This is a genomic window from Sphingomonas citri (assembly GCF_019429485.1).
Classification (GTDB): Bacteria; Pseudomonadota; Alphaproteobacteria; order Sphingomonadales; family Sphingomonadaceae; genus Sphingomonas; species Sphingomonas citri.
Map to the genome: position 1 here is coordinate 560,230 of NZ_JAHXZN010000001.1, position 55,785 is coordinate 616,014.

A 55,785-nucleotide genomic window follows, 5' to 3' on the forward strand; every position below is an offset into this window, starting at 1 on the left:
GTCGATTGCATCGACCAGGCCGAGGTCGACCGCTGCTGGGACGCGATCCTGGCGGATGGCGGGACCGAGGTGGCGTGCGGCTGGATCAAGGACCGCTGGGGCGTGGCGTGGCAGATCGTCCCGCGTCGCCTCACCGAGCTGATGCAGGATCCGGTGCATGGGCCCAAGGCGATGCAGGCGATGATGGCGATGGTGCGGATCGACGTTGCCGCGCTGGAGCGCGCGATCGCCTCTTGAGCGCGCGGCCATAATCTCTAGGTAGGCGGCCTCGGTCACGTTTGCGGCCAGCCCCGCGATCGTGTACCCGCCCCACGAACGGCGCCGGTGCGCCTCCTGCGCGCCGACGGCCCAACGAAGTAGAGACGCGCATGGCCGAGTTCACGCTCCCCAAGAACAGCAAGATCAAGGGCGGCCGCAAGGTCGCGTCGCCGCAGCCGGGCGGGACGATGCGCAACTTCAAGGTCTATCGCTACGATCCCGATTCGGGCGAGAACCCGCGCTACGACACGTTCGAGGTCAATCTCGACGAGTGCGGCCCGATGGTCCTCGACGCGCTGATCAAGATCAAGTCGGAGCAGGACAGCTCGCTGACCTTCCGCCGCTCGTGCCGCGAGGGCATCTGCGGTTCCTGCTCGATGAACATCGACGGGCGCAACGGCCTGGCCTGCACGACCGCGATCGAGGACGTGAAGGGCGAGGTGAAGATCACCCCGCTGCCCGCGATGGACGTGATCAAGGACCTCGTCCCCGATTTCACGCGCTTCTACGCTCAGTACGCCTCGATCACCCCGTGGCTGCAGACGGTGACGCCACCGCCCGCGGGCAAGGAGCGGCTCCAGTCGCCCGAGGAGCGCGCCAAGCTCGACGGCCTGTACGAGTGCATCCTGTGCGCCTGCTGCTCGACCTCGTGCCCGAGCTACTGGTGGAACTCGGACAAGTTCCTCGGCCCGGCGATCCTGCTCCAGGCGTATCGCTGGCTCGCCGACAGCCGCGACGAGATGACCGGCGAGCGGCTCGACGCGCTCGAGGACCCGTTCCGCCTGTATCGCTGCCACACGATCATGAACTGCGCCAACGTCTGCCCGAAGGGGCTGTCGCCCGCGAAGGCAATCGCCGAGATCAAGAAGATGGAAGTCGAGCGGATCGTCTGATCGGAGGGGAGGTCGCCAGCCTTCGCGCCGCCTTCCATTGTGCTCCGGCGAAGGCCGGGGCCCAGTTGGGTGGCGGTGGTGAGTCTCACGACGGCTATCCCACCTGGGCCCCGGCCTTCGCCGGGGCACGACGACAAAGGCGCGCGCACCTCCACATCAGGTCACTGCCCCGCCCCCGCCACACAACGTCACCGCCGCGAGACTTGATCCCCTCGCCCCTTGTCCCCACAGACGTCAATATGCTGCGGTGCAGCGCCGCGAAGGGTGACGATGGGAAAAGTAAGTGACGCATACCGGCGGCTGATCGCCGACGACGAACTCCGCCCCGATCCCGAGCAGCAGGCCGCCGCGCTCCGGCTCGACGCGCTCGCGCAGGAGCTGGAGAAGCCCCGCACGATCGGCCTGTTCCGCCGCCGTCGCGTTCCCGCCAGGGGAGTCTACCTCTGGGGCGACGTCGGCCGCGGCAAGTCGATGCTGATGGACCTGTTCTTCGCCAACGTCGCGGTGGCGAAGAAGCGCCGCGTCCATTTTGCCGAGTTCATGCTCGAGGTCCACGCTCGCATCGCGGTAGAGCGGCGCAAGGAGGAAGGCGACCCGATCCTCCCCGTCGCGGAGGCGCTCGCCGACGAGGCGCAGCTGCTCGCCTTCGACGAGATGATGGTGACCAACTCGCCCGACGCGATGATCCTGTCGCGGCTGTTCACCGCGCTGATCGAGGCCGGCGTGACCGTCGTCACCACCTCCAACCGCGCGCCCGCCGACCTCTACAAGAACGGCCTCAACCGCGAGCATTTCCTCGGCTTCATCGCGCTGGTCCAGGAGCAGCTCGACGTGCTCGCGCTCAACGGCCCGGTGGATTATCGCCGCGACCGGCTGGGCGCGCATCAGACCTGGCTTGTCCCCAACGGCGAGCAGGCCACCGCGGAGCTCTCCGCGGCTTTCTATCGCCTCACCGACTATCCGCCCGAGGATCGCCAGCACGTGCCGAGCGAGGAGCTTGTGGTGCAGGGTCGCACGCTGCGCGTCCCGAAGACGCTCAAGGGCGTAGCGGTGTTCGCGTTCAAGAAATTGTGCGGCGAGGCGCGCGGCGCGGCCGACTATCTCGCGGTCGCGCGGCGCTATCACACCGTCATCCTCGTCGGCATCCCGATCCTGGGTCCGGACAACCGCAACGAGGCGGCGCGCTTCGTCGCGCTGATCGACGCGCTGTACGAGCACAAGGTCAAGCTGCTCGCCGCCGCGGACGCCGAGCCCGACCAGCTCTACCCGCGCGGCGACGGCGCCTTCGAGTTCCGCCGCACCGCCAGCCGTCTCGAAGAGATGCGCTCCGAGAGCTACTTGAGCGAGGGTCACGGAACTAGCTGAGGCTTATTGCTCCTGCGAACCATATGCAACTTAACTTGGTCCTAGGCGGTTTTAGCGGGTTGCCGGATGGGTCCGAAGGGCGTAGGCGGCTGTTCCATTCACGGCTCGGCATCAGAGAGGGATGGGATGGCCCGGAAGAAGATCGCGCTGATCGGCGCCGGTAATATCGGCGGCACGCTCGCGCACCTCGCAGCACTCAAGGGCCTGGGGGACATCGTCCTGTTCGACGTCGTCGAGGGCGTGCCCCAGGGCAAGGCGCTCGACCTCAGCCAGTGCGGCCCGGTCGAGGGCTTCGACGCCTCGATCAAAGGCTCGAACGACTATGCCGACATCGCGGGTGCCGACGTGATCATCGTCACCGCCGGCGTCGCGCGCAAGCCCGGCATGAGCCGCGACGACCTGCTCGGCATCAACCTAAAGGTGATGAAGGCGGTTGGCGAAGGCATCCGCGACAACGCGCCCGACGCCTTCGTGATCTGCATCACCAACCCACTCGACGCGATGGTCTGGGCACTGCGCGAGTTCTCCGGCCTGCCGCACCGGAAGGTGGTCGGCATGGCGGGCGTGCTCGACTCCGCGCGCTTCAGCCACTTCCTCGCCGAGGAGTTCGGCGTGTCGGTCAAGGACGTGAACACCTTCGTGCTCGGCGGCCACGGCGACACGATGGTGCCGGTGCTGGAATATTCGACCGTCAGCGGCATCCCGGTCAGCGACCTGATCGCGATGGGTTTCTCCACCAAGGAGAAGGTCGACGAGATCATCAAGCGCACGCGCGGCGGCGGCGGCGAGATCGTCGCGCTGCTGAAGACCGGCTCCGCCTATTACGCGCCGGCGACCAGCGGCATCGCGATGGCCGAGGCCTATCTCTACGACCAGAAGCGCATCCTGCCCGCGGCGGCGCATCTCTCCGGCCAATATGGCGTGGACGACCTGTACGTCGGCGTGCCGGTGGTGATCGGCGCGAACGGGGTCGAGAAGATCGTCGAGGTCTCGCTCTCGGACGAGGCCAAGGCCAACCTCCAGGTCTCGGTCGACGCGGTCAAGGAACTGCTCGTGGCGTGCAAGGGCATCGACGGCTCGCTGGGGGCTTGAACGAATAGCTGTGCCCCGGCGAAGGCCGGGGCCCAGTTGGGAGAAGTCCCGAGGTGGAGAAGGCCGGCTTCGTCTACGTCATGGCGAGCGGACGAAACGGCACGATCTACATCGGCGTCACCAGCGACCTACCCAAACGTGTCTGGGAGCATCGCAGCGGCGTCATCGGCGGCTTCACCAAGAAGCATCACTGTCATCGCCTCGTCTGGTATGAGGCGCATGAGAGCATCGAGGCAGCCCGGCATCGCGAGCTGCAGATGAAGGAGTGGAAGCGGGCGTGGAAGCTGCGCGAGATCGAAGGGCTCAACCCGGACTGGGACGACCTGTACGATCGTATCGCGTCGCCATGACCGCCATCGCAACTGGGCCCCGGCCTTCGCCGGGGCACGAACATCGCCCGATCTAGGGAGACGGACTTGAGCATCCTCGTCGACAAGAACACCAAGGTCATCACCCAGGGGATGACCGGCAAGACCGGCACCTTCCACACCAAGGCGGCGCTGGACTATGGCACGCAGATGGTCGGCGGCGTGACGCCCGGCAAGGGCGGCACCACGCACGAGGAGCTCGGCCTGCCGAACTTCGACACCGTCGCCGAGGCGGTCGCCAAGACCGGCGCCACCGCGTCGGTGATCTACGTGCCGCCGCCCTTCGCCGCGGACTCGATCCTCGAGGCGATCGACGCCGAGGTGCCGCTGATCGTCGCGATCACCGAGGGCATCCCGGTGCTCGACATGGTTCGCGTCAAGCGCGCGCTGTCGGGCAGCAAGTCGCGGCTGATCGGCCCGAACTGCCCGGGCGTGCTGACGCCGGGCGAGTGCAAGATCGGCATCATGCCGGGCAACATCTTCAAGAAGGGCTCGGTCGGCGTCGTGTCGCGCTCGGGCACGCTGACCTATGAGGCGGTGTTCCAAACCTCGAACGCCGGGCTCGGCCAGACCACCGCGGTCGGCATCGGCGGCGACCCGGTCAACGGCACCAACTTCATCGACGTGCTCGAGCTGTTCCTCGCCGACGAGGCGACCCAGTCGATCATCATGATCGGCGAGATCGGCGGCTCGGCCGAGGAAGAGGCGGCGCAGTTCCTCCGCGACGAGGCGAAGCGCGGCCGCAGCAAGCCGATGGCGGGCTTCATCGCCGGCCGCACCGCCCCCCCGGGGCGCCGCATGGGCCACGCCGGCGCGATCGTCTCGGGCGGCCAGGGCGGCGCCGAGGACAAGATCGCGGCGATGGAAGCGGCCGGCATCAAGGTCGCGGCGAGCCCCAGCGAGCTGGGCTCGACGCTGCTGAGCGTGCTGAACAAGTAAGCGACCCAGCCGTTGCCCCGGTATCCGCCGGGGCAACGCGCGGCATGATCCCGGCGTGCGCCGGAAGGACGAAGGTAGAGGCGTCATGGGCTACGAAGGCCAGGATTTCAGCGATATCGCGGGTAACGTCAGCCCGGCGTTCATCGACGCGCTCTACGCCCGCTTCAAGGAATCGCCCGACTCGGTCGAGACCGGCTGGCGCAGCTTCTTCGAGGGGCTGGAGGGTTCGATGAACGCGCCGTCGTGGCAGAACAAGCGTTGGCCGCTCACCACCACCGACGACCTCACCGCCGGGCTCGACCCGACGCAGATGGAGCCCGCGCCCAAGCCCGCCAAAAGCGGCAAGCCCGCGCCCGCCGCGCCGGCGGCCCCTGCCCCGTCGCAGGACGCGATCGTCAAGGCCGCGGCGGACTCGATCCGCGCGCAGCTGCTGATCCGCACCTATCGCGTGCGCGGCCATCTCGCCGCCAACCTCGACCCGCTCGGCCTGTCCTCGGCGCGCGAGCTGCCCGCCGACCTCAAGACCGACTATCACGGCTTCTCCGACGCCGACATCGACCGCCCGGTCTATCTCGGCGGCTCGCTCGGGCTGCAATGGGCGACGATCCGCGAGGTGGTCGACACGCTGCGCGCCAATTACTGCGGCAGCGTCGGCCTCGAGTACATGCACATCGCCGACGTCGAGGAGCGCAAGTTCCTCCAGGAGCGGATGGAGGGCAAGGACAAGGGTGTCGAGTTCACCACCGCCGGCAAGAAGGCGATCCTCACCAAGGTGATCGAGGCCGAGCAGTGGGAAAAGTTCCTCGGCCGCAAGTATGTCGGCACGAAGCGCTTCGGGCTCGACGGCGGCGAAAGCATGATCCCCGCGCTCGAGAGCGTGATCAAGTACGGCGGCGCCGCGGGCGTCAACGAGATCGTGTTCGGCATGGCGCACCGCGGCAGGCTCAACGTGCTCGCCAACGTGATGGCCAAGCCGCTGCGCGTGATCTTCCACGAGTTCGCGGGCGGCTCGGCGCACCCAGACGACATCGGCGGCTCGGGTGACGTGAAGTATCACCTCGGCACCTCGACCGACCGCGAGTTCGACGGGCACCACGTCCATATGTCGCTGGTCGCCAACCCGTCGCACCTCGAGGCGGCGGACCCGGTGGTGCTCGGCAAGATCCGCGCGATCCAGACGATCGCCAAGGACCTCGACACGCACGCGCGCTCGCTGCCGGTGCTGATCCACGGCGACGCCGCCTTCGCGGGCCAGGGCATCGTCTGGGAGTGTTTCGGTTTCTCCGGCATCCGCGGCTACAACACCGGCGGCTGCGTCCACTTCGTCATCAACAACCAGATCGGCTTCACGACCAGCCCGCAGTTCGCGCGCTCGTCGCCTTATCCGTCGGACGTCGCCAAGGGCGTCCAGGCGCCGATCTTCCACGTCAATGGCGACGATCCCGAGGCGGTCACCTTCGCGACCAAGATCGCGATCGAGTACCGCCAGAAGTTCCATCGCGACGTCGTGATCGACATGTGGTGCTATCGCCGCTTCGGCCACAACGAGGGCGACGAGCCCGGCTTCACCCAGCCGCTGATGTACAAGGCGATCCGCAGCCACCCGCCGGTCAGCGAGATCTACGGCAAGCGGCTGATCGCCGAGGGCGTGGTCGACCAGGCCTTCATCGACGACAATGTCGGCCAGTTCACCACCCTGCTCGAGGGCGAGTTCGAGGCGGGCGCGAGCTACAAGCCCAACAAGGCGGACTGGTTCGCGGGCCGCTGGTCGGGGTTGCACGCGCCCGCCGACGCGGAGAGTTCGCGCCGCAGCGTCGACACCGGGATCGAGCAGAAGCTGTTCGACTCGATCGGCCGCACGCTGACGACCGTCCCCGACAGCATCGCGATCCACAAGACGCTCGCGCGCGTGCTCGACGCCAAGCGCCAGATGTTCGCCACGGGCGAGAATTTCGACTGGGCGACGGGCGAGGCGCTGGCGTTCGGCTCGCTGCTCCACGAGGGTTATGGCGTCCGCCTGTCGGGCCAGGATTCGGGCCGCGGCACCTTCTCGCAGCGCCACGCGGTGTGGGTCGACCAGAACGACGAGCACAAATACGTGCCGCTGTGGACGGTGCCGCACGGCAGTTTCGAGGTGCTCGACAGCCCGCTGTCCGAGTACGGCGTGCTCGGTTTCGAGTACGGCTACGCGCTCGCCGACCCGAAGACATTGGTGCTGTGGGAGGCGCAGTTCGGCGACTTCGTCAACGGCGCGCAGATCATGATCGACCAGTTCATCGCGGCGGGCGAGGCCAAGTGGCTGCGCGCCAACGGCCTGGTGATGCTGCTGCCGCACGGCTACGAGGGCCAGGGCCCCGAGCACAGCTCGGCGCGCCCGGAGCGCTTCCTTCAGCTGTGCGCGGGCGACAACATCCAGGTCGCCAACTGCACCACGCCGGCGAACTATTACCACCTGCTACGCCGGCAGATGCACCGCAACTTCCGCAAGCCGCTGATCGTGTTCACGCCCAAGTCGCTGCTGCGGCACAAGCTGGCGGTCAGCAGCGCGGCGGACTTCGTCGGCGACACGCACTTCCGCCGCATCCTGTCGGACACCAATGGCGCGCCCGACGCGCAGACCAAGCGGCTGGTGCTGTGCACCGGCAAGGTGGCGTACGACCTGATCGAGGCGCGCGACGCGGCGGGTGACACCGAGACCCAGATCGTCCGCATCGAGCAGCTCTATCCCTTCCCCACCGACGCGCTGGCCGAGCGGCTGTCGCGGCTGACCGCGCTGGAGGAAGTGATCTGGGCGCAGGAGGAGCCGCGCAACAACGGTTACTGGTTCTTCGTCGAGCCGCTGATCGAGGAGGCGCTCGGTCTCGCCAAGTCGCGCGTGGCGCGTCCGCGCTACGCAGGCCGCGCCGCCGCCGCCTCGCCCGCGACCGGCCTGATGAAGCGCCACCAGGCCGAGCAGGGCGCGCTGATCGCCGACGCGCTCGGGCACAATGTACGCGACGAGATCCGCCGCACGCGCGAGCTCGACACCACCAAGAAGGCGGCGCAGCCGACCGCCTGATCGATCCAGCGTCCCGGCGCCGCGCTGGGACGCTCCGTTTGATGCTAGACCCCGCGCTGGGATGACGAGGTACACAATGGCAACCGAAGTTCTGGTCCCCACGCTGGGCGAGTCGATCACCGAGGCCACCGTCGGCGAGTGGCTGAAGCAGCCGGGCGAGGCGGTCGCCGCCGACGAGCCCATCGCCAGCCTCGAGACCGACAAGGTCTCGGTCGAGGTGCCCTCGCCCGTCGCGGGCGTGATGGGCCAGCACGCGGTCAAGGTGGGTGACACGGTCGAGGTCGGCGCGCTGATCGCGACGATCGAGAGCGGCGACGGCGCCGCCGCCGCCTCGGCCAGTCCCGCCCCTGCCCCGGCGGCGAGCGCGCCCCAAGCGGCGGCCGCGTCGGGCGCGCCGGTCGCGGGCGGCTACGGCAACCACGGCGAGACGCCGGTGACCACCAACGCGCCCGCCGCTTTGTCGCCGTCGGTGCGCCGCGCGGTGCTCGAGCACGGCGTCGATCCCTCGACCGTGAAGGGCACGGGCAAGGACGGCCGCCTCACCAAGGAGGATGTCGCCGCCGCCGCCTCGACCAAGCCGGCCGAGGCGAGTGCCGCGCCGGCGCCGCAGGGCGCGGCGGCCGCGACGTCGGGCGGCCGCAAGGAAGAGCGCGTCAAGATGACGCGCCTGCGCCAGACCATCGCCAAGCGCCTCAAGGAGGCGCAGAACAGCGCCGCGATGCTGACGACGTTCAACGACGTCGACATGACCGCGGTGATCGAGGCGCGCGCCAAGTACAAGGACCTGTTCGAGAAGAAGCACGGCGTCCGGCTCGGCTTCATGGGCTTCTTCGTGAAGGCCGCGACGATGGCGCTGAAGGATATCCCGTCGGTCAACGCCTCGATCGAGGGCGACGAGATCGTCTACCACGATTACGCCGACATCTCGGTCGCGGTTTCGGCGCCCAATGGCCTCGTCGTCCCGGTGATCCGCGACGCGCAGGAGCTCTCGGTCGCGGGTATCGAGAAGACGATCGGCGACTTCGGCAAGCGCGCTAAGGATGGCACGCTCAAGATGGACGAGATGAAGGGCGGCACCTTCACGATCTCGAACGGCGGCGTCTTCGGCTCGCTGATGTCGACCCCGATCATCAACCCGCCGCAGTCGGCGGTGCTCGGCCTGCACCGCATCGAGGAGCGCCCGGTGGTCCGCGACGGCCAGGTGGTGGTGCGCCCGATGATGTATCTCGCGCTGAGCTACGACCACCGCCTGATCGACGGCCGCGAGGCGGTGACCTTCCTGGTCGCGCTGAAGAACGCGATCGAGGACCCGACGCGCATCCTGATCGACCTGTGAGATGACACCCCGACAAACCACCCCGGCGAACGCCGGGGTCCAGTTGGGGGACAGAAGTAACCGGCCGCAGCGATCCCCATATGCGGCCCGTAACTGGACCCCGGCGTTCGCCGGGGTGGAGGCATGGAATGGCTGACGAACAGCAGTACGACTATGACGTCCTCGTGATCGGCGCGGGGCCGGGCGGCTATGTGGCCGCGATCCGCGCCGCGCAGCTCGGGCTTCGCACCGCCTGCGCCGAGAGCCGCGAGACGCTGGGCGGCACCTGCCTCAACGTCGGCTGCATCCCCTCCAAGGCGATGCTTCACGCCTCCGAGCTGTACGACCATGCCGCCAACGGCGCGATGGCCAAGCTGGGGATCAAGACTCAGGTCGAGCTCGACCTCGAGACGATGCACGGCCAGCGCCGCGACGCCGTGAAGCAGCTCACCGGCGGCATCGAATATCTGTTCAAGAAGAACAAGGTCACCTGGCTCAAGGGCCGCGCCGCCTTCCAGGACGCGCACAGCGTCACGGTGGGCGACCAGCGCGTCACCGCCAGGAACATCGTGATCGCGACCGGCTCGTCGGTCACCGCGCTGCCGGGCGTGACGATCGACCAGCAGGTGGTGGTCGACTCGACTGGCGCGCTCGAGCTGCCGCGCGTGCCCGAGCACATGGTCGTGATCGGCGGCGGGGTGATCGGGCTCGAGCTCGGCTCGGTGTGGCGCCGGCTCGGCGCCAAGGTGACCTGCGTCGAGTTTCTCGACCAGATCCTGCCCGGCTTCGACGGCGACATCCGCAAGGAGTCGAACAAGATCTTCAAGAAGCAGGGGATTGAGTTCAAGCTCTCGACGAAGGTGACGAACGTCGCGGTCGAGGGCGGCAAGGCGGTGCTGACGCTCGAGCCCGCGCAGGGCGGCGAGGCGACCACGCTCGAGGCCGATTGCGTCCTGGTGTCGATCGGACGCCGCCCCAACACCGACGGGCTCAACCTTGAGGCCGCCGGGCTCGCCACCAATCAGCGCGGCCAGGTCGAGATCGACCACGATTTCCGCACCAAGGTCGACGGCATTTGGGCGATCGGCGACGTCGTCCCCGGCCCGATGCTCGCGCACAAGGCCGAGGACGAGGGCATCGCGGTGGCCGAGAACATCGCCGGTCAGCACGGCATCGTGAACCACGACGTGATCCCCTCGGTGGTCTACACCTGGCCCGAGATCGCGGGGGTCGGCCTCACCGAGGAGGTCGCGCGCGAGCGCGGCGAGGTGAAGGTGGGCAAGTTCCCGATGATGGCCAACAGCCGCGCCAAGACCAACCACGAGCCCGACGGCTTCGTGAAGGTGATCGCCGACGCCAAGACCGACCGCGTGCTCGGCGTCTGGTGTATCGCCACGGTCGGCGGGACGATGATCGCGCAGGCGGCGCAGGCGATGGAGTTCGGCGCGACCAGCGAGGACATCGCCTACACCTGCCACGCGCACCCGACGCACTCGGAGGCGATCAAGGAGGCCGCGATGGCGGTCACCGGCAAGCCGATCCATATCTGAGGACGGGCAGCATGAAGCTCAGCGCGCGCAACCAGATCAGCGGCACGATCACCGCGATCACGCCGGGGGCGGTAAACGGCACGGTCAAGGTCGATATCGGCGGGAGCAATGTCGTCACCGCCGCGATCACCGAGGAGGCCATCGCCGAGCTCGCGCTCGCGGTGGGTGACGCCGTCACCGTCGTGGTGAAGGCCAGCGACGTCCTGATCGGCAAGTGAGCCGGCAGGCGTGACGCGGGAGGAGCGCGAGCGTCGCTGGCTCGCGCTCACCCGCGAGGTGATGCCGGGGCTGGCGGCCGAGCGCGGCTGGCCGGTGCGCGCGGATCATTGCTTCCAGCGCATCCTGCTCGACCATGGCTGTGGCGGGCGCTGGTATGACGCGATCGCGGCGCGCCCGGCCTATCGCCGCGCGACGGACGCGCAGCTCGACGCTGCCCTTGCGCTGGCTGAGGCGGTCGTGGCGGGCGAGGCGGATCTCGTGGCGTTGAATCGCCAGTCGCTGGCGTGGCGGAGGAAGGTGTAGCCTCGCACGCGCACGCGATCTCTGCCTCGCTGACGCCGAGTTCGCGCAGCACCTCGGCCTCACCTGACGCACTGGTACGAAGAGACCTTCGCTGTCAGTCATTGCTCGCGGGCAGCCACGGCCGCTCAGCCATACCCATACCCCTTCGCCACCTTCCTGCTCCGAACAGCCTGCCGGACCATCGTACGCATGGAACCCAGGCCGTGTTGAACTCTCCCCCGCCCCGCCGGTTGTCGCCGCATCCCCACGGAGACCACCCGCTATGCTCGCCTCGCTGTTGATCGCCGCCGTCTCGGGCATGCGCGCGATGACCCCGCTCGCCACCGTCGCCAACGCCGCGCGTCGCGGTGAACTGCCGCGCGAGGACGGCACCCCCGCTCTGCTCGCGCATCCGCTCGTCTCCGCGGGCACGCTGGCGCTCGCCGCAGGTGAGCTCGCCGGCGACAAGATGAAGACCGCGCCCGACCGCATCATCCTGCCCGGCATGGTCGCGCGCGTCGCGACCGGGGCCTTGGCGGCGGCGAGCCTCGCACCGAGGAAGCAGCGCACGCTGGCCGCCGTGCTCGGCGCCGGGGTCGCGGCCGGGGCCTCCTATGTCACCTTCCGCGCCCGCGCTGCGGCGATGCGCCGCTACGGCCAGACCGCGACGGGCGTCGTGGAGGATGCGGTCGCGCTCGGCACCGCGTCGCTGGCGGTACGCGCCGCGCGCTGACGCCGCCGCATATTGGCAGCGACGCGGCGATCGGCTAGGCCGCGCGACGGGACCGGTATCCGGCCCCACGATCGCGCCGGTGCCCCGACGAGGGGCTCAAATGGGAATGCGGTGAGGGGATCACCCCCGAATCCGCGGCTGTCCCTGCAACTGTGAGCGGCGAGCGAGCGGCACATGCCTCCCGGCCGAAGCGGGAGGCGGTCACTGGAGCGCGGGGTCTCGCCCCGTCCCGGGAAGGCCGTGCCGGGAGCGACGACCCGCGAGCCAGGATACCTGCCGGCGCAGGGTCGCTCTTGCCTTTGGTCCAGGGGATGGCCGGGCACGGTGTTCCGTCTGAGCGACGAAGCCATGCGGCCGGGGCCGCAGCGGCGCGTGGCACGGGCGACGGCGGGCGCCCGTCCGTGGTGCGCGCCGGCCGACCTTCGGCCCCGGTCCCCGCACCGTCGCGGCGCCCCGAAGGAACATCATTGCGCGACCTGTCCAAGGTTCCCGTCACCGTCGTCACCGGCTTCCTCGGTGCGGGCAAGACCACGCTGATCAGCCACCTCATCCGCCACGCCGGCGGGCGGCGGCTCGCCGTCGTCGTCAACGAGTTCGGCACGCTCGGGATCGACGGCGCGATCCTCGAGCAATGCGCCATCCCCGACTGCCCGGCGGAGAACATCGTCGAGCTCGCCAACGGCTGCATCTGCTGCACCGTGGCGGACGATTTCATTCCGACGATCGAGCGGCTGCTCGCGCTTGATCCGCGCCCCGACCACATCCTGATCGAGACCTCGGGGCTGGCGCTGCCCAAACCGCTGCTCAAGGCATTCGACTGGCCTGCCATCCGCTCGCGCGTGACAGTCGACGGCGTGATCGCGCTCGCCGATGCCGAGGCGGTCGCCGCCGGCCGCTTCGCGCCCGATCCCGCCGCGGTCGCCGCGCAACGCGCCGCCGACGCCGAGGTCGACCACGACACGCCGCTGGCCGAGGTGTTCGAGGACCAACTCGCCTGCGCCGACGTGGTGCTGCTCACCAAGGCCGATCTCGCCGGCGCGGACGCGGTGGCGACCGCGCGCGCGATCGTGCTGGCCGAAGCGCCGCGCCCGGTGCCGGTCGTCGCGCTGGTCGACGGCGCGATCGATCCGGGCGTGATCCTCGGGCTCGGCGCGGCGGCGGAGGACGATCTCGCCGCGCGCCCGTCGCACCACGACGGGTTCGACGACCATGAGCACGACGATTTCGACAGCCTCGTCCACGAGCTGGGCGAGATCGACGATCCGGCGGCCCTGTCCGCGAGCGTGGCAGCGCTCGCGCGCGACCGCGACGTGCTGCGCGTGAAAGGCTATGCGGCGGTGCGCGGCAAGCCGATGCGGCTGCTGGTGCAAGCGGTCGGCGCGCGCGTGCGCACCAGCTACGATCGGCCGTGGCGCGCCGACGAGCCGCGTCGCACGCGGCTGGTGGTGATCGCCGAGCGCGGGCGGGTCGACGCCGCGACGGTCGGGGCAGCGCTCGCCGGCTGAGCCAGCCATGCACGTCCTCTTCCGCGAGACGCACGGGCTCGACGCGGCGGCCGCGCCGCGCGACCTCGCGCAGTCGCCCGCCGACCTCGTCGTCCTGTCCTTCTCGGACAGCGACTTGCAGGCCTTCGCCGCCGGCTGGCACGCCGCCGCGGCGAGCGGTGCTGCGCTGCCGTCGCTGCGGCTCGCCAACCTCGCCGAGCTGACGCACCCGCTCTCGGTCGACACCTATGTCGAGGCGACGCTGGCGCACGCGCGCGCGATCCTGGTGCGGCTGATCGGTGGACGCTCCTATTGGAGCTACGGGCTGCAGCAACTCACGCGTGTGGCGCAGGAGCGCGGCATCGCGCTGGCGGTGCTCGCCGCGGACGGGCGCGAAGACGCGGCGCTCGACGCCGCCTCGACGTTGCCGCTGGCCGAGCTGCGCGGTCTGGCCCGGCACTGCGACGCGGGCGGCGCCGAGGCGGCGCGTGCCGCGCTGGCGCTGCTCGCGCGCGCCGCCGGGCTCGACGCCACGCTGCCGGAGGAGGCGTTGCCGCTCGCCGCGGTGGGCGCCTGGGCGGACGGTGCGGCGCCCACCTGCCCCGCCGCGCTCGCCTTCGCGCTGGAGCGGCCGCGTGCGCTGATCGTCTTCTATCGTTCCTATCTGCTCGCCGGCGATGTCGCGCCCGTCGCGGCGCTGAGCCAGGCGCTCGCCGCGCGCGGGCTGCCGGCGGCGGCGCTATTCGTTCCCTCCCTCAAGGCGCCCGAGGCACGCGGCTGGCTGCGCCGCTGGGTCGCCGCGCTCGCGCCCGAGGCGATCGTCAGCGCCACCGCCTTCGCGGCGGGCGACGCCGAGGATCCTTCCCCGCTCGATTCCGCTGGCTCTCCGATTTTCCAGGTGGCGCTGGCGACGTCCGAACGACGCGACTGGGCCGAGACGGCGCGCGGACTCTCGCCCGCCGATCTCGCGATGCACGTCGTGCTGCCCGAGGTGGACGGTCGGATCTTCGCGGGCGTGGCGAGCTTCAAGGACGCAGGCCGTCGCGACCCCGCGCTGGAGTTCGCGCGACGGGCGCATCGACCCGACGCTGATCGGGTTCGCGTGATCGCGGACCGGGTGGCAGGCTGGGTCGCGCTCGGGCGGAGGCCGCGCGGCGAGCGGCGGGTCGCGTTGGTACTCTCGACCTATCCGGGCAAGAGCTACCAGCTGGCGCACGCGGTCGGCCTCGACCCGCTCACCTCGGCCGAGGCGATGCTGCGCGACCTGGCCGAGGCGGGCTATGCCGCCGAGAGTGGCGGGCTTGAGGCGCTGTGTGGGGTGAGTGAGGATATCGCTCCACCCTCTTCGGTTCCCCGGCATAGGCCGGGGCCCAAATGGGATGACCTTCGTGACACGGGCGCAGCGTCCCCCAACTGGGCCCCGGCCTCCGCCGGCGCACGGGGCGAGGAGGAAGCGGCCCCAACGAAGCCGAACGCCGCTGCGGTCTCCTACCTGCCCTGGCCGCTCGCCGACTACGAGCGCGCCCTGGCGACGCTCCCCCGCATTCTCCAGGAGTCGTTGACGGCCACCTGGGGTGTTCCCGTCGACGATCCCGCCGTCGCCGGTGGCCACTTCCACTTCGCCGCGACCGAGCGCGGCCACGTCCTCGTCGCGCTCCAGCCCGAGCGCGGTGACCCGCGCGCGCGCGGCGACGACTATCACGACGTCGCGCGCGTGCCGCGCCATGCCTATGTCGCCTTCTACCTCTGGCTGCGCGCGCGCGGGATCGACGCGATCGTCCATGTCGGCGCGCACGGAACGCTGGAGTGGCTGCCGGGAAAATCGGTGGCGCTGTCGGACGCGTGCTGGCCCGAGGCACTGATCGGTGCGACCCCGCTGATCTATCCCTTCATCGTCAACGATCCCGGTGAGGCCGCGCAGGCCAAGCGCCGCGCCGCCGCCGTGACACTCGGGCACCTGCCCCCGCCGCTCGTGCGCGCCGAGGCGGGTGCGGGGCTCGGACGGCTCGAGCTGCTGCTTGACGAATTCTCCGCCGCCGACGGGCTCGATCCGGCGCGGCGCGCGCGGCTGATCGGCGACATCGCCGACGAGGCAGCGGCGACCGGGCTCGCCGCCGAGCTCGACCTCGCCGCCTGCGCCGGCGACGCCGAGCGGGTCACCCGCATCGATGCCTTCGTCTGCGACGTGAAGGACGCGCGCTTCGGCGACGGGCTGCACGTCTACGGCCGCGGCGAGAGCGGCGCGAGCGAGCGCGCCGGACTGCTCGCGGCGCTGGACGGCCGGCGCGTCGCGGCAGGGCCGGCGGGCTCGCCCGCGCGGGGCGCCGCGGTGCTGCCGACCGGGCGCAACCTGTACGGCGTCGACCCGCGTGCCACGCCGTCGCGCGCGGCGCATCGGCAGGGCGTCGCGCTCGCCGAGGAGCTGCTGCGCCGCCACCTGCAGGACGAGGGCGATTATCCGCGGACGCTGGTGGTGGACCTGTGGGGCTCGGCGACGATGCGCACCGCGGGCGAGGAGTTCGCGATGGCGCTCCACCTCCTCGGCGCCGCGCCGCTGTGGGATCATGACTCCGATCGCGTGACAGGAATCGAGATCCTGCCGCTGGCGCTGCTCGACCGGCCGCGGATCGACGTGACGCTGCGGATTTCGGGCCTGTTCCGCGACACCTTCCCGACGCTCTGCGCCCTGTTCGGCCAGGCCGTGCGCGCGCTGCACGGGCGCGACGAGCCGCGCGACCGCAATCCCTTCGCCGGCGCGGCGGCCGAGCCGCGCGTCTATGGCCCGGCGCCCGGTGGCTATGGCGTCGCGCTCGGCGACAGCGTCGAGCGCTACGACGAGCCGGGGCGCGCCGCCGCCGGCGAGCGGTGGCTCGCCGCCTCGTCCCACGCCTATGACGACGCCGTCGCGACGCCAGCGGGGCGCGACGACGCCGCCGGCCTGCGCCGCCGTGTCGCCGCGGCCGAGGCGCTGGTCCATCCGCACGACCTGCCCGAGAGCGACCTGCTCACCGCGGCGGACGTCGCCGCGCATATCGGCGGCTTCGCGGCGGCCAAGGCCGCGCTCGGCAGTGAGGCGCGGTTGCTGCACCTCGACAGTCGCGACCCGACGCGCCCACGCGCGCGGGCTGTGGGCGAGGAGATCGCTCGGGTGATGCGCGCGCGCGCCGGCAACCCGCGCTGGCTCGCCGGCATGATGCGCCACGGCTACCGCGGGGCGGCCGAGATCGCGGCGACGCTCGACCATCTCGCCGCCTTCGCCCATCTCGCGCGAGTCGTCCCGCCCGCGCTGCTCGACCTCTACCACGATGCCACCCTCGGCGATGCGGCAGTGCGCGCCTTCCTCGCCGACGCGAACCCGGCGGCGCTGGCAGCGATGGAAGCCCGTTTCCGCGCGCTGCACCGCTCGGGGCTGTGGCCCACGCGGCGCAACGCGATCGTCGCCGCGCTCGGGGACGCGGCATGAGCGCGGTGCGCGGCTGGTGCCCGAGCGCGTGGCGGCCGATGCTGGCGGGTGACGGCTTGCTGCTCCGCATCCGGCCGCCGCTGGCGCGGCTGACACGCGCGCAGGCGCTGCTCGTCGCCGGACTGGCGACAGCCTATGGCAACGGTGCGATCGACCTCACGCGTCGCGCCGCGCTTCAACTGCGCGGTTTCGACGCGGCGGGCTGGCGCGTGGCGATAGATCGGCTGGTGCCCGCCGGGTTGATCGATCCCGATCCCGCGATCGAGGCGTTCGCGCTGACGGTGGCGCCGAACTGGCGAGAGGGCGACGACACGCATCGGGTCGCGCACGCGCTGACGGCGCGGCGGACTGAGCTGCCACCGCTCCCGGCCAAGTTCGGGATCGCGGTCGACGCGGGTCCACGCTCGGTGCTGGGCGACACGCCAGCGGACCTGCGGGTGGAACGCGGCGGCGACGGCGGGCTGATCCTGCGCGCAGACGGGCGAGCGACCGGCGTGCGCCTGAAATGTGGGCAAGAGGTCGAGGCGATCGTGGCGCTCGCGGAGTGGTTCGGCGCGAGCGGCGGAGCGGCAGCGGGGCGAATGGCGCGGCATGCGGCGGTGCTGCCGGACTGGGCTGCTGGCGTCGTCGCGCCGCTCGTGGGCGAGTCGGAGAGCGAGCAGGTAGCGCCGCGCTACGGTCGCCTCACGGGCGCTGAGTTGGCATCGCTCGCCGCCGGGATCGAAGCGCTGCGGGTCACCCCGTGGCGCTCGCTGCTGCTGGAGCGTGACGCGGCACGTGTGCCGGCACCCCCAATTTCTTCCGACCTCCTCCCGGTGCAGGGAAGGTGGCAGGCCGAAGGCCTGCCGGAGGGGCGTCGCGGGCTGGGAATGTCGCTGGACTCACCGGAGGCGCCCCTCCTCCACCAGCCTTCGGCTGGCCCCCACCCCCTTGCAGGGGAGGATGAGGTTCGCGTCAGCGGCCCGGCACCAGTACACACACGCTGGCTTCACGCTTCAGCAACTGCCCCTTGCAACGTTACCGCCTGCGTCGGGGCACCCGCCTGTCCACAGGCGAGCGTCGTCACCCGCGCGCTCGCCGACCGGCTCGCCGCGACACGGGTGGGCGGCCCGATCCACGTTTCCGGCTGTGCCAAGGGCTGCGCCCGGAGCGCACCCGCGGCGCTCACGATCGTGGGGCGCGGCGGTCGCTACGACCTCGTGCGCGACGGGCGTGCCGACTCGCCCCCCTTGCTCCGCGACCTCACCGCCGCGGCGCTGCTCGACCATCTCGGAGCCGATTGAATGCGACCCGCCTATGAGACCGATGGCGCGACGATCTACCGCCAGTCCTTCGCCATCATCCGCGCCGAGGCCGAGCTCGCGCCCTTCTCCGCCGAGGAGGAACCCGTCGCGGTGCGGATGATCCACGCCGCGGGCCTGGTCGCCCTCGCCGGCGACATCCGCTTCTCGCCCGGCTTCGCCACCGCCGCCCGGACGGCGCTCGCGGCGGGCGCACCGATCCTGTGCGACGCGCGCATGGTGAGCGAGGGGGTCACGCGCGCGCGGCTGCCGGCCGACAATGCGGTGATCTGCACGCTGCACGATCCCGCGGTGCCGCCGCTCGCCGCGGCCCTGCACACCACGCGCTCCGCCGCTGCGCTGGAACTGTGGCGCCCCCACCTCGCCGGTGCGCTGGTGGCGATCGGCAACGCGCCGACCGCGCTGTTCCACCTGCTCGCCATGCTCAACGACCCGGCCTGCCCGCGCCCCGCCGCGATCATCGGCTGCCCGGTCGGCTTCGTCGGCGCGGCCGAGTCGAAGGAGGCGCTGTGGTGCGAGGCGCCCGTGCCCTGCGCGATCGTGACGGGGCGGCTCGGCGGCAGCGCGATCACGGTCGCCGCGGTCAACGCGCTGGCGAGCGCGGCCGAGTGAGCGCGGGCACGATCCACGGCGTCGGGCTCGGACCGGGGGCGGCGGACCTGATGAGCGTCCGCGCCGACCGGCTGGTGCGCGGCGCGCGCCACCTCGCCTTCTTCCGCAAGCGCGGGCGGCCCGGCCACGCGCGCCGGCTGGTGGAGGGCATGCTCCGCCCCGATGTCGTCGAATATGCGATGGAGTATCCGGTCACGACCGAGCTGGCGGTGAGCGATCCGGCCTATAACGCGCAGCTCGCCGCTTTCTACGCCGAGAGCGCCGCGCACCTCGAAGCGCTCGCCCGCGCCGGCGAGGAGGTGGTGGTGTTGTGCGAGGGTGACCCGTTCTTCTACGGCTCGTTCATGCACCTGCACGCGCGGCTCGCGGGCGCGGTGCCGGTCGCGGTGGTGCCGGGCGTCACCGGCATGTCGGGGGCGTGGACCGCCAGCGGCGCGCCGATCACCTGGGGCGACGACGTGCTCACCGTCGCCACCGCGACCCTGCCCGAGGCCGAGCTGACGCGTCGGGTAAGCGATACCGACGCGCTGGTGGTGATGAAGGTCGGCCGCCATCTGCCCAAGCTGCGTCGCGCGCTCGCCGCCGCTGGGCGCGAGGGCGCGGCCTGGCTGGTCGAGCACGCCGCCATGCCCGAGCAGCGGGTGGTCCCGCTCGCCGAGGCGGGTGAGACCGCACCCTATTTCGCGATCGTGCTCGTCCACGGTCAGGGGCGGCGCCCGTGACCGCTGCGGTGAGCGCAGGCTGGCTCGCCATCGCGGGGCTCGGGCCGGGCGACGAAGCGCTCGTCACCCCCGAGGTGAGCGCGGCGCTCGCCGCGGCGAGCGACGTCATCGGCTATATCCCGTATGTCCGCCGCGTCGCACCGCGCGCCGGGCTGACCCGCCACGAATCGGACAATCGCGTCGAGCTGGATCGCGCGCGCCACGCTCTGTCGCTCGCCGCGGGCGGCGCGCGCGTGGTCGTGGTGTCGTCGGGCGATCCTGGCGTGTTCGCGATGGCGTCGGCGGTGTTCGAGGCGATCGAGGCGGGCGAGCCGAGCTGGCGCGGGCTCGACGTGCGCGTGCTGCCCGGGATCACCGCGATGCTCGCCGCCAGCGCGCGCGCCGGTGCGCCGCTCGGTCATGACTTCTGCGCGATCAACCTGTCGGACAATCTCAAGCCCGCCGCGCTGATCGAGCGTCGCCTGCGGCTGGCCGCGGAGGCAGACTTCGCGATCGCGCTCTACAACCCGCGCTCTGTCGCGCGCCCGGACGGGCTCGATCAGGCGCTCGCGGTGCTGCGCGCCGCCTGTGTCGACTCGCGCCCGGTGCTGTTCGCACGCGCCGTGGCGACGCCGGCGGAATCGCTGCGGGTCGTTCCGCTGCCGCAGGCGCGCGGCGAGATGGCCGACATGCGGACGCTGGTGATCGTGGGGTCCAGCCGGACGCGGCTGATCGAACGCCCGGGCGCGCCCTGGCTCTACACGCCGCGGTCGGCGGCGTGATCGAGCCAGTCGAGCACGGCGGCGACGCTCCCGCACGTCCGCCGCGGCGGCAGCGCGGGGCGGTCGATCATCAGCACCGGCAGGCCGAGCGCGCGCGCCGCGACGAGCTTGGCCACGGCCCCCTCACCGCCCGCGTTCTTGCAGATGATCAGCTCGGTGCCGTGCGCCTCCAGCAGCCGCCGGTCCCCTGCAGCGGTGAACGGGCCGCGATCGATCACCAGCCGGTGATGCGCGAGCCCGGGCGCGCGCTCGGGCGGGTCGACGAAGCGGAGCAGATAATCGTGCTGCGGCCGCGCCGCGAAACGCTCGACGTGCATTCGCCCGAGCGCGAGCATGATGCGGCGCGGCGGTCCGTCGAGCGCGGCGACCGCGGCGTCGAGGTCGGCGACGTGCGTCCAACGGTCACCTGCGCCGGCCTGCCACGGCGGCCGGGTCAGTGCGACCAGCGGCACCCCCGCCTGCTCGGCGGCGGCGACCGCATTGGCGCTGATCCGTGCGGCGAAGGGATGGGTGGCGTCGACGACATAAGTGACCTGCTCGGCGCGCAGCCAGCCGGCGAGCCCCGCGACGCCACCGAACCCGCCGACGCGCACCGGCACCGGCTGCGCGCGCGGACACGCGGTGCGGCCGGCGTAGCTCAGCGTCGCGCGGAATCCTCGATCCGCGACCGCGGCGGCGAGCGCGCTCGCCTCGGTGGTGCCACCGAGGATGAGGAGGTGCGGCATGGCTGAGCGGAGTCCGTGGCTGACGATCGTGGGGATCGGCGAGGATGGACCGGCAGGGCTGTGTGCCGCAAGCCGCGCCGCGCTCGAGACCGCCACGTACGTGACTGGCGCCCCGCGCCAGCTCGCGCTGCTGCCCGAGCTGACGGCGACGAGGGAGGCGTGGCCGGTCCCGTTCGTCGATGGGATCGAGCGGCTGCTGGCGCGGCGCGGCCGACCGACGGTGATGCTCGCCTCGGGCGACCCGTTCTGGTTCGGTGCCGGCGGCACGGTCACCGCGCTGCTGGCGCGCGACGAGTGGGTCGCGCATCCCGCACGCTCGACCTTCGCGCTGGCGGCGGCACGGCTCGGCTGGCGGCTGGAGGAGACCGCCTGCCTCGGATTGCATGCCGCGCCGCTCGGCCGGCTTCGCCCGCTGCTCGCGCCGGGCGAGCGCGCGATCGTGCTGGTGCGCGACGGTGACGCCGCCGTCGAGGTGGCCCGCTATCTCGTCGCACAGGGCTTCGGCGCGAGCGCGGTGACGGTGCTGGAAGCGCTCGGCGGCGCGCGCGAGCGGGTACGCACGACCAGCGCGGCGGCCGGGGACCTCGACGATGTCGCGCACCCGGTCGCACTCGCCATCGCGGTGGCGGGCGACGGCCGCGTCATGCCGCGCGCGAGCGGGCTTGCCGACGACTGGTTCGCACACGACGGCCAGCTCACCAAGCGCCCGCAGCGCGCGCTGGCGCTGTCCGCGCTCGCGCCGCGCGCGGGCAAGCTGCTGTGGGACATCGGCGCGGGCTCGGGCTCGATCGCGATCGAGTGGCTGCTCGCACATCCGCGCACCGCGGCCGTGGCGATCGAGCGCGACCCGGTCCGCGCCGCCCGCGCCCGCGTCAACGCCGACTCGCTCGGAGTAGACCGCCTGCGGCTGGTCGAGGGCGCGGCGCCCGGGGTGCTGGCAGAGCTGCCCCTGCCAGACGCGGTGTTCGTCGGCGGCGGCCTCTGCGACGCGCTGCTCGACTGGTTGTTCGACTCGCTGCCTACCGGCACCCGCCTCGTGGCGCACGCGGTGACGCTCGAGTCGGAAGCGCTGCTCGCCGCACGGCACGCGCAGCATGGCGGCGCCCTGCTGCGGGTCGAGCTGGCCGAGGCGGCCGCGCTCGGCACGCGGCGCGGCTGGCGCGCCAGCTTCCCGATCGTGCAGTGGAGCGTGACGCTGTGATCGTCGCCGGCTTCGGCTGCCGTGCCAGCGCCACCGCCGAGTCGCTCGCCGCCGCTTTCGTCGCCGCGGCGCAGGGGCGATCGGTCGACCGACTCGCCGCCCCGGAAGACCGCATCGCGCTGCTGGCACCGCTCGCGCGCGCGCTCGACCTGCCCATCGTCCCGGTGACGGATGCGGCGCTCGCAGCGACCGTCACGCCGACGCGCTCGCCTCCTAGCTTCATCGCACGCGGCACCGGCAGCGTCGCCGAGGCGGCCGCGCTCCACGCCGCCGGTCCGGGCGCCCGCCTGCTCACGACGCGGCTCGTCTCCCCCGATCGACGCGCCACCTGCGCGCTCGCCCAAGGAACCTCATGACCGTTCATTTCATCGGCGCCGGTCCCGGCGCGCCCGACCTGCTGACGCTGCGGGGCCGCGACCTGATCGCCGCCGCGCCGGTATGTCTCTTCGCCGGCTCGCTCGTCCCGGCCGCGATACTGCGCCACTGTCCGGCCGGCGCTCGGATCGTCGACACCGCACCGCTGTCGCTGGACCAGATCGTCGCCGAGATCGTCGCGGCGCATGCCGCGGGGCAGGACGTGGCGCGGCTCCACTCGGGTGACCTGTCGGTCTGGTCGGCGATGGGCGAACAGCTGCGTCGGCTTCGCGCGCTCGGGATCCCGGTCACCGTGACACCGGGCGTCCCGGCGTTCGCGGCCGCGGCTGCCGCGCTGGAGAGCGAGCTGACGCTGCCCGGCCTCGCGCAATCGGTGGTGCTCACCCGCACGCCCGGGCGGGCCAGCGCTATGCCTCCGTCGGAGACGCTCGCCGCCTTCGCCGCGACTGGGGCGACCTTGGCAATCCATCTCTCGATCCATCGCCTCACCGAGGTGGTGGAAACGTTGTTGCCGACCCACGGTGGCGACTGCCCCGCCGCGATAGTGTGGCGCGCAAGCTGGCCCGACGAGCGCGTGATACGCGCGACACTCGCGACACTCGTCGACTCCGCCGCGGGCGGGCCCGAGCGCACCGCGCTGATCCTGGTAGGCCGCGTGCTCGGCGCCGAGCGTTTCGACGAGAGCCGGCTCTACGCGCCCGACTATGACCGCCGCTTCCGCCCCGCCGCCGGACCGGCGGCGTGACACAGGGTCTGATGATCGCCGCACCCGCCTCGGGCAGCGGCAAGACCACGGTGATGCTCGGACTGCTCCGCGCGTTCGCTGAGGCTAGCGTGACCGTTCAACCCTACAAGAGCGGCCCCGACTATATCGATCCCGCCTTCCATCGCGCCGCGTGCGGGCGCGACTCGTACAATCTCGACGGCTGGGCGATGCCGGGCGCGCTGCTCGACTCGCTCGCCGCGCGCGCGGCCGACGCCGAGCTGGCGCTGGCCGAGGCCTCCATGGGGTTGTTCGACGGCGTGGCGGCACCGGGACAGACCGGCACCGGCGCGGGGGCGGAGATCGCGCGGCGGTTCGGCTGGCCGGTCGTGCTGGTGCTCGACGTGAGCGGCCAGGCGCAGTCCGCCGCCGCGACCGCACTGGGCTTCGCGACGCTCGATCCCGAAGTACGGATCGCCGGCGTGATCCTCAACCGCGTGGCGAGCGCGCGACACGAGCGGCTCGCGCGCGCGGGCATGGCAGCGGCGGGGATCGCGGTGCTCGGCGCGCTGCCCCGCGCGCGCGCGCTGCGCCTGCCCGAGCGCCACCTCGGCCTCGTCCAGGCGGACGAGCATGCCGACCTGGAGGAGCGGATCGCCGCGCACGCCGCCTTCATCCGCGCTCACCTCGACCTGAAAGCCCTGCGCGCCCTGGCCGCGGGCGGGCATGCCGAGGCGGCTACGTCTCGGATCGACCCGCCGGCGCAGCGGATCGCGCTCGCGCAGGATGCGGCCTTCTCCTTCATCTACCCGCACCTGCTGAGCGGCTGGCGCGCGGCGGGGGCGACGCTGCTCCCCTTCTCGCCGCTCGCCGACGAGCCGCCCGACTCGGACGCCGACCTCGTCTGGCTGCCCGGCGGCTATCCCGAGCTCCACGCCGGCCGAATCGCCGCAAGCGAGCGCTTCCTCGCGGGACTGCGCGCACACGCCGAGACGCGCCCCGTTCACGGCGAGTGCGGCGGGTATATGGTGCTGGGCGAGGCGCTGGTCGACGCGGACGGCACGCATCATCGCATGGCGGGGCTGCTCGGGCTGGTGACGAGCTACGCGACGCGGCGGCTGCACCTCGGCTACCGTCGCGCGACGCTGACGCGGCGACTCGGTGCCTTCGCGCCCGGCACGACGCTGTGCGGGCACGAATTCCATTATTCCTCGATCCTGGCCCAGCCCGACCCGCCGCTCGCGACGGTGACGGACGCGGACGGCGTCGCGGTGGCGGAAACCGGCTCGGCGCGCGCGCACGTCAGCGGCAGCTTCTTCCATCTGATCGCGGCGGCACGATGATCGCGCTGAGCCTCATCGGGATCGGCACCGGCAACCCCGACCATCTCACCCGCGCGGCCAAGGCGGCGATGCGCGCGGCCGACCTGATCCTGCTGCCGCGCAAGCGCGCCGAGACCGCCGAGCTGCTCGACCTGCGCGCGGCGATCTGTGCCGCGGTGGTCGGCGGGACGGTACCGACCGCGACCTTCGACATACCCGGGCGCGACCCGGTGCTGCCCTATCTCGACGGCGTCGCGGCCTGGCACGATGCCATCGCGGCGGCGTGGTGCGCGGCGATCACGCGCCACCTGCCCGACGGCGGCCGCGTGGCGCTGCTCGTCTGGGGCGACCCCTCGCTCTACGACAGCAGCCTGCGCATCGCCGCGCGGCTCGGTGCCGGCGCGATGCCGGTGACCGTGGAGGTCGTGCCCGGCATCACCAGCCTCCAGGCGCTCGCCGCGGCGCACGCCGTCCCGCTCACTGCGCTCGGCGCCCCCTTGCTCGTCACCACCGGGCGCCGGCTCACCGCCGAGGGATGGCCCGCCGGGATCGAGATGGTGGCGGTGATGCTCGACTCGGTCTGCGCATTCGAGCGGCTGAATCCGGCGGGCACGACGATCTGGTGGGGCGCCTATCTCGGCATGGCGCAGCAGTCCTTGCTCGCCGGTCCGCTCGGCGCGACGGCGCCAGCGATCCGCGACGAGCGTACATTGCTGCGCGCGCGGCACGGCTGGATCATGGACTGCTATCTGCTCCGCCGCGACGCAGCTCGCGCAGTCGCCAGCGATCGGTGAACGACAGCGCCACGGTGGCGAGCGGCGCGACGTCGATCGCCAGCGTCGCCGCGACCGGCAGCGCCAGCGCGTGCGCCAGCGCGGCGCGGATCACCGCGGCATGGGTTACTGCCAGCCACCTTCCCTCGCCCCTCGCGGCGAGCGGGTCGAGCCACGCGCCGACCCGCGCGCGCACCGCCTCCAGCGACTCGCCGCCCGGTGCGCCGCGCTCGGGGGCCGCGATCCACGCCGCGAGCTCTACCGCGGGCAGCATCGCCAACGCGCGGCCACGCCAGGCGCCGGCGTCCTGGTCGGCCAGCGCCGGCTCGTCCGCCGCGGACAAGGCGAGCGCCGCGGCCGTCTCGCGCGCGGAGCGTTCCGGCGCGACGACGCAGCGCCACGACGCCGCCGTGCCGAGCCGCAGCGCCTGTACCTTGGCGAGGCCAGCGGGGTCGAGCGCGTCGTCGGGCGCGGCGAACCGCGCGGCGCGCGTCGCCTCGCTGGCGCCGGCGCAGAGCAGCAGCAGGCGAACGGTCACGATGGGCTCCTGCTCGGTTGACGCGGTGCCGCGCAGCCGCCACAGCTGCGTGCCTCAGCACCGGGCGGGAAGCCGGTGAGACTCCGGCGCGGTCGCGCCACTGTGATCGACGGCCCCTGCGCTGTCGAGAGTCAGACCCCGCCCGACGCATCAACCCGCTATTCCGGGCGCGCTTCCCCGGACTGGAGCCGAACCGATGACCAGCCGCGTCGCCGCGCGCCCTCTCGCCGCCCCCGCACCTTCTCCCGCCGGTGCGATCCCGCTCGCCGATATTGCGCCCTGGGCCGTCTTCGCCGCGATCGTGGCGCTGATCCTGCTCTACTTCGTCAGCACCGAGCAGGGCGCCTTCGCGTTGTTCAAGGGCATGTACGTCCACGAGCTCGTCCATGACGGGCGGCACCTGCTCGGCTTTCCCTGCCACTAGGCGCAAGGTGTCATCATGACAGGGCTGCTGCTCTGGCGGGGCATGCTCGCCGGCCTCGCCGGCGCGTTCGTCGCCGCCACCTTCGCACTGATCGTCGCCGAGCCGTACGTCGATGCTGCTATCGCCTTCGAGGCGCGCCACGCCGCTCACGCGGGCGGGGTCGAGCTGGTCTCGCGCGCGACGCAGAAGACGCTGGGCCTGTACACCGCGATGATGCTCTACGGCACCGCGCTGGGCGGGCTGCTCGCCATCGTGGTGGCGGCGTGCCACGGCCGGGTCGGTGCGATCCCGCCGCGCGCGCTGGCTGTGCTGCTCGCCGCGCTCGCCTGCGTCGTGCTGGTGCTCGCGCCCGCGCTCAAATACCCACCGACGCCGCCGGCTGTGGGCCTCCACGAGACGGTGCGGCTGCGCACCGGCGCTTTCCTCGGGATGCTGGCGGGTTCGCTGCTCGCCGCGCTCGCCGGCGCGTGGGCGGCGCAGCGGCTCGGCGCGGTGCTGACGCGGCTCGATCGCTGGCTCGCGGGCGGGCTGGTCTATCTCGCCGCCGTCGCGCTGGTCGCCGCGCTGTTGCCGCATGTCGACGAAGTGCCCGCCGACTTCCCCGCCTCGCTGCTGTGGCAATATCGCGTCGCCGCGATCGCCGGGCAGATGATCTTCTGGCTCGTCACCGCCGAGCTGTTCGGCCGGCTCGCCCAGCCGCTGCTCGCGCCGAGGGTGTCACGATGACCGCCGCCGAGCAGCGCCACACCGAGAAGATGCGCCGGGTGCAGGCGAGCCGGCGCGCGATGATGGCGACCAAGACGCAGGAGAAAGGTCTGCTGATCGTCCACACCGGCGCGGGCAAGGGCAAGACCACCGCCGCCTTCGGCATGGCGATCCGCACGATCGGCCACGGCATGCGCGTCGGCATCGTCCAGTTCGTCAAGGGCGCGATGACGACGGGCGAGCGCGCGGTGTTCGACGCCTTCCCCGATCTCGTCACCTTCCGCGCGATGGGCGAGGGCTTCACTTGGGATACGCAGGATCGCGCCCGCGACGTCGCGGTCGCGCGCGCCGCGTGGGACGAGGTGGCGCGGATGGTCGCCGATCCGTCCTATGCGATGGTGATCGCGGACGAACTCAACATCGTCCTGCGCTACGATTATCTGCAGGTCGCCGACGTGCTCGCGGTCGCCGCCGTGCGGCCGGCGATGACGCATCTCGTCGTCACCGGGCGAAACGCGCCCGCCGCGCTGATCGAGGCCGCCGACCTCGTCACCGAGATGACCCAGGTCAAACACCCGTTCCGCGGTGGGGTGAAGGCGCAGCCGGGAGTGGAGTTCTGATGGTCACGCTTCGCCCCGCCGCGCCGGGCACATCGGTCGTGGCGTGCAACACCTGCCGCCACAGCGCCGAGGCACGCGAGGACGGCGCCGGCGCGCGCGGCGGTGCGCGGCTCGCCGCCGCGCTGCGCGCGCTGCAGGCGAGCGACCCGGCCTATGCCGCGGTGTCGGTCGAGGAGATGCCGTGCCTGTTCGCGTGCGGCGACTTCTGCACCGTCCACCTGCGCGCGCCGGGCAAGGTCGGCTATGTCCTCGGCCGCTTCGCCCCCGGGGACGACGCCGCGCGCGCGATCCTCGACTATGCCGCGCGCTACGCCGCCAGCGAGACCGGCCAGGTGCCGTTCAACGAGTGGCCCGCCGGCGTGAAGGGGCATTTCCTCACCCGCACGCCGCCGGAGGGATTCGTCGTCGCATGATCCGGCTCGACACGCCCGCCGCCCTCGACGCCGCGCTGCGCGCCCTTCCCGCCCCCGACGCGAGCGCGCGCGCGGCCGCGGCGGCGCGGCAGGCGGAGCTGACCAAGCCGCGCGGCTCGCTCGGCCGGCTCGAGGAGATCGCGCTGTTCATGGCGGGCTGGCAGGGCCGCGCCATCCCGAAGCTGGAGCGCGGCCGCGTCGCGATCTTCGCGGGCAACCACGGCGTCGCCGCGCGCGGCGTGAGCGCCTTCCCGCCCGAGGTCACCGCTCAGATGGTGGCGAACTTCGCCGCGGGAGGTGCCGCGATCAACGCGCTCGCCGCCGCCGCCGGGCTGGAGCTGACCGTCACCGCGCTCGAGCTCGACCGCCCGACCGACGACATCGCCGAGACCGCGGCGATGAGCGAGGCCGAGTGCGGCGAGGCATTGATGGCGGGCGTCGCGGCGGTCGAGCCCGGGCTCGACCTGCTCGTCCCCGGCGAGATGGGCATCGCCAACTCCACCGTCGCCGCCGCGCTCTGCGCCGCAGCACTGGGTGGCGACGCGGCCGACTGGGTCGGCCCCGGCAGCGGCGTCAGTGGCGCGGCGGCGACGGCCAAGATCGACGCGGTCGCGCGCGCGCTGACGCGTCACCGCGCCCGGGCCAACACGCCGTTCGAGGCGCTGCGCCGGCTCGGAGGGCGCGAACTCGCCGCCATGGCCGGCGCGGTGATCGCGGCGCGCCACGCCCGCGTGCCGGTGCTGCTCGACGGCTTCATCGCCACCGCCCCGCTCGCGCCGCTGGCCGTCGCGGCGCCGACGATCACCGACCATTGCCTCCCCGGCCATCGCTCGGCCGAGCCGGGGCACGCGCGGCTGCTCGCCGGGCTCGGTCTCGCCCCGCTGCTCGCGCTCGACCTGCGGCTGGGCGAGGCGAGCGGCGGCGCGGTCGCGGCCGCGGTGGTCCGCGCCGCGCTCACCGCGCACGAGCGCATGGCGACCTTCGCCGACGCCGGGGTGAGCGCGGGGTGAGCGCCCCGGTCACGCTCCACCTGATGCGCCACGGCGCCACGGCTCGGTCCGGGTACCTCAACGGCCGCAGCGACGTGCCCGTCACCGCCGCCGGACTGGCGAGCTGCGTCGCCGCGGCCACGACGCTCCGCTTCGAACGCGTGGTGGGCTCGGACCTGGCGCGCGCGCGCGACTGCGCCGCCGCGATCGCGCGTGTGGCCGAGGTGCCGGTCGGCACGGACGCGCGCTGGCGTGAGCTCGACTTCGGCCACTGGGACGGCCGCCACCCCGACACGCTCGACCCGGAACAGCTCGCCGCCTTCTGGGCCGACCCGGACGGCGCCGCCCCGCCCGGCGGCGAGCGCTGGTCGACGCTCACCGCGCGCGTCGGGGCGGCGCTGGAGTCGCTGCCTCCCGACACACTCGTCCTCACCCATGCCGGCGCGATCCGCGCCGCCCTGGCGGTCGCGTGCGGGCTCGACTCTCGCCAGGTGTGGATGTTCGACCTGCCCCATGCCGCGACGGTGACGCTGCGACGCTGGCCAGGCGCGGCGCCGGTGACCCAGATCACCGCGCTGCGATGATCCGCGCGCTCGTCGTCGCGCTCGGCTTCCTCACGCGGCTGCCGCTGCCGCGCGTGGAGGTGAGCGAGCACGAGTGGGCGGCCTCGATCCGCTGCTACCCGATCGCTGGCCTGATCGTCGGCGCGATCGTCGCGGCGGCGAGCGCCCTTGGGGCCACGCGCGACCCATGGCTCGGCGCGTTGGCGGCGCTGGTCAGCTGGGTCGCACTCACGGGCGCGCTCCACCTCGACGGGCTGAGCGACCTCGCCGACGCGCTGGGCGCCGCGCACGGCGATCGCGCGCGGCTGCTGCGCGTCCTCGCCGAGCCGCAGGTGGGAAGCTTCGGCGTGGTCGCGATCACGCTCCAGCTGCTCGCCAAAGTGGTGCTGCTCTACGCGCTGCCGCCCGGCGGCTGGTGGACGCTGCCGCTGGTCGCCGCAGCGGCGCGGGTGGGGCCGCTCGCCTGGGCGCGCTGGCTGCCGCCGCTCAAGCCCGGGCTCGGCGCCACGCTGGCGAAGGCGGTGCGCGTCCGTGACCTCTCCGGCTGGGCGGCGCTGCTGCTCGCCGCGGGAATGTTGCGGCCGGCGCTGCTCACCGCGCTGCCGCTGATCGGTCTGTACGGCTGGTGGCTGAAGCGGCGGCTCGGCGGGATCAACGGCGACGCGCACGGCGCCGGGGTCGAGCTCGTCGAGACCGGGCTCCTCGTGACGGTCGTCGCGCTGGGCTGAGCGCCGGCACCCGCGCGGGAGCCCCCCACCCTCACTCCGCTCCCGCCTCGCTCGCCAGCGCCAGCAACGCATTCAGATCGAGATGCCGCTCCAGCGTGACCGCGATCGAATCGAGTGCCGCGTCGACGTCGGCGCGATGATCGCCTCCGCTGCCGGCGACGCCGAGCGGCGCGAGCCACGCGCGGCGCTGCTCGGCGAGCGCGAACAGCCCGTGGACATAGGTGCCTGCCACCAACCCATCGGGCGAGGCCGCGCCATCCTGGCGACCGTCCTCGAACACTACCGGCGCGCGCGCGGCATCGGCCCCAGCGGTAAAGCCGAGGTGCATCTCATAGCCCTCGAAGCGAGCGCCGCGTGTATGGCCGGCGACGGCGACGAGCCGCTTGTCTCCGCCCAACGTCGTGATGACGTCGAGCAGACCGAGCCCCTCGACCGTCTCCGCCGGCCCCTCGATGCCGCAGGGATCGGCGACGCTGCGGCCGAGCATCTGATAGCCGCCGCACAGCCCGAGCACCGGTCGGCCCCGGCGGACATGCGCGCGCACGTCGATGTCCCAACCCTCGCGCCGGAGCGCGCGCAGGTCGGCGATCGTCGCCTTGGAGCCGGCCAGCACGATCAGCGCCGCCTCGACGGGGATCGGCGTACCCGGCGGCACCATCACCAGCTCGACCTCGGGCTCCAGCCGCAACGGGTCGAGATCGTCGAAATTGGCGATGTGCGGCGTGATCGGGCATGCGACCATGATCCGCCCGCCCGCCGTGGCAGGGGCGCGCTGGAGCACCACCGCGTCCTCGCTCGGCAGCCGCCGCGCCTCGGCGAGCCAGGGCACGACGCCATAGCCGCGCCAGCCGCTGTGCTGCTCGATCGCGCGATAGCCGTCCTCGAACAGCGCGGGATCACCGCGGAACTTGTTGACGAGGAAGCCGCGCACCATCGCGGCGTCGGCGGGATCGATCACCGCGCGGGTGCCGACCAGCGCGGCGATCACGCCGCCGCGGTCGATGTCGCCGACGAGCACGACGGGCACGTCGGCGGCGCGCGCGAAGCCCATGTTGGCGATATCGCCCGCGCGCAGGTTGATCTCCGCGGGCGAGCCGGCGCCCTCGACCAGGACGAGGTCGGCGCCGCGCGCGAGCCGGCGGTAGCTCGCCAGCACCTCGTCGAGCAGTCCCTCGCGGCCTTGGCGCCACTCGCTCGCCCGCAGCACGCCGCGGACGCGGCCGCCCACGATCAGCTGCGAGGTGCGGTCGCCCTGCGGCTTGAGCAGCACCGGGTTCATGTCGCTGTGCGGCGCCACCCGCGCGGCGAGCGCCTGGGTCGCCTGCGCGCGCCCGATCTCGCCGCCATCGGCGGTGACCGCCGCATTGGTCGACATGTTCTGCGGCTTGAATGGACGTACCGACAGGCCCCGCTTGGCGAAGGCGCGGCACAGTCCCGCGACGAGCACCGACTTGCCGACGTCGGACCCGGTGCCCTGCAGCATCAGCGCGCCCATGCGACCGCCCCCGCCAGGCACCACAGCAGCAGACAGCCGCGGCGGTAGACCACCAGCGCGCGCCGGATGTCGCGCGCGTCGAGATCGGCAGGACCATCTCCGATCCACGGCTTGTCCGCGATCGCGCCGTCGTAGGCCGCCGGGCCGGCGAGCCGCACGCCGAGCACGCCCGCCATCGCCGCCTCGGTCCAGCCGGCGTTGGGCGAGGCGTGGCGGCGCGAGTCGCGCCACAGTACGCGCCAGCCGCCCCCGCCCGCGACGCACAGCAGCGCGCCGCCCACCCGGGCGGGCAACCAGTTGGCGAGATCATCGGTACGCGCCGCCGCCCAGCCGAAGGCGCGCCAGCGCGGCTCGCGATGGCCGATCAGGCTGTCGGCGGTGTTGACCGCCTTGTAGCCCCACAGGCCCGCGGGTCCGAGCAGCAACAGCCAGAACAGCGGCGCGGCGACGGCGTCGCAGAAGCTCTCGGCGAGGCTCTCGACCGCGGCGCGCGCCACGCCGGCCTCGTCCAGCGCGGCGGTGTCGCGCCCGACGATGCGCCCGACCGCGACGCGCGCGGCGGCGAGATCATCGTTTTCGAGCGCCGTCGCGACGGGGCGGACATGATCGTCGAGGCTGCGCTGCGCGAGCCCGGGCCAGGCGAGCAGCGCCACGGCGAGCCATGCCGGCGCACCGAGCGTCGCGCGCAGGCCGCGCTCGGCCAGCCAAGCGGTGCCGGCGGCGAGGACGACGGCGGCGACGAGAGTGACGGCGCCGAGCAGGCGACGTCGGCGGCGTTGCGCGGGGGTGAGATGGTCGGGCTCGTCGGTAGGGTCGTACGATATTGCTTCGGTTCCGCGGTCTACGACGGGCGTTATGTGATTGCCGCGCTGCCTCCCCGCGTTGCCCCGGCGCAAGCCGGAGCCGAGTCGGGTGAATTCCCGCGGCTCATGCGAAACTGCAGTCACTTCGATCGAGGTGGCATACGACATGCCTTTACCTTCGGCTGACGCCGGTGGAACGGCGGCGCTCCGCGCATCCTCGTCAAGCGATGAACTCGCGGACGGGTGGATCCCGGACCAAGTCCGGCATGACGGAGGAGAAAGCGGCGGTGGCTGGGCCGCCGTCGCCCGCTCGATGACGGGAGGAACCACCACCGCGTTCCATCGCCGCTCTCCCGCCGCGATCACGCGCGCGATCGCGCCCACCGGATGCCCCACGCGCGCGTAGAGCCACGCCGGCCAGCCCAGCGCCGCGTCGAGCGCGAGCGCCACCAAGGCGACCGGCTCAGCGATCGCCGAGCGCCGCGTCGAGCCGGGCGAGCGCCGCCGCGTCGCCCGGCAGGCCGATACGCAGCCGCTCGGGCGCCTCGTTGAACGGGCGCAGCAGGATGCCTGCGCGCGCGAGCCGCTCGAACAGCAGCGGCGCGTCCTGTCGCTCGACCAAGCGGAACAAGGGGCAGGCGCCGGTCGGCGCGAGATCGTGCGCGGCCAGCACGGCGTCCAGCGCCGCTGACGCCGTCACCAGCCGCTCGCGAGTCGCCGCTATCCAGGCGGTGTCGCGATAGGCCGCGGTGCCGATGCGCAACGCGGCGGTCGAGACCGGCCAGCTGCCGAGCCGCGCCGCCAGCGCGCCGACCAGCGCCGCCCCGCCCGCGGCGAAGCCGAGCCGCACGCCGGCGAGCCCGAAGAACTTGCCGAAGGAGCGGAACACCAGGACGCGGTCGTCGCGAGCCAGCAGCGGCAGCACGCTGGCGCCGGCCACCGAATCGGCGAAGGCTTCGTCGACCACCAGCACCCCACCCCGCTCGGCGAGCGCCTGGGCCAATTCAAGCAGTCGTGCGGCGGGCCAGCAGCGGCCGTCGGGATTGTTGGGATTGGCGAGCAGCAGTGTGCCGCCTCCATGAGCGACCGCCCCGACCGCGGCGACCCCGATCGTCGCCGCGCCGGGCAGCGCCGCCACATGGGTGCGGTAGCTCGGCGCGACGACGTGCCACGGCCTGGGCAGCGCCAGACCGGCGAGCGCGCGCAACCCGATCTCGCTGCCTGGCAGTGCGGTGATGGCCGTCTCCTTCGCATCGAACGCGGCCGCGGCGGCATATCGGAGCGCGTCCAGTTCGGCTGGGGACGGCAGCGCGCGCAGCGCGGCCAGCGGCACGTCCGCGCCGTCCCAGGCGAAGGGGTTGATCCCGGTGGAGAGATCGAGCCATGGCGCGGGCGCGTCGGGGTACAGACGCGCGGCGGCATCGGCGCGCCCGCCGTGATAGGTCAGCGCGGCGGCGGGCGCGGGATGAGGATCGGTCAGTAGCATCGGCGACCCTCGTCTTTCACCAGCCGGGCGAGCGAACACAAGGCGGGAGTGACGATGACCGAGGCGCGCGTGACACTGGTGCTGGGGGGTGCACGCTCGGGGAAGAGCCGCCACGCCCAGGCGCTCGCCGAGGCGACCGGCGGCGCGCTCGTCTTCGTCGCGACGGCGCAGGCGCTCGACGAGGAGATGCGCGCGCGCGTGGCGCAGCACCGCGCCGACCGCGACCCGCGCTGGCGCACGGTGGAGGCGCCGCTCTCGCTGGCCGAGACGATCGTGGCGGAGGGGCGACCGGGGTCGGTGCTGCTGGTCGACTGTCTCACGCTCTGGGCGTCGAACCTGCTGCTCGGCGAGGAAGATGCCGCGATGGCGCTGGAGGCGCTCGACGCGACGCTACGCGAGACGGCGGCGCGGGTCGTCCTGGTGGCGAACGAGGTCGGGCTCGGCATCGTCCCCGACAACGCGCTGGCGCGACGCTTCCGCGACCTGGCGGGGACGATCAACCAGCGCGTCGCCGCGCGCGCAGACCGCGTCGTGTTCGTCGCCGCCGGGCTGCCGCTGGTGCTCAAGTAACGGGAAGTGGCTCGCCCCTTCCCTCGACCTCGGCCGGAGCTCGCCCCGATGTCATCCTGGACCTGGTCCGGCATGACAGAGGGCGGGCGCTACTTCCGCGCCACCCGAGGTGCTCCTGCGCTCGCAGGAGCGCAGAGCCGCACGCGTCGCCCTCCATGACGCCGGGCTCCTGCTTCCGCAGGAGCCCACCACCGCTCAATAACCGGCGTAGTCCGAGAAGCGCGTGATCGTCGGGTCGAACTTGAGCACTACCTTGCCTGTCGCACCGTGGCGCTGCTTGGCGACGATGAGCTCGGCGAGACCGTAGACACGCTCCATGTCCGCCGCCCAGCGCGCGTGATCCTCGAAGACGTTGGCCGAATCGCCCTCCATCGGCCGCTTGGGCTCGCGCTGCGCGGTGTAATAATCCTCGCGGTACACGAACCACACCATATCGGCGTCCTGCTCGATCGAGCCCGACTCGCGCAGGTCGGAGAGCATCGGGCGCTTGTCCTCGCGCTGCTCTACCGCGCGGCTCAGCTGCGACAGCGCCAGCACCGGCACGTTCATGTCCTTGGCCAGTGTCTTCAGCCCGCGGCTGATCTCGGAGATCTCCTGCACGCGGTTGCCGTCGCCCTTGCCGGAGCCCGAGAGCAGCTGGAGATAGTCCACCACCACCAGCCCGATCTCGTTGTTGTGGCGGCGCTGCAGCCGGCGCACGCGGGTGTGGAGCGCGCCGATCGAGAGGCCGCCGGTGTCGTCGATGAAGAAGGGCAGGTTCTCCAGCTCGGCGGCGGCGGCGGCGAGCTGCTCGAACTCGGTCTTGCTGATCTTGCCCATGCGCAGCGCCTCGGAGCTGATCCGCGACTGTTCGGCGAGGATACGCGTGGCGAGCTGGTCCGCGCTCATCTCGAGGCTGAAGAAGGCCACCTTGGCACCGACCGACTTGGCCGGCGGGATGCCGTCGCGCATGTCGCGCATCCAGCGCTGCGCCGCGTTGAACGCGATATTGGTGGCGAGCGAGGTCTTGCCCATGCCGGGCCGGCCGGCGAGGATCATTAGGTCCGAGTGGTGCATGCCGCCGATCTTGGCATTGACCGAGTCGAGCCCGGTGGTGACGCCGGAGAGGTTGCCGCCCCAGTTGAGCGCGCGCTCCGCCATCTTCACCGCCGCGGTGCTCGCCTGGGCGAAGCTCTTCACCGCATTCTCGGTGCCCCCGTCGGCGGCGACGCGGAACAGCTCCTCCTCGGCGGCCTCGATCTGGGCGCGCGGGTTGACCTCCTCGCTGGTGTCCATCGCGCGATCCACCATCGTGTGGCCGACCGAGACGAGCGCGCGCAACAGCGCGAGATCGTAGATCTGCTGCGCGAACTGGCGCGCGCCGATCAGCCCGGCACCCGAGCCGGTCAGCCCGGCGAGATAGCCGACGCCGCCCAGCTCCTTGATCCCCTCGTCCGCCTCGAACATCGGGCGCAGCGTCACCGGGGTAGCGAGCATGTCGGTGGCGCGCAGCGACTTGATGGCGGCGAAGATGCGGCCGTGGACCGGCTCGTAGAAATGCTGCGGCTCGAGCCGGTCGACGATGTCGTCGGCGAGGCGATTGTCGATCATCATCGCCCCCAGCATCGCCGCCTCGGCCTCGACGTTGCGCGGCAGGTGGACGGGCTCGGGCGATGCCGGCGGTGCGAATGCTAGGGTGGCCATCCGACGGCCTATACGCGCCCGACGCGGCGAGCGGAACGGCACGGGCGGTGGAACCTGTGGATGACTCGATTGTGACGGCGCGACATCGCCTCTATCGAGCGGGCGCATGGCCGATCCGCGGATCATCGACATCGAGCTGGACGAACGCACCATCCTGTGGCGCTCGGCCGACATCGAGCAGGAGCGTCGGATCGCCATCTTCGACCTGATCGAAGACAATCACTTCGCCCCGCAGCGGGTGCAGCCCGACGGCTATGCCGGCCCGTATAAGGTGCGGCTCTCGGTCGAGGAGGGTCGGCTGGCGCTGGCGATCCGCCGCGCCGACGACGCGCCGCTCGAGACCCTGGTGCTGGGGCTCGCGCGATTTCGCCGGCCGATCAGAGATTATTTCGCGATCTGCGACAGTTACTATCAGGCAATCCGCCAATCGACGCCGCAGCAGATCGAGACGGTAGACATGGCCCGGCGCGCCATCCACAATGAGGCGGCCGACCTGCTGCGCGAGCGGCTCGACGGCAAGGTGGCGATCGACTTCGACACCGCGCGGCGTCTCTTCACGCTGATCTGCGTTCTTCATATCAAGGCATAAGTTTTATCATGTGGGGTTTGGGAAGGATCTTCTTGATTCTGGGTGCGATCGCGCTCGCGGGTGTGGCCGCGTGGCAGGTCGCGCTGCGTTGGCGACCGGCGGTCGAGCGCTATCCGGTGCAGGGCGTCGACGTGTCCGAGGCGACCGGCGACGTCGTCTGGCCGGTCCTCAAGGGCGAGGGCGCCGACTTCGGCTATGCCGTGGCGACCAGCGGCGCGCGGACGCGCGACCGCGCCTTCCAGACCAACTGGGACGAGATGGCGCGTGCCGGGCTACGCCGCGGCGCGATCCACGTCTTCTCCTTCTGCCAGTCGCCGCGCGCGCAGGCCGACTCGTTCAACACCGTGGTGCCGCGCGACCCCGCGGCGCTGCCGGTGGCGATCTCGTTCCGCTACGCCGAGGACTGCCCCGACCGCCCGGAGCGCGCCGCGCTGGTGGCGGGCGTGGCCGACATGATCGCACGGATCGAGACCCACACGGGCAAGCCGGTGGTGCTCAAGGTGGCGCGCGACGTCGAGCGCGACTATCGCCTGACCGAGGCGTTCGACCGGCCGCTCTGGGCGGTCGGCAACTTCCTCCGTCCCGGCTATGGCGCGCGGGTGTGGCGGATGTGGCGCGCGACCGACCTGCGCCGCGTCGACGGCGTCGACGGGCCGGTCAACTGGGACGTGGTGGAGCTGGGATGAGCGAGCGGAATCAGGATCAGGCGCGGCAGCTGATCGCGGCGGCGCGCGCGGCGGCGGTGCACGCGCACGCGCCCTACTCGCGCTTCGCCGTCGGTGCCGCGGTGCTGCTCGACGACGGCAGCATGGTGACCGGCGCGAACGTCGAGAACGCCAGCTATGGCCTGTCGCTCTGCGCCGAGACGGTGGCGATCGCGACCGTCTCCGCCTCGGGCCGGTTGCGCCGCGTGGTGGCGGTGGGCGTCATTGGCGGCGCGATGGACTCGACCGGCCGCGCCACCGGACACGCGCCGGTGCGGCCGTGCGGTCGCTGCCGCCAGGTGCTAAACGAGGCGGCGCAGCTGAGCGGACGCGATCTCACGGTCCACTGCGCCGGCGCCGAGGGAGAGGCGGTGGCCAGCTATCGCCTATCCGAGCTGCTGCCGGATGCTTTCGGGCCGAGTGACCTGGGGGTGCGCTGAGCGGGTGGCGCGACCGATGCAATACCAAGGCGTGATCCTGACCTTGTTTCAGGATCCACGACCCCTCAGGTGCCTCCGGGTCTGAGTGCACGGCACGGTGTATTCTGAGACGAGCTCAGGATGACGCCGCAGAAATGGGGCGCGGAAGCGCCCATCTCATGGCGTCGCCATCGTCGCCACCGGCATCATATTATGGTCGAGGTGCGCCATGATCCACAGCGTGCCTCCCACCGTCAGCACCACGATCATCACGCCGAAGGCGAGCGCCAGCGTGTTGTTGGTGTTCTCCGGCCCGCTCGTGATGTGGAGGAAGAAGACGAGATGCACCCCCATCTGCGCCACCGCCAGCACGGCCAGCAGGATTGGGATCGCCGGTGCCCAGACCGCGCCCGACCCGACGAGCGCGAACGACGCCACCGTCAGCAGCAGCGCCAGCCCCAGCCCGGCGAGATAGGTCGAGAGCCGCGCCGCGCCCTCCTTGTGGCCGCCGGGGGCATGATCGAGCCGGCGGTCGCCCCTCTGCTCACTCATCCCATCACTCCGTACAGATAGACCACGGTGAACAGCGCGACCCAGATGATGTCGAGCGCGTGCCAGTAGAGGCCGAAGCACAGAAGCCGCCGCTCCACCGCGTCGGTGAAGCCGAGCGTCGCCACCTGCCCCATCATCACCGTCAGCCACACCAGTCCGGCGGCGACGTGCAGCCCGTGCGCGCCGACGAGCGTGAACAGCGCCGAGAGGAAGGCGCTGCGGGTCGGCGCGGCGCCCTCCAGGACCAGATGGGTCAGCTCGTACAGCTCGATCGCTAGGAAGCTGAGCCCGAGCAAGGCCGTGAGCGCGCCCCACAGGTAGGTCGCGCCGGCGCGCTGGCGCACCGCCATGATCGACATCACGCCGCAGGTGAAGCTGGAGAAGAGCAGGCACAGGGTCTCGACGAAAACCAGCCGCAGCTCGAACAGCTCGCTCCCTTGCGGGCCGCCGGCGGTGTTGGGCGCGAGCACCGCATAGGCCGCGAACAGCCCCGAGAACATGATGATGTCGCTGAGCAGGAAGACCCAGAAGCCGAACGCGACGGTGACCTGCTTGGGCGCCGGGCCGCCCTCCCCGTGGCCGGGCGGGTCGCTCCTCGCGCCTTGGTCACCCTCGTGGCGCGGGTCGGCGATCTCTCCGCTCATGCCGCCGGCTCCAGCGCGCTGAGCTCATCGACGCCGATCTCCTGCTCGCCGGGCTGGTGCCACGCGATCCACAAGGTCGTCGCGAAGCCGGCGAGCATGCCCAGCACGACCAGCCACCAGATATGCCACACCAGCGCGAAGCCGGTGAGATAGGTAAAGAAGGCGCCGACGAAGCCGTAGGCGCTGTTGCGCGGCATCTCTATCGGCTCAAGCGGCTCGGGCGTCTCATCCGCCTCGCCGCGCTTCATCAGCGCGAGCGCGTCTCGCCCTTCGACTTGGGGCAACCGCGCGAAGTTCCACGGCGGCGGCGGCGAGCGCGTCGCCCATTCCAGCGTGCGCCCGTCCCACGGATCGCCGGTCCCGTCGGCGAGTGACCGGCGCTCGCGCACGGAGACGTAAAGCTGCATCGCCAGGCTCACGATACCGCCCAGGATCAGCAGCGCGCCGAGCCAGGCGGCGACCAGCCAGGGCTGCCACGCCGGGTTGTCGTAGTGCTGGAGCCGCCGCGTCATGCCCATCAGCCCCAGCGCGTAGAGCGGCATGAAGGCGAGATAGAAGCCGCTCACCCACAGCACCACCGCGGCCTTGCCCCAGCCGTCATGCAGGCGGAAGCCGAACGCCTTGGGGAACCAATAGCTGTAGCCAGCGAAGGCGGCGAACAGCACGCCGCCGATGATCACGTTGTGGAAGTGCGCCACCAGGAAGACCGAGTTGTGGAGCACGAAATCGGCCGGCGGCACCGCCAGCAGCACACCGGTCATCCCGCCGACGACGAAGGTGGGGATGAACGCCACCGCCCACAGCATCGGCACCTCGAAGCGTAGGCGCCCGCCGTACATCGTGAACAGCCAGTTGAAGACCTTCACGCCCGTGGGCACCGCGATGATCATCGTCATCACGCCGAACACGCCGTTCACGTCCGCCCCCGCCCCCATGGTGAAAAAGTGGTGCAGCCACACCATGAAGGAGAGGACACAGATCGCCAGCGTGGCGAGCACCATCGAGCGATAGCCGAACAACGGCTTGCCGCTGAAGGTCGCGATGATCTCGCTGAAGATCCCGAAGGCGGGCAGCACCAGGATATACACCTCGGGATGCCCCCAGGCCCAGATCAGGTTGACGAACAGCATCTGGTTGCCGCCCGCCTCGTTGGTGAAGAAGTGGAAGCCTAGGTAGCGGTCCAGCGTCAGCATGATCAGCGTCGCGGTCAGGATCGGGAAGGCCGCCACGATCAGCAGGTTGCTCGCCAGCGCGGTCCAGCAGAAGATCGGCATGCGGGTGTAGCGCATGCCCGGCGCGCGCATCTTCAGGATGGTCGTGACCAGGTTGATCCCGCCGAGCAGCGTTCCCGCGCCCGAGATCTGCAGCGCCCAGAGGTAATAATCGACGCCGACCCCGGGCGAGAAGGCGCGCTCGCTGAGCGGCGGATAGACCAGCCAGCCGGTCCGCGCGAACTCGCCGACGACGAGGCTGGTGTTGATCAGCAGCACGCCGGTGGCAGTGAGCCAGAAGCTCACCGAGTTGAGCGTCGGGAAGGCGACGTCGCGCACGCCCAGCTGGAGCGGCACCGCGAAGTTCATCAGCCCGATCATGAACGGCATCGCCACGAAGAAGATCATGATCGTGCCGTGCGCGCTGAAGATCTGGTCGTAGTGATCCGGCGGCAGGAAGCCCTCGCCGGCCCCCACCGCCATCGCCTGATGCGAGCGCATCATCAGCGCGTCGGCGAAGCCGCGGATCAGCATCACGAGCGCGAGCAGGCAGTACATCACGCCAATGCGCTTGTGATCGACCGAGGTGATCCACTCGCGCCACAGATAGGGCAGCCAGCCCTTGAACAGGATCGTCGCGCCGGTGCCGAGCAGCACCACGAACAGCACGCCGGCGGTGACCATCACGATCGGTTCGTGCAGCGGGATCGAGTCCCAGCTGAGCCGTCCCAGCAGCGTCACCGGCCGGCCTCGGCGTCGGACTCGCCCTGATTGCTGGCATCACGCGGCCGCTCCGCCGCCGGCGCGCGTTGTGCCACGACCGCGTCGAACAGCCGCGACGGCGCGGTACCGAACACCATCGGCTGGGCCACGGTCCCGCGCCGCGCGAGCTGGCGGTAGCGCGCCTCGTCGAGCGGCGGCGCCGCGCGCGCCTGCGCCACCCAGGCGGTGAACTGCGCCGCGGGCAGCGCGTCGACGGTGAAGGTCATGTCGGAGAAGCCCTTGCCGCTGTAATGCGCGGCGATGCCGGGATAGCGCCCGGGCCGGTCGGCGGCGAGGCGGAGCTGCGCCTCCATCCCCGCCATCGCATAGATCTGGCTGCCGAGCTGCGGCACGAAGAAGCTGTTCATCACGGTGGCCGAGGTCAGCCGGAAATGGATCGGCGTACCGGCGGGCACGACGAGCCGGTTTACCGTGGCGACGTGCTGCGCGGGATAGAGGAACAGCCACTTCCAGTCGAGCGCGACCACCTGCACCTCGATCGGCGCGACCTTCGCCGGGATCGGCCGACGCGGATCGAGCAGATGCGCGCCGACCCAGCCGGTACCACCGAGAAACAGCACGATCATCGCCGGCACCGACCAGATCAGCAGCTCGAGCTTGCCCGAATAATCCCAGTCCGGGCGATAGCGCGCGCGGCGGTTCCCGGCGCGGAACCACCAGGCGAACGCGACCGTCGCCACCATCACCGGCACCACGATGAGCAGCATCGCCCCGAGCGAGTCGAAGAGGATCTGTTTCTCGGCGCGCGCCACGGGTCCCTGCGGGTCGAGCACGCCGGCGCTGCATCCCGCGAGCGCGAGTGGCGCCACCACGAACCAGCGCCGCGGGGCGCTCACGCCGCGGCCACCCCGTCGACGCTGACCCGCGCCGCGTCGATCAGTACGCCGCGGATGCGCACGCGCTTGGCGATATGATCGACCGGAACGCGCTGGAGCTCGAGCACGAAGGTGCCGCCGCGATCGCGCCGCAGGATGAAGGCGCCGCCCTCGCGCACCAATGTGCCGGTCTCGTCGACGGGGCTGCCCGGCATCGCCATGAACGCGCCCATGCGCGCTCGCCAAGGCCGACGCAAGCGCCTCGAGGCTGCGCCAGGTCAGCTGCTCCGACGCGAGCGGTGGTGGGCCCGGCAGGACTCGAACCCGCAACCTAGCCGTTATGAGCGGCCAGCTCTAACCGTTGAGCTACAGGCCCGCCCGCGTCGGTGGCGCCACGTAGCGGCACGCCGGGGCGGCTGGCAAGCCGGCTCAGGTCCCGCCCCGAGCATGGTCGCGCGGCGCGTCGCCGTCGTCGTCACCCGGCGCGGCCGTCGGCGCCGCGCTCGGTAGCGCCAGCCGCAGTCGCTCGGGCAGAAAGTCGAGCCGCCCGCCCAACTCGACAGCGAGATTGCGCGCCAGCCGCAGCGCGAAGCCGGTGCCGAGCAGCGGCGCGCCGTCGTCATCGCTCACCGCCTCATCGTCGAGCGCGAGCAGCGCTGCCTCGTCGCGCCCAGCCAGCGCCGCAGGTAGCGCGATCGCCAGCGTCACCGACTCGCCGACACTCTCGACCGCGACACCGAGCAGCTCACCGCGGGTCGCAGCGGCCAGCAGCGTCGCGAGCAGCCGCTGCACCAGTCGCTCGGCGGCGTGTGCGTCGGCGGCCCAGCTCGCCGCGCCGGGTTCGGGCAGCGCCAGCGCACCGCCACGCAACGCGGCGAGCGGCGCCAGATCCTGCGCGACTCGTGCCAGCAGCGGCGCGACCGCGACCACGTCGTCGCGCAGGTCGAGTGCGTTGCCCTCGAGCCGCGCGGCGAGGTCGAGGTCGTCGATCGCACCGATCAGGCCGGCGACATGGCGTCGGATCGTCGCCGCGCGGTCGCGGTAGCGCGGTGGCACCGGACCGAGCAGTTCCTGCTCGATCAGCTCGGAGAAGCCCGCGATCGCGTTGGTCGGCGTCCGCAGCTCATGCACCAGCCGGCGCAACCCCTCGGCGCCGACGCCTCCGGCGACCGACCGGGCCGCGGCGGCGCTCTCCTCGGCACGCGGCCGGCGCGCGCGGCCGCGGAAGCCGACGAAGCTGCCGCTGGCGAGATCGAACATCGGCGCGCCGGAGATGCGCCAGTCGCCGCCCACCGAAGACTCGCCGGGCACGCGTAGCCGCGCGTCGGCGAAGGTGGCACGCTTGCGGAACGCTCCAGCGGCGACACCGTCGACACTATGGTGCGACGGCGACAGCGTGGCGTCGTGGCTGAGCGAGAGGCCGATCAACGCGCCGCGCGGCCCGGTGTCGACCCAGCGGATGATCCCGGCGGCGTCGGTCTCGAAGCGGAAGGCGCGGACCGGCGCGGGCGGCACGTCGCCTAGGCCGAGCGCGGCGCCGCGCTGGCGCTGGTACGCCTCGATGCGATGGACGAGGTCGGCCACCTCGAAACGCTCCCCCGCACTGCCCGCCGCCGGCGCAGGCGCTTCGACCGCCGGCGCCACCCCGGGCTCGGGCAGCGCATAGTCGGCCGACCCGAACGCCTCGAGCGCGCGGCCCACCGAAGGCGCGAGATCGCTGCGCCGGCGCAGCACGCTGCGGCCGTGCGGGCCGAGCTGCGGCAGCAGCAGGTCCCATTCCTCGGGCGCGAGCCGGGCGACGCGGAGCATGGTCGCGGCGATCTCGGGCGTGTCCTCGGCGAAGAAGGCGACCAGGGCGGCGGGCGGATCGGCCAACGCCAGCCCGCGCGCGGCGGCGGCGCGCGCCTCGGTCGGAACGGTCGCGCGCAGGTCGCGCAATTTGGCCACCAGTGCGGGCTCGGCAGCGGCGCGACCGCGCCCGATGAGGTCGACCAGCTGGCGGAAAGCCGCGCGCGCGCCGAACGCCGTCGAGACGTCGGCGGCGAGAACGGTCTTCAGACTGTCGTCGAACCGCACCGGTGGGAAGCCCTCTGCTGCTGATGATCGGCGCGCCATCGGCTCGCCTGCTCCGTACATAGGGCGCGCCCGAAACGGCCGCTAATGCTCATTGCGGCGCAAAAAGCCGCCATGTCGCAGCTTGGCACAATTGCGCTGGCACGCAATTTTATTGTAGCGGGGCGTTCCGAAGCTATCGCGAAACTGCGCGATCAGCAGCTAAGAGGCGTCATGACCCTGGACCGTATCGACCGGCAAATCCTCGCACTGCTGCAGGAGGACGGGCGCATGACCAACGTCGATCTCGCCGAGCGCGTCGGGCTCACCGCACCGCCGTGTCTCCGGCGCGTTCGCGCGCTGGAGCAGGCCGGCGTGATCCGCGGCTATCACGCGGAGTGCGACCCGTCGCAGCTCGGCTTCCCCATCACCGTCTTCGCCATGGTGAGCCTGCGCAGCCAGGCCGAGCAGGATCTCGCCGCCTTTGAGAACCATGTCGCGGCGATCCCGGAGGTGCGGGAGTGCCACATGCTCAACGGCGAGATCGACTTCATCCTTAAGATCGTCGCCGCCGATCTGGAGAGCTTCCAGCGCATACTGACGACCAAGCTCACGTCGGCGCCCAACGTGGCGAGCGTGAAGTCGTCGCTGACGATCCGCAGCTCCAAGTCGCAGGTCGGCGTGCCGATCGCCTAGATCCTCCCCGAAACGGGGAGGTGGCAGCGCGAAGCGCGACCGGAGTAGCTCTCCGTGGGCGCCACGCTGCGTGGCGTCCTCATCAAGCGCGTTGCGCGCGCGGAAAGTCCCGTCCGTCACCGGCCTGCGGCCGGCGGTTTCCTTCCCCGTCCAGCGGCGAGGATCGGCCGCGCCCCGACCGGAGACGCGGCCGTCACATCACGCCTGCGGCGGGTGGTCGAGGAACTCGATCCACCAGGCGGCGATGTCGGCGCGCGGGCTGCCCTGCACCGCCTGGAAGGCGGTCTTGGCGCCCGCGGCGTCACCCGAGTTGGCGAGCGCGATGCCGAGGCGCGTGTTGACCGTGTTGGCGTCCACCCCGCCCTTCTGCAGCGCGGTGCGGTACAGCGCGACCGACTTGGCCCACTCGCCCGTGCCCAGATAAGCGTCGGCGGTGCTGGCGGCGAGCTTGCCGTCGGCCGCCTTCTGCGCGCGCGCCTCGACCGCGGCCATCGAGCCCTCGTTCGAGATCGACTTGTTCGACGCCGCGAGCAGGCTGTTGGCGTTGGCGCTGTCGGCCGGGATCTTGCCCGCCGCCTTGCCCTCGGTCAGCACCGCTTTCGACTCCCACGGCAGGCCCTGGTCGAAGGTCCACTGCGCGTAGATCTCGTAGTCATACTGGTCGGCCAGCGCCTTGCCGGTGCGCAGCAGGCGGAACAGGTCGACCTTCTGGTTCTTGTCGAGCGTCGCCACCGCCTGGGTCTGGATGCCCCAGAAGGTCAGCATGTCGCGCCAGTTCTTCTTGGTCGGGTAGGCCGCCAGGTAGCGGCGCATCCACGCCACCGTCTCGGCGTTGTTCTTCGCCTGGTTGTTCTTGGCGATCGCGTATTTGTAGATGTCCTCGCTTGGCTTGGTGCCGGCGGCGACCTGCTGGTCGACCATCTTGGCCAGCGCGGCCGAGCCGCCCGCGACGTCGCCCGAATCCATCTTCAGCTTGACGAGCTGGAGCGGCAGGTTGGGGTCGTTGTAGCCGAGCTGCTGCGCCTGCTCGAAGAAGCGCGACGCACCCGCCGGATCCTTGGCGTTGGCCGCGATCACGCCGCGCTGATAGGCGTAGCGCGCCTTGTCGGCCTGCGGGGTGCGCGGGCTGGCGATCAGCGCGTCAAGCGGCGCGGTCAGGCCGGCCGAGCCGCCGCCGCTGTCCATCTTGATCGCCTCGAGGTTCAGCCGCAGCGCCGCCGCGATATACTTCTCGTCGTCGGTCTTGGCCGCGGCCTCGACCTGCGCCACCAGCGGGGTGGCGGTGTTGACGTCCTTCGCGGCGAGCGCGGTCTGCGCCTGCGCCGCCGGGCCGCGGACCTCGTTGCTCAGCTTCAGCTGCGCGCCCTGGTCCTTCTTCTCATCTTTCTTCTGCGCGAGCGCGGGCTGCGCGAGCGCGACGGTGGCGCCCCCGGCGAGCAGCGCGGCCATGACGGCGTTCGAAAGCATCTTCATCGACAGGTCTCTCCGAAAAAATCGCGCCAGAACGCGCGCCGAAAAAATCTCAGGCCAAACGCTCGGGTGCCGCTCTAGTGCCGGTCACGCGGCGGTTCAAGGAAGCGTCGGTGACATTGCGTGTCGCCGCTGAACCGCGATTGAACGCACCTCGGGCGCGGCGTAGGGCGGCGCGATGATCGCCGTGCTGTCGCCAGCCAAGACGCTGGACCTCGAGACCCCGCCGCCCTTCCCCGCCACCGCCGCGCGCTTCGCCGCCGAGGCCGCAACGCTGGCCCACGCCGCGTCGCATCTGACGCAGAAGAAGCTGGCCGAGCTGATGAAGATCTCGCCCGCTCTGGCCAAGCTCAACGCCGACCGCTTCCGCGACTTCGACGACGCCGAGGAACGCCCCGCGCTCTACACCTTCGCGGGCGACGTTTATGCCGGGTTCGAGGCGAAGACGCTCGACGAGGCGGCGGTGCGGTTCGCGCAGGACCATGTCCGCCTGCTGTCGGGGCTGTACGGCATCCTGCGCCCGCTCGACGGCATCCGCCCCTATCGGCTCGAGATGGGCACGCGCTGGGCGCCGAGGAAGAAGAAGCTGACCGACTGGTGGGACGATCGAGTCTCGACGGCCCTCGCCGAGGATCTCGCGGCGGAGGGCTCGGGCGTCGTGCTCAACCTCGCCAGCCAGGAATATTGGGAAGTGGTCGCCGACCGGCTGCCCGCCGACGTGCGCGTGATCGCGGTCGACTTTCGCGAGTCGGACGGGCGCTTCGTCAGCTTCCACGCCAAGAAGGCACGCGGGATGATGGCGCGCTATCTGGTCGAGCATCACGTCACCGAGGTCGAGGGCATGAAGGCGTTCGACACCGCCGGCTACCGCTTCGCGCCCGATCGGAGCGACGACGCGCGCTGGACCTTCGAGCGCGCGGCATGACCGGCGCGGTGGTGATCGGCGCGGGCGGCGGCATCGGCGCCGCGCTCGCCGAGGCGCTAGAGGAAGAGGGGCAGGCGGTGCTGAGGCTCGCGCGTGGCGACCTGGACGTCACCGATGAGACGTCGATCGCGGCCGCGGCGGCGCGCGCGGGCACGCCCGAGCTGGTGGTCGTCGCCACCGGGCTGCTCCACGACGCCGAGCACGGCCCGGAGAAGGCGCTGCGCGACCTCGACCCGGTCTGGCTGGCGCGGCAATATGCGGTCAACGCGATCGGCCCCGCGCTGGTGGCCAAGCACTTCCTGCCGATCATGCCGCGCACCGGCCGGTCGGTGTTCGCGGCGCTGTCGGCGCGCGTCGGCAGCATCTCCGACAACCGGCTCGGCGGCTGGTACGGCTATCGCGCCAGCAAGGCGGCGCTCAACCAGCTGATCCGCACGCTCGCGATCGAGGACAAGCGCCGCAACGACCGCGGGCTTGTGGTGGCGCTGCACCCGGGCACGGTCGACACGCGGCTGTCCCAGCCATTCCAGCAGCGCGGGCGCGACCTGTTCCAGCCCGGCCGCGCCGCGGTGCAGCTGCTCGACGTGCTCGACGGGCTGCGCCCGTCCGACAGCGGCAAGATCTTCGCCTGGGATGGGGTGGAGATCGCGCCTTGAGATGCGTGCCCCGGCGAAGGCCGGGGCCCAGTTGGGCGACGATGGTGAGTCCCGCGAACGTCATCCCACCTGGGCCCCGGCCTTCGCCGGGGCACGGGCCCCGCATCGGGTAACGCCCCTCACGCGCACGCGCGCGTACGCGTGACTTTGTGGCCGCGCCGTCCTACACCCCGCCCAGCAACGATTCCGCAAAAGAAAGAAGCATCTTGGCCGACGACACCGTCCTCGCCGATCCGTCTGACATCGCCCCCATCTCCATCGTCGAGGAGATGAAGACCAGCTACCTGGATTACGCCATGAGCGTGATCGTCGCGCGCGCGCTGCCCGACGTGCGCGACGGCCTGAAGCCGGTCCACCGCCGCATCCTCTTCTCCGCGAGCGAGAGCGGGTTCCTCTACAACCGGCCGTACCGCAAGTCCGCGCGCATCGTCGGTGACGTGATCGGTAAATATCACCCGCACGGCGACACCGCGATCTACGACGCCTTGGCGCGCATGACGCAGGATTGGTCGATGCGGCTGCCGCTGATCGACGGCCAGGGAAACTTCGGCTCGATGGATCCCGATCCGCCCGCGGCGATGCGCTACACCGAGGCGCGGCTCGCCAAGGCGGCCAACTACCTGCTCGACGACCTCGACAAGGACACGGTCGACTTCCAGCCCAATTACGACGCGAGCGAGCGCGAGCCGCAGGTTCTGCCCGCGCGCTTCCCCAACCTGCTCGTCAACGGCGCCGGCGGCATCGCGGTCGGCATGGCCACCAACATCCCGCCGCACAATCTCGGCGAGGTGGTCGACGCCTGTCTCGCCTACCTCGACAACGGGGCGATCACGACCGAGGAGCTGATGGAGATCGTTCCCGGTCCGGACTTCCCGACCGGCGCGATCATCCTCGGCCGCGCCGGCGCGCGCTCCGCCTATGAGACCGGGCGCGGCTCCATCATCGTGCGCTCGCGCTACACGATCGAGACCGGGCGCGGCGATCGCACCTCGATCGTGCTGACCGAGATCCCGTTCCAGCAGGGCAAGAACGCGCTGGTCGAGAAGATCGCCGATGCCGCCAAGGAGAAGCGCGTCGAGGGCGTCAGCGACATCCGCGACGAATCGAACCGCGAGGGCGTGCGGATCGTCATCGATCTCAAGCGCGACGCCACGCCCGAGGTGGTGCTCAACCAGCTGTGGCGCCACACCCCGGCGCAGGGCTCCTTCCCGGCGAATATGCTCGCGATCCGCGGCGGCAGGCCCGAGCTGCTCAACCTGCGCGACATCATCGCCGCCTTCGTCAGCTTCCGCGAGCAGGTGATCACGCGGCGCGCCAAGTTCGAGCTCAACAAGGCACGCGAGCGCGCGCACATCTTGCTCGGCCTCGTCATCGCGGTGACCAACCTCGACGAGGTGGTGCGGATCATCCGCGGCTCGTCGAGCCCGGCCGAGGCGCGCGCCGCTCTGCTCGCGCGTGACTGGCCGATCGCGGAGATCGCGCCGTATCTTCGGTTGGTCGAGGCGCTCGAGAGCGACGTCGCCGGCGATACCTACCGGCTGAGCGAGGTGCAGGTCCGCGCCATCCTCGACCTGCGGCTCCACCGCCTCACCGCGCTGGGCCGCGATGAGATCGGCGACGAGCTCAAGACGCTGGCCGACTCCATCACGGAGCTGCTCGCGATCCTGTCCGATCGCGTGAAGCTCTATGCGGTGATGCGCGAGGAATTCCGCGACGTGCGCGAGCAGTTCGCGACGCCGCGGCGCACCGAGATCGCCGCCGCGGCGGACGGGATCGACGACGAGGACCTGATCGAGCGCGAGGAGATGGTCGTCACCGTCACCATGGCGGGCTATATCAAGCGCACCCCGCTCGACGCCTTCCGCGCCCAGGCGCGCGGCGGCAAGGGCCGCAGCGCCATGGCGACCAAGGACGAGGACGTCGTCACGAAGCTGTTCGTCACCTCGACGCACACGCCGGTGCTGTTCTTCTCCACGCTCGGCCGCGTCTATCGCATGAAGGTGTGGAAGTTGCCGGAGGGTGGCCCCGCCACGCGCGGCCGGCCGATGATCAACCTGCTCCCGCTCGAGCAGGGCGAGACGATCTCCACCGTGCTGCCGCTGCCCGAGGACGAGGCGGAATGGGGCAAGCTCCATGTCATGTTCGCCACCGCCAAGGGATCGGTGCGGCGCAACAGCATGGACGCCTTCACCAACGTGCCCTCGAACGGCAAGATCGCGATGAAGTTCGAGGGCGAGGATGCCGACGATCGCCTCATCGGCGTGGCGCTGCTCGACGAGGGCGACGACGTGCTGCTCGCGACCAAGTGCGGCAAGGCGATCCGCTTCGCCGCCGACGAGGTGCGCGAGTTCCAGAGCCGCAACTCGACCGGCGTGCGCGGCATCGCGCTCAAGGGCGACGATCAGGTGATCTCGCTCTCCGTGCTGCACCGCGCCGGCATCCGCGATCAGGAGGAGCGCGACGATTATCTCCGTCACGCGCCGTGGAAGCCCGAGGATGCCGAGCGCGCGCCGCGCGTGATGGACCAGATCCGCTTCGAGGAGCTGCGCGCCAAGGAGCAGTTCGTGCTGACGGTCTGCGCCAACGGTTACGGCAAGCTGAGCTCGGCCTACGAATATCGCCGCACCGGGCGCGGCGGCCAGGGCATCACCAACATCGACAACATCGCGCGCAACGGCGCGGTCGTGGCGAGCTTCGCGGCGAGCAAGGCCGAGCAGCTGATGCTGGTGACCGACCAGGCCAAGATGATCCGCATGCCACTCGCCTCCCTGCGCGTGATCGGGCGCGGCTCGGCGGGCGTGCGGCTGTTCAACGTCGCGGCGGACGAGCATGTCGTCTCCGCGGCGCGGATCGACGAGGAGCCCGAACCCGAGGACGCCGCCGAGGCCGCGGTCGCCGCCGAGCTCGACGAGGCGGCACCCGTCGCCGCGAGCGATCAGCTGACGCTCGACGACGGCACCGGCCCGGACACGCTGGGCGAGCAGGTCGACGAGAGCGACGACGACGGGGAGCAGGCGTGATGGCGGACGAGCGGCCGATGCTGGCCTATAAGGTGCTGACGGGCGAGCAGCTCGCCGCGCTGGAGCGCGACGGGCGGTTCGACGGCGCGCCCGTCGATCTGGCCGACGGCTTCGTCCACCTCTCGACCGCGGCGCAGCTCACCGCGACGGTGGACAAGCATTTCGCCGGGCAGGACGATCTCCACGTCGCCGCGGTCGATCTCGAGGCCTATGCCGATCGCGTGCGCTGGGAGGCGGCGCGCGAGGGCCAGCTCTTCCCGCACCTCTACGAGCCGCTGCTGCTCGAGACCGTGGTCGCCTATGGACCGCTGGAACGGCTCGAGGATGGCACGGTGAAGCTGCCGATCGCGGGGTAAGCGGGGCCGAGGATGGCAGACCGTCCTTCCCGTCCTGTCGGACTTGACCCGGCGTCCATGCCGGCACCGCCGAAAAGATGCGACCTGGTCGACTGTCTCGCCACTCGCGCCGCGGTCAACCGGGTCGTGTTCCGGGGCCTGTCACTCGGCGTACTCGCCGGCCGCTGGCGCCCGGAGGCATCGACGTCGCGGACCGTGACGCCGGACTCCCGCCCGTGGGCGCACGCACCATGGTTCCTCACGCGTACAGGTCGACGACCTCCCGCCCCTCACCCACCGCATCGAGGAGCAACGTACGGTGGCAGTGGCAGGGGTCGCGCTCGAAACACAGCAAAGCGCTCGGCCGCTCGTCCGCCAGCTCGAGCATCCGAGCCGCCGCCAGCTGCGCCCCCGGTAGCGCGAGCTGCGCCTCGTACACCGCGGTGAGCGTGGCCACGTCGCCCTTCTTAGCGGCGTCGCGCCCGGGCTTGGGGGTGCCGAGCGGCTTCAAGTGGACATAGTCGATCCCGACCTCGCTCAGCGCCGCGGCGAGCGACGATTTGGAGAAGCCCGGCCGACGCGACAGCGGCAGCGCGCGCACGTCGATCACGCGCCGCACCCCCGCCGCGGTCAGCGCGGCGAGGAAGGCGTCGACCGTCGCTCCCTCATAGCCGATGGTGTAGATCGTCATCGCGCCACGCTGGGCGCGCGCACCTGACAAGGCAAGCGCGAGCCGCTATCGCGCACCCCATGGAACATGACATTCACGTGATCGGCGGGGGACTTGCCGGGTCAGAGGCGGCGTGGCAGCTGGCCGAGGCGGGGTGGCGCGTCCGCCTCTCCGAGATGCGAGGCGGCGGCGACACCACGCCGGCGCACCACGGCGTTTCGCTGGCCGAACTGGTCTGCTCGAACAGCTTCCGCTCCGACGATGCCGAGAGCAATGCGGTCGGCCTGCTCCACCAGGAAATGCGCGCACTCGGCTCGCTGATCCTGCGCGAGGGTGACTCCCACCGCGTCCCCGCCGGCTCGGCGCTGGCGATGGACCGCGACGGCTTCTCCGCCGGTGTCACCGCCGCGCTGGAAGCACATCCGAACGTGACGATCGTGCGCGAGCGCGTCGACACCTTGCCCGACACGCCTGCGATCATCGCCACCGGCCCGCTCACCGCGCCCGGGCTGTCGGAGCGGATCGCGGGCGAGACCGGCCGCGACGCGCTCGCCTTCTTCGACGCGATCGCGCCCATCGTCCACCGCGACTCGATCGATCTCGACACTGCCTGGTTCCAGAGCCGCTGGAACAAGGGCGATGGCACCGATTATATCAACTGCCCGCTCGACAAGGACCAGTATCACGCCTTCGTCGACGGCCTGCTCGCCGGCGAGAAAACCGAGTATCGCGAGTGGGAGAACGTGCCCTATTTCGAGGGCTGCATGCCGATCGAGGTAATGGCCGAGCGCGGGCGCGAGACGTTGCGCTTCGGGCCGATGAAGGGCGTCGGGCTCGACGATCCGCGCACCGGGCGCTGGCCCTACGCGGCGGTGCAGCTGCGTCAGGACAACGCCCACGGCACCTTGTGGAACATCGTCGGGTTCCAGACCAAGCTCAAGCATGCCGAGCAGGTACGGCTGTTCCGCACCATCCCCGGGCTGGAGAAGGCCGAGTTCGCGCGACTGGGCGGGCTGCACCGCAACACCTTCATCCGTTCGCCCGAGCTGCTCGACCCGCAGCTGCGGCTGCGCTCGCGCCCGAACCTGCGCTTCGCCGGGCAGATCACGGGGTGCGAAGGCTATGTCGAGAGCGCCGCGATCGGGTTGCTGGCCGGTCGCTTCGCCGCCGCCGAGCTGCGCGGCGCCGCGATGGCGGCCCCGCCAGTGGAGACTGCGCTCGGCGCGCTGCTCGGCCATATCACCGGCGGCGCCGAGGCGGAGAGCTACCAGCCGATGAACGTCAACTTCGGCCTGTTCCCGCCCATTCCCGGACGCACCAAGAAGGCGGATCGCAAGAAGCTGTACACCGACCGCGCGCGTGCCGCGCTCGCGGCGTGGATGGCGGCCTGAGCCGCGGCGGCGCGACGCAGGTCGATCGCGGGCGAGACCGCGCGCTCAATCGTCGGCATGCGCCGACTCGGGGCAGGGGCTCGCGCGCCGCTGCTTGCGCTTCGGCGCGGTCGCCGCGAACTCCTTCTCGTCGAGCGTGCCCGATCGGTCGCGATCGGCCGCGGCGAAACGGTCGGCGGTACGGGCGGCCCATTCGTCGAAGCTGAGCCGACCATCGCCGTCGCGGTCCAGTTTGGCGAAGGCCTTGCGGCGCGGTTCGAGATATTCGGCACGGGTGACCTTGCCGTCGCGGTCGCGATCGAACCGCTCGAAGCGCCGATGCGCGCGCGTGGCGTCGCTCGCCTCGGGCAGATCGGGTGCCGGTGCGGACGACACAGATATGTCGCTCGGGCGCGCGGCCGGGGGAGCGCTGGTCGGCGCGCCCGAATGCGCCTGACCGCCGACGATCAGCCAGCCACCCGCCACCAGCAGCAGGGCGGCCACGCCGCCCGCCAGATACCGCCACATGCGTCATCTCCCCACCACGTGCGGCGGAGGCTATCGGGCGCCGCCGACGGCGTGCAAGCGTGCGCCGCTATCGCCCGGAAAGGCGGTGCCAAAGCAGCCGCGCCGCGCGGGTCGGATGACCCGCTGGCCGAGTCGGGTGCGTGAGGTCGAGTCGCGCCAGCCAGGCGAGCGCCCCCAGCGAACGCACGCGCGCCGGCCAGCGTTGGTGGAGCGCGCCCGACAGCCGCTCGAGCGCGGCAACGTGTGCGGCGGTCGCCAGCGCGGGATCACTCAGGTGTCGCGCCAGATCGGCGAGCACCCAGCCCTCCCCGGCCCGGACCATCATATCGTTGGCCGGCGTCGCTAGCAGCGTCGCGGCCGCGCCGAAGAGGCCGCCGCCGCGCGCCCTCGCATGCGCCTCCAGCGCGCCGATCGTCAGCGGCGTATCGAGCAGCGCCTCCCAGCCCTCGATCTGCCGCGCCAGAATCGCCCCCGACACGCGCGCGACCGCTGTCTGGCTCAAGGCGGCCAGCACCGGCTCGGCGGGTGCGGGCGCATGGTCCAGTGCCTCCAGCGCCTCATACCACCAGGTCAGCCGCATCTGCCCCACCAGCGGCTCGCGCGTGGTGCGCAGGATCGCGCCGAGCCGCTCGTCGAGCGCGAGCAACGCGGCGAGGCTGTCGCGCGCGTCCGCCGGCGCATAGCCGAGCACGAGCGCGCGCTCGGTCGCCGCACCGGATAGCGTTGGCGATTTATCAACCTTGATCACGCTAACGGTCGCTCCACCACGTTCGCGCCGCCCGCGCACCGGAAGGTATCAGATGCGCAGCCGATCCCGCTTGTTCCCGTCGATCCGCTACCGACTGACGCCACTCCTGCGCGATCGGCGCGGCTCGACGATCGGGATCATGGCGGCGGGACTGGTCGTCGGCATCGGCTCGCTCGGCAGCGCGATCGACGTCGGCCGCATGTATATCGTCAAGTCGCAGCTGCAAGCCGGGGTAGACGCCGCCGCGCTGGCGGGCGCGCGCGCCTTCGGCGTCACCGACAACAGCCCGAACAGCCGCAGCAAGCAGGTCGAATCCTACTTCGACGGCAATTTCTCGCGCTCCCCCGCCTACATGGGCACCACCAACGTGATCGTCACGCCGACCTTCGCGGTCGTCAACGGCGTCAACGTCACCACCGTCAACGCCGCGGCGACGCTGGACATGTCGTTCATGCGGCTGTTCGGCTTCCGCGACGTGACGATGCGCGCCGTGGCCAAGGCCGAACTCCAGCCGCGCACGCTCGAAGTGATGGTGGTGCTCGATAATACCGGGTCGATGAAGGACAATCTGTCGAACGGTAAGACCAGGATCACCGCGCTGAAGGAGGCTGCCAACAGCTTCGTCGATATCCTTTTCCAGGGCGGCACACAGCGCAAGGATCTCGCCCTCGGCTTCATCCCCTATGACATCACGGTCAACGTCGGCAATCTTCTGATCGCGCGTCGACCGGGCGCGGTGGTCGCGGTGCCCGGCTTCAACACCACGACCGAGTCGAGCAACTATGGCACCTGGCCGGCGAACCCCTATTACTGGAAGGGGTGCGTCATGAACGACGCGACGATCCCCGATCTCAGCGCCGATCGCACCGTGTCGGAACCCAACGCCTGGGATGTGACTCGAACGCTGCCCGGCGAGGGCATGAACCCCAAGGTCATGCCCTATTTTATCCCGCCGATGTACGTGCCAAGTCTCGCTGCGAGCAACGTCACTACCGCAGACAAGACGTCGGAGACGAGCGCCTATTACAAGGTCTACACGAGTGAGCCGAGTGATAATCTGTATCGCC

General features: G+C 71.5%; 57 protein-coding genes, 1 tRNA gene, 1 pseudogene and 1 riboswitch (2 of these 60 cut by a window edge). Of the genes and pseudogenes, 41 read left to right on the top strand and 18 right to left on the bottom strand.

Features of this window, described 5'->3' with window-relative positions; all coding sequences use genetic code 11:
* From KZ820_RS02780 to cobJ, 18 genes are all read left to right on the top strand, one after another.
* Positions 1-237: the 3' portion of a VOC family protein gene (locus tag KZ820_RS02780; RefSeq protein WP_219747162.1), read on the top strand. Its footprint begins 234 nt before the window's first position; 237 of the gene's 471 nt are visible here — the last part of the coding sequence; its start codon lies beyond the left edge, outside the window; its stop codon occupies positions 235-237.
* 131 nt (positions 238-368) lie between these two features.
* Complete coding sequence (locus KZ820_RS02785) at positions 369-1,151, top strand: succinate dehydrogenase iron-sulfur subunit (RefSeq protein WP_308462101.1); 783 nt, start codon at positions 369-371, stop codon at positions 1,149-1,151.
* A 270-nt stretch (positions 1,152-1,421) separates the two neighbouring features.
* Entirely contained in the window at positions 1,422-2,516 is a 1,095-nt protein-coding gene (gene zapE, locus KZ820_RS02790) for a cell division protein ZapE (RefSeq protein ID WP_219747163.1), read from the top strand.
* Between the two features lie 126 nt (positions 2,517-2,642).
* Positions 2,643-3,608: a malate dehydrogenase gene (gene mdh / locus KZ820_RS02795; protein ID WP_219747164.1), complete on the top strand. Its 966-nt coding sequence runs from the start codon at positions 2,643-2,645 to the stop codon at positions 3,606-3,608.
* Positions 3,609-3,661: 53 nt separating this feature from the next.
* Complete coding sequence (locus KZ820_RS02800; RefSeq protein WP_219747165.1) at positions 3,662-3,958, top strand: GIY-YIG nuclease family protein; 297 nt, start codon at positions 3,662-3,664, stop codon at positions 3,956-3,958.
* A 66-nt stretch (positions 3,959-4,024) separates the two neighbouring features.
* On the top strand, positions 4,025-4,915 hold the full coding sequence (sucD, locus tag KZ820_RS02805; protein ID WP_132907666.1) for a succinate--CoA ligase subunit alpha: 891 nt from the start codon (positions 4,025-4,027) through the stop codon (positions 4,913-4,915).
* 85 nt (positions 4,916-5,000) lie between these two features.
* Positions 5,001-7,973, top strand: coding sequence for a 2-oxoglutarate dehydrogenase E1 component (locus KZ820_RS02810; protein ID WP_219747166.1), 2,973 nt, complete (start codon positions 5,001-5,003; stop codon positions 7,971-7,973).
* A gap of 76 nt (positions 7,974-8,049) precedes the next feature.
* Entirely contained in the window at positions 8,050-9,309 is a 1,260-nt protein-coding gene (gene odhB / locus KZ820_RS02815) for a 2-oxoglutarate dehydrogenase complex dihydrolipoyllysine-residue succinyltransferase (protein ID WP_219747167.1), read from the top strand.
* Between the two features lie 128 nt (positions 9,310-9,437).
* A complete protein-coding gene (gene lpdA / locus KZ820_RS02820; RefSeq protein WP_219747168.1) occupies positions 9,438-10,838 on the top strand; it encodes a dihydrolipoyl dehydrogenase in 1,401 nt (466 codons plus the stop codon).
* A gap of 11 nt (positions 10,839-10,849) precedes the next feature.
* Positions 10,850-11,056, top strand: coding sequence for a TOBE domain-containing protein (locus KZ820_RS02825; protein ID WP_219747169.1), 207 nt, complete (start codon positions 10,850-10,852; stop codon positions 11,054-11,056).
* Positions 11,057-11,066: 10 nt separating this feature from the next.
* Positions 11,067-11,360 (top strand): GCN5-related N-acetyltransferase, encoded by a 294-nt coding sequence (locus tag KZ820_RS02830; protein WP_308462102.1) that lies wholly within the window; start codon positions 11,067-11,069, stop codon positions 11,358-11,360.
* A gap of 262 nt (positions 11,361-11,622) precedes the next feature.
* Positions 11,623-12,072 (top strand): DUF4126 family protein, encoded by a 450-nt coding sequence (locus KZ820_RS02835; RefSeq protein WP_219747170.1) that lies wholly within the window; start codon positions 11,623-11,625, stop codon positions 12,070-12,072.
* A gap of 65 nt (positions 12,073-12,137) precedes the next feature.
* A riboswitch (cobalamin riboswitch) is annotated at positions 12,138-12,367 on the top strand.
* Positions 12,368-12,539: 172 nt separating this feature from the next.
* The gene (gene cobW, locus KZ820_RS02840; protein WP_219747171.1) at positions 12,540-13,577 is read left to right on the top strand and encodes a cobalamin biosynthesis protein CobW; all 1,038 of its coding nucleotides are present in this window, start codon (positions 12,540-12,542) and stop codon (positions 13,575-13,577) included.
* Positions 13,578-13,584: 7 nt separating this feature from the next.
* Positions 13,585-17,019 (top strand): cobaltochelatase subunit CobN, encoded by a 3,435-nt coding sequence (gene cobN, locus KZ820_RS02845; RefSeq protein WP_219747172.1) that lies wholly within the window; start codon positions 13,585-13,587, stop codon positions 17,017-17,019.
* Positions 17,016-18,302 carry a ferredoxin-like domain-containing protein gene (locus KZ820_RS21725; RefSeq protein WP_258047706.1) on the top strand — a complete coding sequence of 429 codons (1,287 nt, stop codon included), beginning with the start codon at positions 17,016-17,018 and terminating at the stop codon, positions 18,300-18,302. Before cobN ends, KZ820_RS21725 begins: the two co-directional genes overlap by 4 nt.
* Positions 18,303-18,932 (top strand): precorrin-8X methylmutase, encoded by a 630-nt coding sequence (locus KZ820_RS02855; RefSeq protein WP_219747173.1) that lies wholly within the window; start codon positions 18,303-18,305, stop codon positions 18,930-18,932.
* Complete coding sequence (cobI, locus tag KZ820_RS02860; RefSeq protein ID WP_219747174.1) at positions 18,929-19,654, top strand: precorrin-2 C(20)-methyltransferase; 726 nt, start codon at positions 18,929-18,931, stop codon at positions 19,652-19,654. The genes KZ820_RS02855 and cobI overlap by 4 nt, the downstream gene beginning before the upstream one ends.
* Positions 19,651-20,415: a precorrin-3B C(17)-methyltransferase gene (cobJ, locus tag KZ820_RS02865; RefSeq protein WP_308462103.1), complete on the top strand. Its 765-nt coding sequence runs from the start codon at positions 19,651-19,653 to the stop codon at positions 20,413-20,415. Before cobI ends, cobJ begins: the two co-directional genes overlap by 4 nt.
* Here the strand turns inward: cobJ and KZ820_RS02870 are convergent.
* A complete protein-coding gene (locus KZ820_RS02870) occupies positions 20,391-21,140 on the bottom strand; it encodes a cobalt-precorrin-6A reductase (RefSeq protein WP_219747175.1) in 750 nt (249 codons plus the stop codon). The two genes, cobJ and KZ820_RS02870, sit on opposite strands and share 25 nt — an antisense overlap.
* On the opposite strand from KZ820_RS02870, the gene cbiE reads away from it, so the two are divergent.
* From cbiE to cobF, 5 genes are read left to right on the top strand one after another with little or no spacing between them, the layout of a single operon-like run.
* Positions 21,139-22,341 (top strand): precorrin-6y C5,15-methyltransferase (decarboxylating) subunit CbiE, encoded by a 1,203-nt coding sequence (gene cbiE, locus KZ820_RS02875; RefSeq protein WP_219747176.1) that lies wholly within the window; start codon positions 21,139-21,141, stop codon positions 22,339-22,341. The two genes, KZ820_RS02870 and cbiE, sit on opposite strands and share 2 nt — an antisense overlap.
* Complete coding sequence (locus KZ820_RS02880; protein WP_308462104.1) at positions 22,323-22,697, top strand: cobalamin biosynthesis protein; 375 nt, start codon at positions 22,323-22,325, stop codon at positions 22,695-22,697. The genes cbiE and KZ820_RS02880 overlap by 19 nt, the downstream gene beginning before the upstream one ends.
* Entirely contained in the window at positions 22,694-23,461 is a 768-nt protein-coding gene (gene cobM / locus KZ820_RS02885) for a precorrin-4 C(11)-methyltransferase (protein ID WP_219747177.1), read from the top strand. Before KZ820_RS02880 ends, cobM begins: the two co-directional genes overlap by 4 nt.
* Positions 23,462-23,472: 11 nt before the next feature.
* The gene (locus tag KZ820_RS02890) at positions 23,473-24,762 is read left to right on the top strand and encodes a cobyrinic acid a,c-diamide synthase CobB (RefSeq protein WP_219748065.1); all 1,290 of its coding nucleotides are present in this window, start codon (positions 23,473-23,475) and stop codon (positions 24,760-24,762) included.
* Complete coding sequence (gene cobF / locus KZ820_RS02895; RefSeq protein WP_219747178.1) at positions 24,759-25,535, top strand: precorrin-6A synthase (deacetylating); 777 nt, start codon at positions 24,759-24,761, stop codon at positions 25,533-25,535. The genes KZ820_RS02890 and cobF overlap by 4 nt, the downstream gene beginning before the upstream one ends.
* Here the strand turns inward: cobF and KZ820_RS02900 are convergent.
* The gene (locus tag KZ820_RS02900) at positions 25,477-26,052 is read right to left on the bottom strand and encodes a histidine phosphatase family protein (protein ID WP_219747179.1); all 576 of its coding nucleotides are present in this window, start codon (positions 26,050-26,052) and stop codon (positions 25,477-25,479) included. The two genes, cobF and KZ820_RS02900, sit on opposite strands and share 59 nt — an antisense overlap.
* 196 nt (positions 26,053-26,248) lie before the next feature.
* Here KZ820_RS02900 and KZ820_RS02905 point away from each other — a divergent pair, with 196 nt between their 5' ends.
* From KZ820_RS02905 to cobS, 7 genes are read left to right on the top strand one after another with little or no spacing between them, the layout of a single operon-like run.
* Complete coding sequence (locus tag KZ820_RS02905; protein WP_219747180.1) at positions 26,249-26,476, top strand: CbtB domain-containing protein; 228 nt, start codon at positions 26,249-26,251, stop codon at positions 26,474-26,476.
* 15 nt (positions 26,477-26,491) lie between these two features.
* Positions 26,492-27,202, top strand: coding sequence for a CbtA family protein (locus KZ820_RS02910; protein ID WP_258047709.1), 711 nt, complete (start codon positions 26,492-26,494; stop codon positions 27,200-27,202).
* Positions 27,199-27,801, top strand: a complete 603-nt coding sequence (cobO, locus tag KZ820_RS02915; protein WP_219747181.1) for a cob(I)yrinic acid a,c-diamide adenosyltransferase — start codon at positions 27,199-27,201, stop codon at positions 27,799-27,801. Before KZ820_RS02910 ends, cobO begins: the two co-directional genes overlap by 4 nt.
* Complete coding sequence (locus tag KZ820_RS02920) at positions 27,801-28,214, top strand: DUF1636 domain-containing protein (protein ID WP_219747182.1); 414 nt, start codon at positions 27,801-27,803, stop codon at positions 28,212-28,214. The genes cobO and KZ820_RS02920 overlap by 1 nt, the downstream gene beginning before the upstream one ends.
* Complete coding sequence (cobT, locus tag KZ820_RS02925; RefSeq protein ID WP_219747183.1) at positions 28,211-29,224, top strand: nicotinate-nucleotide--dimethylbenzimidazole phosphoribosyltransferase; 1,014 nt, start codon at positions 28,211-28,213, stop codon at positions 29,222-29,224. Before KZ820_RS02920 ends, cobT begins: the two co-directional genes overlap by 4 nt.
* Entirely contained in the window at positions 29,221-29,787 is a 567-nt protein-coding gene (locus tag KZ820_RS02930) for a histidine phosphatase family protein (RefSeq protein WP_308462105.1), read from the top strand. Before cobT ends, KZ820_RS02930 begins: the two co-directional genes overlap by 4 nt.
* A complete protein-coding gene (cobS, locus tag KZ820_RS02935) occupies positions 29,787-30,494 on the top strand; it encodes an adenosylcobinamide-GDP ribazoletransferase (RefSeq protein ID WP_219748068.1) in 708 nt (235 codons plus the stop codon). Before KZ820_RS02930 ends, cobS begins: the two co-directional genes overlap by 1 nt.
* A gap of 31 nt (positions 30,495-30,525) precedes the next feature.
* On the opposite strand, the gene KZ820_RS02940 is transcribed toward cobS, so the two are convergent.
* The 4 genes and pseudogenes from KZ820_RS02940 to KZ820_RS02950 form a co-directional block, all read right to left on the bottom strand.
* The gene (locus KZ820_RS02940; RefSeq protein ID WP_219747184.1) at positions 30,526-31,989 is read right to left on the bottom strand and encodes a cobyric acid synthase; all 1,464 of its coding nucleotides are present in this window, start codon (positions 31,987-31,989) and stop codon (positions 30,526-30,528) included.
* A complete protein-coding gene (cbiB, locus tag KZ820_RS02945) occupies positions 31,977-32,885 on the bottom strand; it encodes an adenosylcobinamide-phosphate synthase CbiB (RefSeq protein ID WP_258047848.1) in 909 nt (302 codons plus the stop codon). The genes KZ820_RS02940 and cbiB overlap by 13 nt, the downstream gene beginning before the upstream one ends.
* Positions 32,886-33,128: 243 nt before the next feature.
* A pseudogene (locus KZ820_RS22360) lies at positions 33,129-33,263 on the bottom strand (adenosylcobinamide-phosphate synthase CbiB); the annotation flags it as partial.
* Positions 33,256-34,278 (bottom strand): aminotransferase class I/II-fold pyridoxal phosphate-dependent enzyme, encoded by a 1,023-nt coding sequence (locus KZ820_RS02950; protein WP_219747186.1) that lies wholly within the window; start codon positions 34,276-34,278, stop codon positions 33,256-33,258. The gene KZ820_RS02950 and the pseudogene KZ820_RS22360, both read right to left, overlap by 8 nt.
* A 54-nt stretch (positions 34,279-34,332) precedes the next feature.
* Between KZ820_RS02950 and cobU the strand changes: the two genes are divergently transcribed.
* Positions 34,333-34,848, top strand: a complete 516-nt coding sequence (gene cobU / locus KZ820_RS02955; RefSeq protein WP_219747187.1) for a bifunctional adenosylcobinamide kinase/adenosylcobinamide-phosphate guanylyltransferase — start codon at positions 34,333-34,335, stop codon at positions 34,846-34,848.
* Between the two features lie 195 nt (positions 34,849-35,043).
* Here the strand turns inward: cobU and KZ820_RS02960 are convergent, their stop codons facing one another.
* Positions 35,044-36,531 (bottom strand): replicative DNA helicase, encoded by a 1,488-nt coding sequence (locus KZ820_RS02960; RefSeq protein ID WP_219747188.1) that lies wholly within the window; start codon positions 36,529-36,531, stop codon positions 35,044-35,046.
* A 106-nt stretch (positions 36,532-36,637) separates the two neighbouring features.
* Between KZ820_RS02960 and KZ820_RS02965 the strand changes: the two genes are divergently transcribed.
* Genes KZ820_RS02965 through KZ820_RS02975 form a run of 3 tightly spaced genes read left to right on the top strand, consistent with a single transcriptional unit; the run spans position 36,638 to position 38,264 of the window.
* Positions 36,638-37,120: a UPF0262 family protein gene (locus tag KZ820_RS02965; protein ID WP_219747189.1), complete on the top strand. Its 483-nt coding sequence runs from the start codon at positions 36,638-36,640 to the stop codon at positions 37,118-37,120.
* Positions 37,121-37,152: 32 nt separating this feature from the next.
* Positions 37,153-37,806: a glycoside hydrolase family 25 protein gene (locus tag KZ820_RS02970; protein WP_219747190.1), complete on the top strand. Its 654-nt coding sequence runs from the start codon at positions 37,153-37,155 to the stop codon at positions 37,804-37,806.
* The gene (locus KZ820_RS02975) at positions 37,803-38,264 is read left to right on the top strand and encodes a cytidine deaminase (RefSeq protein WP_219747191.1); all 462 of its coding nucleotides are present in this window, start codon (positions 37,803-37,805) and stop codon (positions 38,262-38,264) included. The genes KZ820_RS02970 and KZ820_RS02975 overlap by 4 nt, the downstream gene beginning before the upstream one ends.
* Before the next feature lie 156 nt (positions 38,265-38,420).
* On the opposite strand, the gene cyoD is transcribed toward KZ820_RS02975, so the two are convergent.
* From cyoD to KZ820_RS03010, 7 genes are all read right to left on the bottom strand, one after another.
* Positions 38,421-38,795, bottom strand: a complete 375-nt coding sequence (gene cyoD / locus KZ820_RS02980; protein WP_219747192.1) for a cytochrome o ubiquinol oxidase subunit IV — start codon at positions 38,793-38,795, stop codon at positions 38,421-38,423.
* Entirely contained in the window at positions 38,792-39,439 is a 648-nt protein-coding gene (gene cyoC / locus KZ820_RS02985; RefSeq protein WP_219747193.1) for a cytochrome o ubiquinol oxidase subunit III, read from the bottom strand. The genes cyoD and cyoC overlap by 4 nt, the downstream gene beginning before the upstream one ends.
* Complete coding sequence (gene cyoB / locus KZ820_RS02990) at positions 39,436-41,391, bottom strand: cytochrome o ubiquinol oxidase subunit I (RefSeq protein WP_219747194.1); 1,956 nt, start codon at positions 41,389-41,391, stop codon at positions 39,436-39,438. The genes cyoC and cyoB overlap by 4 nt, the downstream gene beginning before the upstream one ends.
* Entirely contained in the window at positions 41,388-42,269 is an 882-nt protein-coding gene (gene cyoA, locus KZ820_RS02995; RefSeq protein ID WP_219747195.1) for a ubiquinol oxidase subunit II, read from the bottom strand. Before cyoA ends, cyoB begins: the two co-directional genes overlap by 4 nt.
* Complete coding sequence (locus KZ820_RS03000; protein ID WP_258047712.1) at positions 42,266-42,481, bottom strand: DUF5818 domain-containing protein; 216 nt, start codon at positions 42,479-42,481, stop codon at positions 42,266-42,268. Before KZ820_RS03000 ends, cyoA begins: the two co-directional genes overlap by 4 nt.
* Before the next feature lie 67 nt (positions 42,482-42,548).
* Positions 42,549-42,624 (bottom strand) — tRNA-Ile (locus KZ820_RS03005).
* Between the two features lie 53 nt (positions 42,625-42,677).
* Positions 42,678-44,324, bottom strand: a complete 1,647-nt coding sequence (locus tag KZ820_RS03010) for a histidine kinase dimerization/phospho-acceptor domain-containing protein (protein WP_308462106.1) — start codon at positions 44,322-44,324, stop codon at positions 42,678-42,680.
* Positions 44,325-44,534: 210 nt separating this feature from the next.
* Here KZ820_RS03010 and KZ820_RS03015 point away from each other — a divergent pair, with 210 nt between their 5' ends.
* Positions 44,535-44,996, top strand: a complete 462-nt coding sequence (locus KZ820_RS03015) for an Lrp/AsnC family transcriptional regulator (protein ID WP_183929650.1) — start codon at positions 44,535-44,537, stop codon at positions 44,994-44,996.
* Positions 44,997-45,194: 198 nt separating this feature from the next.
* Here KZ820_RS03015 and KZ820_RS03020 read toward each other — a convergent pair whose 3' ends face one another.
* Positions 45,195-46,469 (bottom strand): hypothetical protein, encoded by a 1,275-nt coding sequence (locus tag KZ820_RS03020; protein ID WP_219747197.1) that lies wholly within the window; start codon positions 46,467-46,469, stop codon positions 45,195-45,197.
* Between the two features lie 175 nt (positions 46,470-46,644).
* Between KZ820_RS03020 and yaaA the strand changes: the two genes are divergently transcribed.
* The 4 genes from yaaA (at position 46,645) to KZ820_RS03040 (ending at position 51,423) form a co-directional block, all read left to right on the top strand.
* Positions 46,645-47,391 (top strand): peroxide stress protein YaaA, encoded by a 747-nt coding sequence (yaaA, locus tag KZ820_RS03025; protein WP_219747198.1) that lies wholly within the window; start codon positions 46,645-46,647, stop codon positions 47,389-47,391.
* Positions 47,388-48,047, top strand: a complete 660-nt coding sequence (locus KZ820_RS03030; protein ID WP_219747199.1) for an SDR family oxidoreductase — start codon at positions 47,388-47,390, stop codon at positions 48,045-48,047. The genes yaaA and KZ820_RS03030 overlap by 4 nt, the downstream gene beginning before the upstream one ends.
* Before the next feature lie 206 nt (positions 48,048-48,253).
* Positions 48,254-51,067 carry a DNA gyrase subunit A gene (gyrA, locus tag KZ820_RS03035; protein WP_219747200.1) on the top strand — a complete coding sequence of 938 codons (2,814 nt, stop codon included), beginning with the start codon at positions 48,254-48,256 and terminating at the stop codon, positions 51,065-51,067.
* Positions 51,067-51,423, top strand: a complete 357-nt coding sequence (locus tag KZ820_RS03040) for a DUF952 domain-containing protein (protein WP_219747201.1) — start codon at positions 51,067-51,069, stop codon at positions 51,421-51,423. Before gyrA ends, KZ820_RS03040 begins: the two co-directional genes overlap by 1 nt.
* A 238-nt stretch (positions 51,424-51,661) precedes the next feature.
* On the opposite strand, the gene KZ820_RS03045 is transcribed toward KZ820_RS03040, so the two are convergent.
* The gene (locus KZ820_RS03045; RefSeq protein ID WP_219747202.1) at positions 51,662-52,093 is read right to left on the bottom strand and encodes a DUF488 domain-containing protein; all 432 of its coding nucleotides are present in this window, start codon (positions 52,091-52,093) and stop codon (positions 51,662-51,664) included.
* Positions 52,094-52,152: 59 nt separating this feature from the next.
* Here KZ820_RS03045 and trmFO point away from each other — a divergent pair, with 59 nt between their 5' ends.
* The gene (trmFO, locus tag KZ820_RS03050; protein ID WP_219747203.1) at positions 52,153-53,463 is read left to right on the top strand and encodes a methylenetetrahydrofolate--tRNA-(uracil(54)-C(5))-methyltransferase (FADH(2)-oxidizing) TrmFO; all 1,311 of its coding nucleotides are present in this window, start codon (positions 52,153-52,155) and stop codon (positions 53,461-53,463) included.
* A 45-nt stretch (positions 53,464-53,508) separates the two neighbouring features.
* On the opposite strand, the gene KZ820_RS03055 is transcribed toward trmFO, so the two are convergent.
* Positions 53,509-53,970 carry an EF-hand domain-containing protein gene (locus KZ820_RS03055; protein WP_219747204.1) on the bottom strand — a complete coding sequence of 154 codons (462 nt, stop codon included), beginning with the start codon at positions 53,968-53,970 and terminating at the stop codon, positions 53,509-53,511.
* A gap of 67 nt (positions 53,971-54,037) precedes the next feature.
* On the bottom strand, positions 54,038-54,718 hold the full coding sequence (locus KZ820_RS03060; RefSeq protein WP_308462107.1) for a squalene/phytoene synthase family protein: 681 nt from the start codon (positions 54,716-54,718) through the stop codon (positions 54,038-54,040).
* A 52-nt stretch (positions 54,719-54,770) separates the two neighbouring features.
* Between KZ820_RS03060 and KZ820_RS03065 the strand changes: the two genes are divergently transcribed.
* Positions 54,771-55,785, top strand: partial view of a pilus assembly protein TadG-related protein gene (locus tag KZ820_RS03065; protein ID WP_219747205.1) — the 5' portion only. The gene runs 884 nt beyond the window's last position; 1,015 of the gene's 1,899 nt are visible here — the first part of the coding sequence; its start codon is at positions 54,771-54,773; its stop codon lies beyond the right edge, outside the window.

Coding starts and splice junctions, on each gene's coding strand:
- KZ820_RS03055 (WP_219747204.1), bottom strand. CDS start 53,970: ATGTGGCGGTATCTGGCGGGCGGCGTGGCCGCCCTGCTGCTGGTGGCG.
- KZ820_RS03000 (WP_258047712.1), bottom strand. CDS start 42,481: ATGGGCGCGTTCATGGCGATGCCGGGCAGCCCCGTCGACGAGACCGGC.
- cbiE (WP_219747176.1), top strand. CDS start 21,139: ATGGCTGAGCGGAGTCCGTGGCTGACGATCGTGGGGATCGGCGAGGAT.
- KZ820_RS02965 (WP_219747189.1), top strand. CDS start 36,638: ATGGCCGATCCGCGGATCATCGACATCGAGCTGGACGAACGCACCATC.
- KZ820_RS21725 (WP_258047706.1), top strand. CDS start 17,016: ATGAGCGCGGTGCGCGGCTGGTGCCCGAGCGCGTGGCGGCCGATGCTG.
- cobU (WP_219747187.1), top strand. CDS start 34,333: ATGACCGAGGCGCGCGTGACACTGGTGCTGGGGGGTGCACGCTCGGGG.
- cobO (WP_219747181.1), top strand. CDS start 27,199: ATGACCGCCGCCGAGCAGCGCCACACCGAGAAGATGCGCCGGGTGCAG.
- KZ820_RS03040 (WP_219747201.1), top strand. CDS start 51,067: ATGGCGGACGAGCGGCCGATGCTGGCCTATAAGGTGCTGACGGGCGAG.
- KZ820_RS02910 (WP_258047709.1), top strand. CDS start 26,492: ATGACAGGGCTGCTGCTCTGGCGGGGCATGCTCGCCGGCCTCGCCGGC.
- KZ820_RS02835 (WP_219747170.1), top strand. CDS start 11,623: ATGCTCGCCTCGCTGTTGATCGCCGCCGTCTCGGGCATGCGCGCGATG.
- KZ820_RS02975 (WP_219747191.1), top strand. CDS start 37,803: ATGAGCGAGCGGAATCAGGATCAGGCGCGGCAGCTGATCGCGGCGGCG.
- KZ820_RS02870 (WP_219747175.1), bottom strand. CDS start 21,140: ATGCCGCACCTCCTCATCCTCGGTGGCACCACCGAGGCGAGCGCGCTC.
- KZ820_RS02905 (WP_219747180.1), top strand. CDS start 26,249: ATGACCAGCCGCGTCGCCGCGCGCCCTCTCGCCGCCCCCGCACCTTCT.
- KZ820_RS03045 (WP_219747202.1), bottom strand. CDS start 52,093: ATGACGATCTACACCATCGGCTATGAGGGAGCGACGGTCGACGCCTTC.
- KZ820_RS03015 (WP_183929650.1), top strand. CDS start 44,535: ATGACCCTGGACCGTATCGACCGGCAAATCCTCGCACTGCTGCAGGAG.
- KZ820_RS02785 (WP_308462101.1), top strand. CDS start 369: ATGGCCGAGTTCACGCTCCCCAAGAACAGCAAGATCAAGGGCGGCCGC.
- mdh (WP_219747164.1), top strand. CDS start 2,643: ATGGCCCGGAAGAAGATCGCGCTGATCGGCGCCGGTAATATCGGCGGC.
- cobM (WP_219747177.1), top strand. CDS start 22,694: ATGACCGTTCATTTCATCGGCGCCGGTCCCGGCGCGCCCGACCTGCTG.
- lpdA (WP_219747168.1), top strand. CDS start 9,438: ATGGCTGACGAACAGCAGTACGACTATGACGTCCTCGTGATCGGCGCG.
- cyoC (WP_219747193.1), bottom strand. CDS start 39,439: ATGAGCGGAGAGATCGCCGACCCGCGCCACGAGGGTGACCAAGGCGCG.
- cobN (WP_219747172.1), top strand. CDS start 13,585: ATGCACGTCCTCTTCCGCGAGACGCACGGGCTCGACGCGGCGGCCGCG.
- KZ820_RS02890 (WP_219748065.1), top strand. CDS start 23,473: ATGATCGCCGCACCCGCCTCGGGCAGCGGCAAGACCACGGTGATGCTC.
- cobT (WP_219747183.1), top strand. CDS start 28,211: ATGATCCGGCTCGACACGCCCGCCGCCCTCGACGCCGCGCTGCGCGCC.
- KZ820_RS03020 (WP_219747197.1), bottom strand. CDS start 46,469: ATGAAGATGCTTTCGAACGCCGTCATGGCCGCGCTGCTCGCCGGGGGC.
- yaaA (WP_219747198.1), top strand. CDS start 46,645: ATGATCGCCGTGCTGTCGCCAGCCAAGACGCTGGACCTCGAGACCCCG.
- KZ820_RS02950 (WP_219747186.1), bottom strand. CDS start 34,278: ATGCTACTGACCGATCCTCATCCCGCGCCCGCCGCCGCGCTGACCTAT.
- KZ820_RS03030 (WP_219747199.1), top strand. CDS start 47,388: ATGACCGGCGCGGTGGTGATCGGCGCGGGCGGCGGCATCGGCGCCGCG.
- KZ820_RS02810 (WP_219747166.1), top strand. CDS start 5,001: ATGGGCTACGAAGGCCAGGATTTCAGCGATATCGCGGGTAACGTCAGC.
- KZ820_RS02920 (WP_219747182.1), top strand. CDS start 27,801: ATGGTCACGCTTCGCCCCGCCGCGCCGGGCACATCGGTCGTGGCGTGC.
- trmFO (WP_219747203.1), top strand. CDS start 52,153: ATGGAACATGACATTCACGTGATCGGCGGGGGACTTGCCGGGTCAGAG.
- KZ820_RS02960 (WP_219747188.1), bottom strand. CDS start 36,531: ATGGCCACCCTAGCATTCGCACCGCCGGCATCGCCCGAGCCCGTCCAC.
- KZ820_RS02825 (WP_219747169.1), top strand. CDS start 10,850: ATGAAGCTCAGCGCGCGCAACCAGATCAGCGGCACGATCACCGCGATC.
- cyoD (WP_219747192.1), bottom strand. CDS start 38,795: ATGAGTGAGCAGAGGGGCGACCGCCGGCTCGATCATGCCCCCGGCGGC.
- cobF (WP_219747178.1), top strand. CDS start 24,759: ATGATCGCGCTGAGCCTCATCGGGATCGGCACCGGCAACCCCGACCAT.
- zapE (WP_219747163.1), top strand. CDS start 1,422: ATGGGAAAAGTAAGTGACGCATACCGGCGGCTGATCGCCGACGACGAA.
- odhB (WP_219747167.1), top strand. CDS start 8,050: ATGGCAACCGAAGTTCTGGTCCCCACGCTGGGCGAGTCGATCACCGAG.
- KZ820_RS02855 (WP_219747173.1), top strand. CDS start 18,303: ATGCGACCCGCCTATGAGACCGATGGCGCGACGATCTACCGCCAGTCC.
- KZ820_RS02940 (WP_219747184.1), bottom strand. CDS start 31,989: ATGGGCGCGCTGATGCTGCAGGGCACCGGGTCCGACGTCGGCAAGTCG.